Source organism: Pyxidicoccus sp. M15 (assembly GCF_056858435.1).
In genome coordinates this window covers 2,683,226-2,737,315 of sequence record NZ_CM166495.1, presented here as the reverse complement: position 1 = coordinate 2,737,315, position 54,090 = coordinate 2,683,226, and the positions used below count along the sequence as shown (strand labels likewise).

The 54,090-nt window shown below is 71.3% G+C and carries 52 protein-coding genes and 1 pseudogene (2 of these 53 only partly in view); 22 read left to right on the top strand and 31 right to left on the bottom strand.

Annotated elements, in window-relative coordinates; translation table 11 throughout:
• The 6 genes in view from selD to ACX9TP_RS11065 are tightly spaced (at most 53 nt apart) and all read right to left on the bottom strand, a layout consistent with a single transcriptional unit that may run on beyond the window.
• Positions 1 to 201, bottom strand: partial view of a selenide, water dikinase SelD gene (selD, locus tag ACX9TP_RS11090; RefSeq protein ID WP_482979681.1) — the 5' end (the start) only. 858 nt of this gene lie to the left of the window's left edge; the window shows 201 of its 1,059 coding nt (coding positions 1-201); its start codon is at positions 199 to 201; its stop codon lies off the left edge, out of view.
• Positions 202 to 254: 53 nt separating this feature from the next.
• Positions 255 to 1,190 carry an FHA domain-containing protein gene (locus tag ACX9TP_RS11085; RefSeq protein WP_482979680.1) on the bottom strand — a complete coding sequence of 312 codons (936 nt, stop codon included), beginning with the start codon at positions 1,188 to 1,190 and terminating at the stop codon, positions 255 to 257.
• 5 nt (positions 1,191 to 1,195) lie between these two features.
• The gene (locus ACX9TP_RS11080) at positions 1,196 to 1,918 is read right to left on the bottom strand and encodes a tetratricopeptide repeat protein (protein WP_482979679.1); all 723 of its coding nucleotides are present in this window, start codon (positions 1,916 to 1,918) and stop codon (positions 1,196 to 1,198) included.
• Positions 1,919 to 1,958: 40 nt separating this feature from the next.
• Positions 1,959 to 2,663, bottom strand: a complete 705-nt coding sequence (locus tag ACX9TP_RS11075; RefSeq protein ID WP_482979678.1) for a hypothetical protein — start codon at positions 2,661 to 2,663, stop codon at positions 1,959 to 1,961.
• Positions 2,660 to 3,436 carry an outer membrane protein assembly factor BamD gene (locus ACX9TP_RS11070; RefSeq protein WP_482982151.1) on the bottom strand — a complete coding sequence of 259 codons (777 nt, stop codon included), beginning with the start codon at positions 3,434 to 3,436 and terminating at the stop codon, positions 2,660 to 2,662. Before ACX9TP_RS11070 ends, ACX9TP_RS11075 begins: the two co-directional genes overlap by 4 nt.
• Before the next feature lie 10 nt (positions 3,437 to 3,446).
• Complete coding sequence (locus tag ACX9TP_RS11065; RefSeq protein ID WP_482979677.1) at positions 3,447 to 3,971, bottom strand: regulatory protein RecX; 525 nt, start codon at positions 3,969 to 3,971, stop codon at positions 3,447 to 3,449.
• A gap of 36 nt (positions 3,972 to 4,007) precedes the next feature.
• On the opposite strand from ACX9TP_RS11065, the gene ACX9TP_RS11060 reads away from it, so the two are divergent.
• Positions 4,008 to 4,745 (top strand): hypothetical protein, encoded by a 738-nt coding sequence (locus ACX9TP_RS11060; RefSeq protein ID WP_482979676.1) that lies wholly within the window; start codon positions 4,008 to 4,010, stop codon positions 4,743 to 4,745.
• A 250-nt stretch (positions 4,746 to 4,995) separates the two neighbouring features.
• On the opposite strand, the gene ACX9TP_RS11055 is transcribed toward ACX9TP_RS11060, so the two are convergent.
• From ACX9TP_RS11055 to ACX9TP_RS11040, 4 genes are all read right to left on the bottom strand, one after another.
• Positions 4,996 to 6,384, bottom strand: coding sequence for a type IV pilus twitching motility protein PilT (locus tag ACX9TP_RS11055; RefSeq protein WP_482979675.1), 1,389 nt, complete (start codon positions 6,382 to 6,384; stop codon positions 4,996 to 4,998).
• A 133-nt stretch (positions 6,385 to 6,517) separates the two neighbouring features.
• Positions 6,518 to 6,919: a 30S ribosomal protein S9 gene (gene rpsI, locus ACX9TP_RS11050; RefSeq protein ID WP_163995791.1), complete on the bottom strand. Its 402-nt coding sequence runs from the start codon at positions 6,917 to 6,919 to the stop codon at positions 6,518 to 6,520.
• Between the two features lie 15 nt (positions 6,920 to 6,934).
• A complete protein-coding gene (gene rplM, locus ACX9TP_RS11045) occupies positions 6,935 to 7,381 on the bottom strand; it encodes a 50S ribosomal protein L13 (RefSeq protein WP_482979674.1) in 447 nt (148 codons plus the stop codon).
• A 226-nt stretch (positions 7,382 to 7,607) separates the two neighbouring features.
• Positions 7,608 to 9,692 carry an ATP-dependent helicase gene (locus ACX9TP_RS11040; RefSeq protein ID WP_482979673.1) on the bottom strand — a complete coding sequence of 695 codons (2,085 nt, stop codon included), beginning with the start codon at positions 9,690 to 9,692 and terminating at the stop codon, positions 7,608 to 7,610.
• 124 nt (positions 9,693 to 9,816) lie between these two features.
• Here ACX9TP_RS11040 and ACX9TP_RS11035 point away from each other — a divergent pair, with 124 nt between their 5' ends.
• Positions 9,817 to 10,287: a hypothetical protein gene (locus ACX9TP_RS11035; protein ID WP_482982150.1), complete on the top strand. Its 471-nt coding sequence runs from the start codon at positions 9,817 to 9,819 to the stop codon at positions 10,285 to 10,287.
• Positions 10,288 to 10,315: 28 nt separating this feature from the next.
• On the top strand, positions 10,316 to 10,813 hold the full coding sequence (locus ACX9TP_RS11030; protein WP_482979672.1) for a caib/baif family protein: 498 nt from the start codon (positions 10,316 to 10,318) through the stop codon (positions 10,811 to 10,813).
• Between the two features lie 20 nt (positions 10,814 to 10,833).
• Here ACX9TP_RS11030 and ACX9TP_RS11025 read toward each other — a convergent pair whose 3' ends face one another.
• The 3 genes from ACX9TP_RS11025 to ACX9TP_RS11015 form a co-directional block, all read right to left on the bottom strand.
• Positions 10,834 to 12,021 (bottom strand): class I SAM-dependent rRNA methyltransferase, encoded by a 1,188-nt coding sequence (locus ACX9TP_RS11025; RefSeq protein WP_482979671.1) that lies wholly within the window; start codon positions 12,019 to 12,021, stop codon positions 10,834 to 10,836.
• An 8-nt stretch (positions 12,022 to 12,029) separates the two neighbouring features.
• Positions 12,030 to 13,280, bottom strand: a complete 1,251-nt coding sequence (locus ACX9TP_RS11020; RefSeq protein ID WP_482979670.1) for a metallopeptidase family protein — start codon at positions 13,278 to 13,280, stop codon at positions 12,030 to 12,032.
• 86 nt (positions 13,281 to 13,366) lie between these two features.
• Positions 13,367 to 14,329, bottom strand: a complete 963-nt coding sequence (locus tag ACX9TP_RS11015) for a hypothetical protein (protein WP_482979669.1) — start codon at positions 14,327 to 14,329, stop codon at positions 13,367 to 13,369.
• A 390-nt stretch (positions 14,330 to 14,719) separates the two neighbouring features.
• Between ACX9TP_RS11015 and ACX9TP_RS11010 the strand changes: the two genes are divergently transcribed.
• Positions 14,720 to 14,962: a hypothetical protein gene (locus ACX9TP_RS11010; RefSeq protein WP_482979668.1), complete on the top strand. Its 243-nt coding sequence runs from the start codon at positions 14,720 to 14,722 to the stop codon at positions 14,960 to 14,962.
• Between the two features lie 300 nt (positions 14,963 to 15,262).
• On the opposite strand, the gene ACX9TP_RS11005 is transcribed toward ACX9TP_RS11010, so the two are convergent.
• The gene (locus tag ACX9TP_RS11005; RefSeq protein WP_482979667.1) at positions 15,263 to 16,780 is read right to left on the bottom strand and encodes a TolB family protein; all 1,518 of its coding nucleotides are present in this window, start codon (positions 16,778 to 16,780) and stop codon (positions 15,263 to 15,265) included.
• Between the two features lie 122 nt (positions 16,781 to 16,902).
• Between ACX9TP_RS11005 and ACX9TP_RS11000 the strand changes: the two genes are divergently transcribed.
• Both ACX9TP_RS11000 and ACX9TP_RS10995 read left to right on the top strand, forming a co-directional pair.
• A complete protein-coding gene (locus ACX9TP_RS11000; RefSeq protein ID WP_482979666.1) occupies positions 16,903 to 17,700 on the top strand; it encodes a TatD family hydrolase in 798 nt (265 codons plus the stop codon).
• 27 nt (positions 17,701 to 17,727) lie between these two features.
• Positions 17,728 to 18,621 (top strand): tRNA threonylcarbamoyladenosine dehydratase, encoded by an 894-nt coding sequence (locus ACX9TP_RS10995; RefSeq protein ID WP_482979665.1) that lies wholly within the window; start codon positions 17,728 to 17,730, stop codon positions 18,619 to 18,621.
• Positions 18,622 to 18,632: 11 nt separating this feature from the next.
• Here the strand turns inward: ACX9TP_RS10995 and ACX9TP_RS10990 are convergent, their stop codons facing one another.
• A complete protein-coding gene (locus ACX9TP_RS10990) occupies positions 18,633 to 19,610 on the bottom strand; it encodes a PD-(D/E)XK nuclease family protein (RefSeq protein ID WP_482979664.1) in 978 nt (325 codons plus the stop codon).
• A gap of 111 nt (positions 19,611 to 19,721) precedes the next feature.
• Here ACX9TP_RS10990 and ACX9TP_RS10985 point away from each other — a divergent pair, with 111 nt between their 5' ends.
• The 3 genes from ACX9TP_RS10985 to ACX9TP_RS10975 all read left to right on the top strand — a co-directional run bounded on the left by ACX9TP_RS10985 (position 19,722) and on the right by ACX9TP_RS10975 (position 22,220).
• The gene (locus ACX9TP_RS10985) at positions 19,722 to 20,540 is read left to right on the top strand and encodes an SDR family oxidoreductase (protein WP_482979663.1); all 819 of its coding nucleotides are present in this window, start codon (positions 19,722 to 19,724) and stop codon (positions 20,538 to 20,540) included.
• Positions 20,537 to 21,808 carry an A/G-specific adenine glycosylase gene (gene mutY, locus ACX9TP_RS10980; RefSeq protein WP_482979662.1) on the top strand — a complete coding sequence of 424 codons (1,272 nt, stop codon included), beginning with the start codon at positions 20,537 to 20,539 and terminating at the stop codon, positions 21,806 to 21,808. Before ACX9TP_RS10985 ends, mutY begins: the two co-directional genes overlap by 4 nt.
• Positions 21,809 to 21,995: 187 nt before the next feature.
• A complete protein-coding gene (locus tag ACX9TP_RS10975) occupies positions 21,996 to 22,220 on the top strand; it encodes a DUF2934 domain-containing protein (RefSeq protein WP_482979661.1) in 225 nt (74 codons plus the stop codon).
• Positions 22,221 to 22,231: 11 nt separating this feature from the next.
• On the opposite strand, the gene ACX9TP_RS10970 is transcribed toward ACX9TP_RS10975, so the two are convergent.
• A complete protein-coding gene (locus ACX9TP_RS10970) occupies positions 22,232 to 23,326 on the bottom strand; it encodes a uroporphyrinogen decarboxylase/cobalamine-independent methonine synthase family protein (protein WP_482979660.1) in 1,095 nt (364 codons plus the stop codon).
• Positions 23,327 to 23,457: 131 nt separating this feature from the next.
• On the opposite strand from ACX9TP_RS10970, the gene ACX9TP_RS10965 reads away from it, so the two are divergent.
• Positions 23,458 to 24,051, top strand: a complete 594-nt coding sequence (locus ACX9TP_RS10965; RefSeq protein ID WP_482979659.1) for an outer membrane protein — start codon at positions 23,458 to 23,460, stop codon at positions 24,049 to 24,051.
• A gap of 68 nt (positions 24,052 to 24,119) precedes the next feature.
• Here the strand turns inward: ACX9TP_RS10965 and ACX9TP_RS10960 are convergent, their stop codons facing one another.
• The 3 genes from ACX9TP_RS10960 to ACX9TP_RS10950 all read right to left on the bottom strand — a co-directional run bounded on the left by ACX9TP_RS10960 (position 24,120) and on the right by ACX9TP_RS10950 (position 29,314).
• Complete coding sequence (locus ACX9TP_RS10960) at positions 24,120 to 24,815, bottom strand: hypothetical protein (protein ID WP_482979658.1); 696 nt, start codon at positions 24,813 to 24,815, stop codon at positions 24,120 to 24,122.
• 90 nt (positions 24,816 to 24,905) lie between these two features.
• Positions 24,906 to 28,421 (bottom strand): methionine synthase, encoded by a 3,516-nt coding sequence (gene metH, locus ACX9TP_RS10955; protein ID WP_482979657.1) that lies wholly within the window; start codon positions 28,419 to 28,421, stop codon positions 24,906 to 24,908.
• Positions 28,418 to 29,314 carry an ArsR/SmtB family transcription factor gene (locus ACX9TP_RS10950; RefSeq protein WP_482979656.1) on the bottom strand — a complete coding sequence of 299 codons (897 nt, stop codon included), beginning with the start codon at positions 29,312 to 29,314 and terminating at the stop codon, positions 28,418 to 28,420. The genes metH and ACX9TP_RS10950 overlap by 4 nt, the downstream gene beginning before the upstream one ends.
• A 97-nt stretch (positions 29,315 to 29,411) precedes the next feature.
• Between ACX9TP_RS10950 and ACX9TP_RS10945 the strand changes: the two genes are divergently transcribed.
• Both ACX9TP_RS10945 and ACX9TP_RS10940 read left to right on the top strand, forming a co-directional pair.
• The gene (locus ACX9TP_RS10945; RefSeq protein ID WP_482979655.1) at positions 29,412 to 30,290 is read left to right on the top strand and encodes a patatin-like phospholipase family protein; all 879 of its coding nucleotides are present in this window, start codon (positions 29,412 to 29,414) and stop codon (positions 30,288 to 30,290) included.
• A 208-nt stretch (positions 30,291 to 30,498) separates the two neighbouring features.
• Positions 30,499 to 32,106: a S8 family peptidase gene (locus ACX9TP_RS10940; protein ID WP_482979654.1), complete on the top strand. Its 1,608-nt coding sequence runs from the start codon at positions 30,499 to 30,501 to the stop codon at positions 32,104 to 32,106.
• A gap of 53 nt (positions 32,107 to 32,159) precedes the next feature.
• On the opposite strand, the gene ACX9TP_RS10935 is transcribed toward ACX9TP_RS10940, so the two are convergent.
• The 3 genes from ACX9TP_RS10935 to ACX9TP_RS10925 form a co-directional block, all read right to left on the bottom strand.
• A complete protein-coding gene (locus tag ACX9TP_RS10935; RefSeq protein ID WP_482979653.1) occupies positions 32,160 to 32,603 on the bottom strand; it encodes a CoA-binding protein in 444 nt (147 codons plus the stop codon).
• Complete coding sequence (locus ACX9TP_RS10930; RefSeq protein WP_482979652.1) at positions 32,600 to 33,688, bottom strand: hypothetical protein; 1,089 nt, start codon at positions 33,686 to 33,688, stop codon at positions 32,600 to 32,602. Before ACX9TP_RS10930 ends, ACX9TP_RS10935 begins: the two co-directional genes overlap by 4 nt.
• 97 nt (positions 33,689 to 33,785) lie before the next feature.
• Positions 33,786 to 34,103: a DUF2795 domain-containing protein gene (locus ACX9TP_RS10925; RefSeq protein WP_482979651.1), complete on the bottom strand. Its 318-nt coding sequence runs from the start codon at positions 34,101 to 34,103 to the stop codon at positions 33,786 to 33,788.
• A 198-nt stretch (positions 34,104 to 34,301) separates the two neighbouring features.
• Between ACX9TP_RS10925 and ACX9TP_RS10920 the strand changes: the two genes are divergently transcribed.
• The 5 genes from ACX9TP_RS10920 to ACX9TP_RS10900 all read left to right on the top strand — a co-directional run bounded on the left by ACX9TP_RS10920 (position 34,302) and on the right by ACX9TP_RS10900 (position 38,455).
• The gene (locus ACX9TP_RS10920) at positions 34,302 to 35,912 is read left to right on the top strand and encodes a YiiX/YebB-like N1pC/P60 family cysteine hydrolase (protein ID WP_482979650.1); all 1,611 of its coding nucleotides are present in this window, start codon (positions 34,302 to 34,304) and stop codon (positions 35,910 to 35,912) included.
• A gap of 8 nt (positions 35,913 to 35,920) precedes the next feature.
• Positions 35,921 to 36,196, top strand: coding sequence for a hypothetical protein (locus ACX9TP_RS10915; RefSeq protein WP_482979649.1), 276 nt, complete (start codon positions 35,921 to 35,923; stop codon positions 36,194 to 36,196).
• 84 nt (positions 36,197 to 36,280) lie between these two features.
• A complete protein-coding gene (locus ACX9TP_RS10910; RefSeq protein ID WP_482982149.1) occupies positions 36,281 to 37,105 on the top strand; it encodes a SirB1 family protein in 825 nt (274 codons plus the stop codon).
• 36 nt (positions 37,106 to 37,141) lie between these two features.
• On the top strand, positions 37,142 to 37,705 hold the full coding sequence (locus ACX9TP_RS10905) for an NUDIX hydrolase (protein ID WP_482979648.1): 564 nt from the start codon (positions 37,142 to 37,144) through the stop codon (positions 37,703 to 37,705).
• Positions 37,706 to 37,873: 168 nt separating this feature from the next.
• The gene (locus ACX9TP_RS10900) at positions 37,874 to 38,455 is read left to right on the top strand and encodes a DUF2378 family protein (protein WP_482979647.1); all 582 of its coding nucleotides are present in this window, start codon (positions 37,874 to 37,876) and stop codon (positions 38,453 to 38,455) included.
• Positions 38,456 to 39,061: 606 nt separating this feature from the next.
• On the opposite strand, the pseudogene moaC reads toward ACX9TP_RS10900, so the two are convergent.
• The 3 genes and pseudogenes from moaC to trxB form a co-directional block, all read right to left on the bottom strand.
• Positions 39,062 to 39,544, bottom strand: a pseudogene (gene moaC / locus ACX9TP_RS10895) (cyclic pyranopterin monophosphate synthase MoaC); the annotation flags it as partial.
• Complete coding sequence (locus tag ACX9TP_RS10890) at positions 39,541 to 40,725, bottom strand: trans-sulfuration enzyme family protein (protein WP_482979646.1); 1,185 nt, start codon at positions 40,723 to 40,725, stop codon at positions 39,541 to 39,543. The gene ACX9TP_RS10890 and the pseudogene moaC, both read right to left, overlap by 4 nt.
• 97 nt (positions 40,726 to 40,822) lie before the next feature.
• Positions 40,823 to 41,785, bottom strand: a complete 963-nt coding sequence (gene trxB / locus ACX9TP_RS10885) for a thioredoxin-disulfide reductase (protein ID WP_482979645.1) — start codon at positions 41,783 to 41,785, stop codon at positions 40,823 to 40,825.
• Between the two features lie 72 nt (positions 41,786 to 41,857).
• Here trxB and ACX9TP_RS10880 point away from each other — a divergent pair, with 72 nt between their 5' ends.
• The 4 genes from ACX9TP_RS10880 to ACX9TP_RS10865 all read left to right on the top strand — a co-directional run bounded on the left by ACX9TP_RS10880 (position 41,858) and on the right by ACX9TP_RS10865 (position 45,625).
• Positions 41,858 to 42,316, top strand: a complete 459-nt coding sequence (locus tag ACX9TP_RS10880; RefSeq protein ID WP_163995823.1) for a Crp/Fnr family transcriptional regulator — start codon at positions 41,858 to 41,860, stop codon at positions 42,314 to 42,316.
• Between the two features lie 150 nt (positions 42,317 to 42,466).
• On the top strand, positions 42,467 to 43,249 hold the full coding sequence (radC, locus tag ACX9TP_RS10875; RefSeq protein WP_482979644.1) for a RadC family protein: 783 nt from the start codon (positions 42,467 to 42,469) through the stop codon (positions 43,247 to 43,249).
• Positions 43,249 to 43,500, top strand: coding sequence for a DUF3006 domain-containing protein (locus tag ACX9TP_RS10870; RefSeq protein WP_482982148.1), 252 nt, complete (start codon positions 43,249 to 43,251; stop codon positions 43,498 to 43,500). Before radC ends, ACX9TP_RS10870 begins: the two co-directional genes overlap by 1 nt.
• 46 nt (positions 43,501 to 43,546) lie before the next feature.
• Positions 43,547 to 45,625 carry a RecQ family ATP-dependent DNA helicase gene (locus ACX9TP_RS10865; protein WP_482979643.1) on the top strand — a complete coding sequence of 693 codons (2,079 nt, stop codon included), beginning with the start codon at positions 43,547 to 43,549 and terminating at the stop codon, positions 45,623 to 45,625.
• Between the two features lie 12 nt (positions 45,626 to 45,637).
• On the opposite strand, the gene ACX9TP_RS10860 is transcribed toward ACX9TP_RS10865, so the two are convergent.
• Both ACX9TP_RS10860 and ACX9TP_RS10855 read right to left on the bottom strand, forming a co-directional pair.
• The gene (locus ACX9TP_RS10860; RefSeq protein WP_267863400.1) at positions 45,638 to 45,970 is read right to left on the bottom strand and encodes a hypothetical protein; all 333 of its coding nucleotides are present in this window, start codon (positions 45,968 to 45,970) and stop codon (positions 45,638 to 45,640) included.
• A 49-nt stretch (positions 45,971 to 46,019) separates the two neighbouring features.
• Complete coding sequence (locus ACX9TP_RS10855) at positions 46,020 to 49,754, bottom strand: tetratricopeptide repeat protein (protein ID WP_482979642.1); 3,735 nt, start codon at positions 49,752 to 49,754, stop codon at positions 46,020 to 46,022.
• A 92-nt stretch (positions 49,755 to 49,846) separates the two neighbouring features.
• On the opposite strand from ACX9TP_RS10855, the gene ACX9TP_RS10850 reads away from it, so the two are divergent.
• Positions 49,847 to 50,263 carry a hypothetical protein gene (locus tag ACX9TP_RS10850; RefSeq protein WP_482979641.1) on the top strand — a complete coding sequence of 139 codons (417 nt, stop codon included), beginning with the start codon at positions 49,847 to 49,849 and terminating at the stop codon, positions 50,261 to 50,263.
• Positions 50,264 to 50,740: 477 nt separating this feature from the next.
• On the opposite strand, the gene ACX9TP_RS10845 is transcribed toward ACX9TP_RS10850, so the two are convergent.
• The 4 genes from ACX9TP_RS10845 to ACX9TP_RS10830 form a co-directional block, all read right to left on the bottom strand.
• The gene (locus tag ACX9TP_RS10845; RefSeq protein ID WP_482979640.1) at positions 50,741 to 51,688 is read right to left on the bottom strand and encodes an SDR family oxidoreductase; all 948 of its coding nucleotides are present in this window, start codon (positions 51,686 to 51,688) and stop codon (positions 50,741 to 50,743) included.
• A complete protein-coding gene (locus tag ACX9TP_RS10840) occupies positions 51,685 to 52,539 on the bottom strand; it encodes a lysophospholipid acyltransferase family protein (RefSeq protein WP_482979639.1) in 855 nt (284 codons plus the stop codon). Before ACX9TP_RS10840 ends, ACX9TP_RS10845 begins: the two co-directional genes overlap by 4 nt.
• Positions 52,540 to 52,629: 90 nt before the next feature.
• Complete coding sequence (locus ACX9TP_RS10835; RefSeq protein ID WP_482979638.1) at positions 52,630 to 53,568, bottom strand: polysaccharide deacetylase family protein; 939 nt, start codon at positions 53,566 to 53,568, stop codon at positions 52,630 to 52,632.
• A gap of 21 nt (positions 53,569 to 53,589) precedes the next feature.
• On the bottom strand, positions 53,590 to 54,090 hold the 3' portion of the coding sequence (locus tag ACX9TP_RS10830; protein ID WP_482979637.1) for a glycosyltransferase family 2 protein. 210 nt of this gene lie beyond the right edge of the window; 501 of the gene's 711 nt are visible here — the last part of the coding sequence; the start codon falls outside the window, past its right edge; the stop codon is at positions 53,590 to 53,592.

The window sequence follows — 54,090 nt, the reverse complement described above, 5'->3', positions numbered from 1 at the left end:
CACCACGGCCAGGCCGGGCGTGAGGCGATAGACGGCCGCATCGTCGTTGGTGGCGAAACCCACCAGCGCGTGAGGAGCGTGAGCAGTCTTCAGGTGGCGCAGGACCTGCGCCAGGTCCGCGGGCCGCAGCTTCGCCGCTCAGCCCGCGCAGTGACTCAGTTCGGTGAGGCGCTTCGGCTTGCCCGGCTTCTCGTCCGCCATGGTGCTCCCCTTCCGTCGTCTGGCAGCCCCTGCGTCGGGCCGCGGCTTGTCCGTTACGCCTTGCGCACGTAGTCGCGCTTGAGCAGCTGCGCCACCGCTTCCGCCGTCACCACGTCGTCCGCGTCCGCGCGGTCCAGCACCGCGCCGAAGGTGCCGTAGTTGTGCACCAGCTGGAGCACGTCCAGCATCTCCGGCGACAGCTCCTTGAGCGGCGGCGTCAGCGGCATGGCCAGCGCCAGCGGCGCGTCCAGCGCCGGCAGGTTCGGCTGCAGGCGCTTCATCTCGTCCAGCTGGCGCAGCGAGTCCATCAGGAGCGCCTCGGTGGACGAGTCCAGCTCCACCATGAACTCCTGGTTGTCCGCCGGGCGCAGCTCGAAGTCGCCCTGCTCCCAGGTGATGATGCGGTTGAAGCTCTTCTGCGGGCCCAGGTTGTGGTTGTCGCCGATGACGGCGTAGTACACGCGGCCCTGGCGCAGGTAGATGCGGCCCTCCTGGTCGCTCGTCACCACCAGCACGCCGTTCTTCTTGGACGTGTGGAAGAGCTGGAGCAGGTCCGGCAGGGGAATCTCTTCAATCTTCCCCGTCATGGAGCTGGCCTTGTTGGTGGTCCGCGCGGCCTGGACGGCGGCGACCTCCTCCAGCTTCTGCTTGGCCATGCTCTCGTCGACGTTGGCACCGTCCGCGCCCTGGTGGACGAGCTTGAGGATGGAGGTGCCGATGAGGATGCGGTCCCCCTCCTTCAGCCGGGCATGCTTCACCTTCTCACCGTTGACGAAGGTGCCGTTGGTGGAGCCCAGGTCCTCGATGGTGATCTTCCCGTCGCTGAAGCTGATCTTCGCGTGCTTGCGGGAGACCATGTCCTCGACGAGCACCATGTCCAGCTCGCTCGAGCGGCCGATGACGATGTGCTTCTCCGCCTTCAGCGGGAACTCGCCACCCTGGTACTTCCCGGAGATGAACTTGAGGGCGTAGGTCTTTTGGGTGTCCATGGTCATCAACCGGCCTGCTCCGGCGTGCCGGGGTCCTTCACCAGGTTGAGGTACATCTGCGCGCTCTTGTTATCCGGGCTGCGCGCCAGCACGTCCTCCCAGACCCGCACCGCCTCCGCCCGCCGCCCGGCCGAATACAGCGCCACTCCATATTGGATACGGCCCGGGATGAAAGACGGGTTCTGGGTGATGACCTGCTCGTACTCGGCGAGGGCCGCGGCGTTGTCGCCCCCGTCACGCAAGGCATTGCCCAGCTTGAGGCGGATGTCCACGAACTGCGGGCAAAGGCCGAGCGCTCGCCGGTACTCTTCAATGGCCTTCGCCCACGCCCCGCTGGAGGCGTAGACGTCGCCAATCTCGCCGTACATGTTGGCGATCTTCTTCTCCACGTAGGGGTCCAGCTCGCCGGGGCCGGTCTTCTGCTGGGAGAGGGCGGCCTGGTAGACCTCCTTCGCCTCGGCGTACTTCCCCATGTCGTTGTAGATGACGGCCAGGTTCAGGGCCGCCTCGGTGTACGCGGGGTTGAGCTTCAGCGCGGACTCGAAGGCGCGCTGCGCCCGGGCGAACTGGCCCTGGTCGTGGTAGATGATGCCGAGCATGTTGAACACGTCCGCGAAGGTCGGGTTCTGCTCGACGATCTTCGCGAGGTATTGCTCGGCCTGGGCGTACTGCTTCTTCTCGAAGTAGCCGCGCCCGAGGGTCAGTAGCTGCTTGAGGGGCTCTTCCATGAATCGGCCCGAACGGGCCCTGCCTCCGAGGGGGGCTAGCCTACATGAGCCCGGGCGAAAACAAGAATTCATCACCGCGAAGCGTCAGGGAAAGTTGGCGCTCGCCCCGGGTGTCCACCGGGCGCGCGGGCAGGGCCCCCTGCAGGCGCCAGTGTTCGGTAACGACAGCTTCTTCCCGCTCCAGCCGGACGTACCAGGCCTCCGCCCGGTAGCCGCGCGCGCGCATCCGGCGCAGCTCTTCCCACTCCGGGCCGCCCACCCCGGGAGTGCCCGGCGCCGCCAGCCTCGCCAGGGCGTCCGCGTCCGCCGCCTGCAGGGCCCGGCGCCGCGACTCCAGCGCCGAGACGACGGCCAGCAGCCGGGGCGCCGCGGTGCCCTCCGGCACCCAGTCCCCGTCGCGCCGCACGAAGGGCACGCGCTCCACCCCGGCGGTGCCCACCTCGGTGGGCCCCAGGGTGCCGTCGAAGTCGAGCGTGGCATGGGCCTCCGCCCGCTCCCCTCCCGGCGCCACCACCACGGTGATGCGCGCGAAGCGGTGCTTGCGGGACTCGAGGGGCACGTCGGAGCCGGGCACGGGCAGCGTCAGCCCCTCGGCCTCGGTCTCCTTCAAGGCGGTGATGATTTCCGCCTCGGGGCCGGCGGCGGCGCCGAGGAAGCGCGGGGCGAAGACGGCCAGGGTGGCGCCCAGCGCCAGCACGATGATGAGGGCGCCGCCGAGGCGGCTCCACTCCTCGGTCGTCTTCACGAGCCCAGCATGCGCTGGGCGCGCTCCGCGGCGGGAGTCCCCGGCAGCCGGCGCAGCACCTGCCGCAGCGTCTCCTCCGCCTTCTTCGGGTCATTCAGCTTCACGTAGGCCGAGTGCAGGTCGAAGAGGGCCTCCTCCTCGTACTGGGTGCCCGGGTAGCGGCGCAGCAGCGACTCCAGGCGCTGGGCCACCGCCTTCCAGCGCTCGCGCTTCTGGTAGAAGCGGGCCACGTACAGCTCGTGCTCCGCCAGGCGCTTGCGCGCCTCGTCCGCGTGGGCCTTGGCGTCGTCGGCGTACTCGGACTGCGGGTACTGGCGCCGGAAGTCCTCCATGGAAATCAGCGCGGCCTTGATTTCCCCCTGGTCCTTCTCCTCCGAGGGCGGCAGGGCGAAGAACTCGGACGGGTAGTCCTCCACGTGCGTGAGGGCGGAGCGGTAGGCGGCGTAGTCCACCTTGGGGTGCGTGGGGTGGAGCTTGATGAAGGACTCGTACTGCTCGCGCGCCTCTGGCCAGGCCTCGCGGGCGAAGTCCACGTCGGCCAGCTTGAGCTCCGCCTCGCGGGCGGCCTCCTGGTAGGGGAACTTCGCGCGGACGTACTCGAAGTACTTCTGGGCCTTGAGGAAGTCCTTGTTCTCCAGGGCCTCCGAGCCGAGCCGCATGTTCTCGTCGGCGGCGTTGGCGTAGGCGGGCTCACCGGCCTGTCCCGAGGTGAGGGACGCACAGCCGGAGGTGAAGAGCAGGACGGTGGTCAGGAAGGCGACGGCGGAACGCATCTCCACCACGCTATTCGTCCGGACCGGAGGGGTCCAGCGAAGGTTCACCCAGCAACCGGTGGATGACGTCTTCGGAAAAACCCCGGCTGTCGAGGAGCCGTCCCGCGCGGGCCCGCGCCTTCGCGTCGAGCGGGCGGCCGAGCAGCCCCTTCCCCTCCAGCACCGCGCGCGCGGCGGACAGCGCGTCGAAGTCCTCCGTGCCGCTCGCCTGCGCCAGGGCCTGGCGGGCCGTCTCCTCCGGCAGTCCGTGGGCCTCCAGGCGCTGGAGCACGGCACGCGGGCCCAGCCGTCCCTTGCGCAGCAGCGCGGCGGCGCGCTCCCGGGCGAAGCGCGCGTCGTCGAGGTAGCCCCAGCCCGTCACCCGCGAGAGCGCCTCCTCGCGGACCTGCTGTGCGAAGCCCTTGCGCGTGAGGGCCGCGTCCAATTCCTGACGGCTGCGGGAGCGCACGGAGAGCAGCTTCAGGCAGGCGTCCGTGGCGCGGCGGACCGCGTCCGGGCCAGCGTCTTCGGGGGAACCGTCATCCTCCGGATGCATGGCGGGATACGTAGCATGTGGTAACAGGCCCCAACCATGCACCCCGTCCTCGCCCGCTTCCTTGCCGCCGATGCCGCCCGGGAGACGCTTCGCAAGCAGCAGTCCGGTGAAGCCCTGTCCTCCGAGGAGCAGGCCTTCATCGACGCTGCCACCGCGCACCCCAAGCACCGGGGCGTGCTGCTCGGTGTGAGCGGCCGCGTCCTGTCGTCCGACGCCCAGGCGTCGCTGGTGCTGCTGGCGGCCCACGCCGCGGCCCGCGCCATGCGCGAGGACGCCGACCTGGCCGAGCCCACGCGCAAGGCGCGCGAGGCGCTGTCCGAGGAGGGCGCCAGCGAGGAGGAGGCGGACGCCTTCATCGCGTCCATCCTGCTGGAGGAGGCCTTCGGCTACGAGCAGGACGTGGACGCCTTCGACGCCGAGTACGTGAAGGAGGCGCTGGGCGAGGTGCCCGCGCTGGCCGCCCTCACCAAGGAGGCGGTGGACGCGCTCTTCCTCGCGTTCGTGAAGGGCGCCGCCAACGACGCCGAGCGCAAGGTGCGCGAGGGCATGGCCCGCGCCCTGTTCGACATCGCCTGGTCGGAGGGGCCCGCCCCCATCAACCCCGAGCACATGGAGGCCGTGCTCGACGCGGAGGTGGTGGACCGGCCCGAGGAGGAGCAGGAGGCCAAGGTGCACGCCACCGCGCAGCTGCTCCAGGCGCTCTCCAAGGAAGGCCTGGTGGGACCGATTCGCTTGTCGCGGCTGCGCGCGCTGCTGGGCGAAGAGGACGCGTAGCCGCGAAGGGCGGGGAGGTGCCCGTCCTCGACGCGGCGGCTCAGCTCGCCTCGGGCGTCGAGGACACGTCGCGGCGGGGCCGGGGGCAACAGCCCCAGCGCAACCGCGAATCAGCAGCGCTCGAGGTCGAGGACACGTCGCGGCGGAGCCGGGAGCACCGGCCCCACCGCGGGCTGCGAATCAAAGGCGCTCAACGTCGAGGACACGTCGCGGCGGAGCCGGGAGCACCGGCCCCACCGCGGGCTGCGAATCAGAAGCGCTCAATCTGGAAGTCGTCGTCCCCACCCGCGGCAGGCGCCGGGGCCGGAGCGGGCGGCGGCGTCGGCGGACGCGCGGCGGGCGCGGGCGGACGCGCGGCGGCGGGGGCCGGAGCACCGGGACGCGGCGCTCCCGCGGGCGCCCCCGGGCGCATCGCCTGCGCCACCGGAGCGGGCGTGGGCGGAGCCGCCGGAGCCGGGGCCGGAGCCGCCGCGGTGGGGGCACCCTTCTGCGCGAAGGACGCCGAGCCGGGAATGGGGCGCGACTCGCCGGGCTTCGCGTCGAAGTTGTCCCACTTCGAGTCGGACGTGCCGCTGATGCCGGAGAAGCGCAGAGCGAAGTCGTCCGGGTTGGAGGCCTGACGGTGGGCCTCCTCGTAGGTGACGAGCCCCTGGCGCACCAGGCTCATCAGCGACTGGTCGAAGGTCTGCATCCCGTACGAGTCGGTGCCCTGCGCAATCGCGTCGTGGATTTCCTTCGTGCGGTCCTTGTCCTCGATGAGCTCGCGCACGCGGGCGGTGACGCGCAGCACCTCCACCGCGGCCACGCGGCCCTTGCCGTCCGCGCGCGGCACGAGGCGCTGACTCACCACGCCCTTGAGCACGCTCGCCAGCTGCAGGCGCACCTGCTTCTGCTGGTGCGGAGGGAAGGCGGACACGATGCGGTTGATGGTCTCCGTCGCATCCAGCGTGTGCAGCGTGGACATCACGAGGTGGCCCGTTTCCGCCGCGTGGAGCGCCGTCTCAATCGTCTCGTGGTCGCGCATTTCGCCCACGAGGATGACGTCCGGGTCCTGGCGCAGCGCGCTCTTGAGGGCCTGCGCGAAGCTCATCGTGTCCACGCCCACCTCGCGCTGGTTCACGATGGAGCGCTTGTCGCGAATGAGGAACTCGATGGGGTCCTCAATCGTCATGATGTGGCTGGTCTCGTTGGCGTTGATGTGGTCGATCATCGCCGCCAGCGTGGTGGACTTGCCGGAGCCCGTGGTGCCCGTCACCAGCACGAGGCCGCGCTCCTCACCGCAAATCTTCGCGAGCACCTGGGGCAAGAGCAGGTCCTGCATCGTCATCACCTTGAAGGGGATGACGCGCAGGACGGCGCCCACCGTGCCGCGCTGCTGGAAGACGTTGACGCGGAAGCGGCCCAGGCCGGGGACGCCGTAGGCCAGGTCCACCTCGTTGCTCGACTTGAACTTCTCCTTCTGGAACTCGTTCATGATGCCGAAGGCCATGCGCGCGACCTCCTCCGGAGGGAGGCGACGGCCGTCCTTGAGCGGCACCAGCGAGCCGTCCACGCGGAACATGGGCGGAAGGCCGGCCTTGAGATGAATGTCGGAGGCACCGCCGCGCAGGGCGATCTGCAGAATCTCGTTCAGTTCCATGAGCGGACCGGATGGTAGCAGAGGCCCTCGGCCTCATGCGATGGGCCGCTCCGGACCCCGCAAAGACGACGGCGGAGGCCCTCGAAAGAGGACCCCCGCCGCGGGGAAACAAGCAAGCTGCCGAGCTTGACGCTTAGCGCTTGGAGAACTGGAACCGGCGACGCGCGCCCGGCTGGCCGTACTTCTTGCGCTCGACCGCGCGAGCATCGCGGGTGAGGAAGCCGGCCTTCTTCAGCGCCGGACGGAACTCCGGGTTGAAGGAGCACAGCGCACGGGCGATGCCGTGACGGATGGCGCCGGCTTGGCCGGAGAGACCGCCACCCTTCACGTTGACCGTGATGTCCAGCTTGCCCTTCTGCTCGAGGATGTCGAGGGGCTGGTTGAGCACCATCTTCGAGGTCTCACGACCGAAGTAGGCGTTGAGCTCGCGACCGTTGACGGTGACCTGGCCGGTGCCGGGACGAATCCAGACGCGGGCGGTGGCCTCCTTGCGGCGGCCGGTGGCGTAGAAACCGAGTTCTTGATGAATGGGCATGGACGTTGTCTCCCTTTACGCCTCGACCTCAAACGCGGCCGGCTTCTGGGCCGCGTGAGGATGGGTGTCACCCGCGTAGACCTTCAGCTTCGTCATCATCTGCCGACCGAGCGCGTTACGCGGAAGCATGCGGCGCACGGCGTTGATGACGATGTCCTCGGGGTGACGCTGGCGGAGCTTCTCCAGGTTGGTGATCTTCAAGCCACCAGGGAAACCGGCGCGGGAGTGCCGGTAGTACTGCTTGTCCTGCTCCTTCGTCCCCGTCACCTTCACCTTTTCGGCGTTGATGACGACGACGTGGTCGCCGGTATCGATGGACGGCGTGTAGATCGCCTTGTGCTTGCCCTTGAGGAGGGTGGCAATCTGGCTCGCCGCGCGGCCCAGCACCTTGTCGGACACGTCAACGACGTGCCACTGGCGCTTGATGTCCCCAGCCTTCGCGCTGTAGGTCTTCTGCGACATTTCTTTGCACTCCAGACTTCTCGCGGTCGCCGTGTGCATGCCAGGGACCGCTGCTCGTGCCAAACCAACCACGGGTCCGCCGTGAAAACTCCACGAGGCCCGGAAAGGCCGACCGTCCTAGTGGGTGCGGAGGATCAAGTCAAGGTCGCTCCGCTCCCCCCGTCCGGATTCCCCGCCCCGCCCTCCTCCGGGCGTCACATGGGCGGGGCCCCCGGGGGGCGCTCCCCTACCCGCCCGCCCCTCCCGAGGGCCCCGCGGGCCTCCCGGGGGCCGGCCCGGCGCCCCCCGGCTGGGGCTTCTTGAAGCGCTCCTTGAGGTTGGCGAAGAAGTTCTTCTCCTCCGGGGTGGCAGGGCCTTGACGCGGTGCTTCCATGTCCACCTTCTCCACGACTTCCGGGGGGAGGTCCTCCAGGAAGCGGGACGGGGTGCGGGGCACGTCCTTGCCGCGCTTGGTCCGGACGTTGGCGCGGGTGAGGTAGAGCACCTCCTTGGCGCGGGTGATGCCCACGTAGCACAGGCGCCGCTCCTCCTCGAGGTTCTGCGGCTCGCCCTGCATGCCCCCGTGGGGCATCAGGTCCTCCTCCATGCCGATGAAGAAGACGAGCCGGTACTCCAGGCCCTTGGAGGCGTGCACCGTCATCAGGGTGACGCGGCGGTTGCCCCCGGGCACCTCCTCCTCCTCCTGGCGCGTGTCCAGGCTCAGGCGGTTGAGGTAGGTGAGGAGGCTGGCCTTGGGGCCCTCTCGCTTCTCGAAGTTCTCCAGCGAGTTGATGACCATGTCCACGCTCTTGAGCTTCTTGTCCGCGATGGTGGAGGACGTGGCGTGGGCGCGCGTGGCCTCGGCGAAGCCAATCTCCTCCAGCAGCTTGCGCGTGGCCGTGGCGAGCTGGCCGTACTCGTACGCGGCGCGGTAGCGCTCGATCATCTCCACGAACTCGAGCACCTTGCCCCCGGCGCCGGGCGGCAAATCCTCGTACTGGTCGGCCTTGCGCATCACCGTCCACAGCGTGACGCCCTCGCCGCGGGCATGGACGGCGAGCCGCTCCATGGTCACGTCACCGATGCCGCGTGACGGCACATTGACGATGCGCAGGAGCGAGATTTCGTCCAGCTTGTTCACGATGACCTTGAAGTACGCGATGACGTCCTTCACCTCGCGCCGGTCGAAGAACTCGCTGCCGCCCACCACCTCGTAGGGGATGCTCTTCTCGCGCAGCATCTCCTCAATCGGGTGTGACTGGCCGTTGGTGCGGTAGAGCACGGCGATGTCGTCCGCGGGGATGCCCAGGGCCATGTGCTTCTGGATTTCGTGCGCGACGAAGCGGGCCTCCTCCTCGTCGTTGGGGCAGCTGACCACCTTCACCTTCGGCCCCCCCGCGCGGTCGGTCCACATCTGCTTGGCCTTGCGCTCGGGATTCCTGGCGATGACGGCGTTGGCCGCGTCCAGCACCGTCTGGACGGAGCGGTAGTTCTGCTCCAGCCGCACCTCCTTGCCTCCCGGGAAGAAGCGGTCGAAGTCGAGGATGTTGCGCACCTCGGCGCCGCGCCACGAGTAGATGCACTGGTCGTCGTCACCCACCGCGCACACGTTGCGCTGCTCGCCGGCCAGCAGCTTGAGCAGCTCCAGCTGGGCGATGTTGGTGTCCTGGAACTCGTCCACCAGCAGGTAGCGGAAGCGCCGCGTGTACTTGGCGTAGAGGTCCGGGAACTCGCGCAGCAGGCGCGCGGGCAGCAGCAGCAGGTCGTCGAAGTCCACCGAGCCCTGCGCCTTCAGCGCGAGCTGGTAGTCCGGGTAGACGAGGTGGGTGATGAGGTCGTAGTCGTCGCCGATGCCCTCGGGCTTGGGCTCGGGCGTCTTGCCCGAGTTCTTCGCCTTGGAGATGAGCGTGAGCACCTTGCGCGCGTCGAAGGCGCGGTCGTCGATTTTGTGCTCGCGCATGGCGCGGCGGATGTTGGCGAGCTGGTCGCCCATGTCCGCGATGGCGAACTTCTTGGGCCACCCCAGGCGGTGGATGTCCTCGCGGAGGACCTCCGCACCGAAGGCGTGGAAGGTGCACACCAGCACCCCCTGCGCACGCGGGCCCGCCATGTGGACCAGGCGCTCCTTCATCTCGGTCGCCGCCTTGTTGGTGAAGGTGACGGCGAGGACGTTGCGGGCCATGAGGTGGCCCGGCCGCTCGTTGAGCAGGTGGACGATGCGGTGGGTGATGACGCGAGTCTTGCCGCTGCCGGCGCCCGCCAGCACGAGGAGCGGCCCCTGGAGGGTGACCACGGCCTCGCGCTGCGGAGGGTTGAGCTTCGAGAGGTCCATTGCGCGCGGGCCAGGGATACCCTTTGATTCGTCCGTGCGCGACCCCTTCCTCCGGCTCTCCGCCGTTTTTCTCGCGCTCGGCGTGGGCGCGGGTTGCATGGACAACGCCAGCGCTCCGGCGGAGGTGACACCGTCCGTCCCGGCGGCGAGCGCGCCCTGCGTGTACTTCAAGCAGCTGGCGCCCTTCCTGCCCGAAGCGCTGGACGGCTTCACCGTGGGACGCACCCAGGGCTCCACGGGGAAGTACGGCGAGGTGTCCGTCTCCGAGGCCGAGCGGCTCTACACGCGAGGTGAGGGCCGAGAGGTGAAGGTGCGCATCGTGGACACCACGATGGGCGGGAAGATTGGCCAGGCCATCCGCGAGGCCGCGGACCGGGCGAAGGGCAAGGCACCGAGCGACCCGGCGGCGCCCATCCACTGGGACGACGCCGTGGGCTTCGTGAGGTACGACGCGGAGGAGTCGCTGGCCGAGGCGAACCTCCTGGTGGGGGACCGCTTCGTGGTGGCCGTCACCAGCCGGGGCTTCCCCGGCACCGTGGAGGTGCGGCGGGTGGCGCGAGGCATCGACCTGGCCGGGCTGGCCCGGCTGCAATGAAACCCGACATGGGCAAGGAGTGTCCCTGGTGGTGAAGGAGAAAGGAACGCGGCCCGACAAGGTGGACCCGCTCGCGGAGGAGAAGGCCGCGCGCGCGGTGGTGGCCACGTTGGGCAAGCGGGAGTTCCTGGAGCAGTTCCAGAAGCTGGCCAAGAGCTACGCGCAGGACCCGGGCAACCCCGGCTCCTACGCGTGCGAGGGCTGCCAGCGCTGCGCCAACTGCATGTTCTGCAAGGACTGCGACAGCTGCTTCCAGTGCACCCACTGCACCCGGTGCGAGCTGTGCAACAACTGCTCGCACTGCGTGGAGTGCAAGAGCTGCCACGCGTGCGCCTACTGCGTGCAGAGCGAGAACTGCACCAGCAGCGCGTACCTGGTGCTCAGCCGCAACCTGCAGGACTGCAACTACTGCTTCGGCTGCGTGGGCCTGGCCAAGAAGGACTTCCACATCCTCAACGTCCCCTTCCCCCGGACGGAGTACTTCAAGGTCGTGGGCCGGCTGAAGAAGGAGCTGGGGCTGCCGTAGCGGCCCCAAGGCCGCCAGGGCTACAGGGCCCTGACGTAGAGGGCCTTGAGGTACTCGGTCTCCAGCAGGCCGCCGAGCACCGGGTGGTCCAGCCCGGCGCCGCGGCGCTCCAGAATCTGCACCGGCCGCTTCGCGTCCGCGGCGGCCGCGAGCACCATCTCCTCGAAGCCCGCGCGGTCCAGCTTGCCGGAGCAGGAGCAGGTGACGAGCAGCCCGTCCGGCTTGAGGCAGCGGAAGGCGCGCAGGTTCAGCTCGTGGTAGGCGCGCAGCGCGGTGGCCAGGCCCTCGCGGCGCTTGGCGAGGCCGGGCGGGTCCAGGACGATGGTGTCGAAGCGGCGCCCCTCCGTGTCGAAGCGGCGCAGCACGTCGAAGGCGTTGGCGTTCTCCACGGTGACGTTGGCGCGGCCGTTGGCCTCGGCGTTGGCCTTCGCGCGCGCGGCGGCCTTCGCGTCCTGCTCCACCGCGAGCACCGAGGTGCAGTTGCGCGAGAGCGAGAGGGCGAAGCCGCCGTGGTAGCTGAAGAGGTCCAGCCCCTCGCCGCGCGCCAGCTCCCCGGCGCGCAGGTGGTTGTCCACCTGGTCCAGGAAGGCGCCCGTCTTCATGTCCCCGAGGAGGTCCACGTCGAAGCGGCTCGGGCCCTCGTGGTACGTGAAGCGCGCGTCGCCCTCGCCGTGGAGCAGGCGCGCCTCGCGGGGCAGGCCCTCGAAGTCGCGGCCGGAGCCGTCGTCCCGGGCCACGACATGGGTGGCGCCGGTGAGATCCACCAGCATGCGCGCCAGCGACTCCTTGCGCGCATCCATGCCCTCGGAGAGCGTCTGGAGCGTGAGGCCCGCGCCGTAGCGGTCCACGAAGAGGCCGGGCAAGAGGTCCGCCTCGCCGTGCACCAGGCGCAGGCCGTCGCGGCCGGACAGTGGCGAGCGGCGCAGAAGCGAGGCCTCCAGCCGGCGGCGGAAGAAGGCGTCATCCACCGGCTCCTCGGCGGGGCCCTTGCGCGTGAGCAGGCGCAGCGCCAGCGGCGAGCGGCGGGCGTAGAGCGCCTGGCCAATGGGGTTGCCCTGCGAGTCCACCACCAGCACCACCGCGCCGGCGCCCTTCACGTCGGGCGGGGCGGCCAGCTCGGTGCGGTACAGCCAGGGGTTGCCGTGGCGGAGCGACTTCGCGCCCTTGGGGGTGGTGCGCGCGACGGGGAGCGCTGCATGGGGGGGCATCGGGCTTTTCACTCCAGGCCGCGCGCGGCCAGCTCTTCATCGTCCTCGCCGCGAAGGTGCCCGATTTCATGCAGCAACGTCACGCGAATCTGCTCGCGCAGCTCCTCGGACGTCCGCACCGCGCGCGCGAGGTTGCGCCGGTAGAGCACCACGGAGCGGCACGGCGTCTCGGTGCCGTCGCAGGGCTCGCCCAGCGGAGGGCCCCGGAAGAGGCCCAGAATCGTCGGCGACAGCGGGGGCTGGTTGGCCAGCAGGTCTCCGTCCGCGGGCAGCTCCTCCGCGGTGACGGGCACGCCCTCCAGGTCGCCCCGCATGTCGGCGGGCAGCGCGGCCACGGCGCGCGTCACCTCGGCGCGGAAGTCCGCCTCCGAGGGCAGGGGCGGCGCGGGGAAGTCGTCCGGCGCCAGCTGCCGGGCCTTCTCGAAGTGCGCCTGCGCCAGCTTCCACTTCCCCTCGCGCTCCATCAGCAGCCCCAGGTGCTGGTAGGCGTGCGCGGCGCGCTCCTCGTCGTCCACCAGCGCGGAGAACGCCGTCCGGGCCTCCGCGAAGCGGCACAGCTCGAAGAGGGCGAGGGCGCGCTCGTAGAGGGCCTCCCTGCTGCCCGGCTCGCGGGCCAGGACGATGGCGGCGCGCGCGAGGGCCTCCTCGGACTGGCCGAGGTCGTTGAAGGCCATGGCCGCCACCAGCGCCAGGTGCGGCACCAGCTCCGGCGGCGTGCCGGGCTGGGACAGGCCGCGCTCGGCGTACAGGGCGCCCAATTCGTCGCGCTCGCGGGTGGAGGGCAGCTGCACGGCGTACAGGTGCGCCGAGCCGAGCAGCGCGTCCGCGTCTCCCGGGTCGATGGCGAGCGCGCGCGCGTAGGCGAGCTGTGCCTCGGGCTCGCGGCCGAGGGCGGCGAGCGCCACGCCGCGCTCGGCATGGGCGGCGGCGAGGTCCGGCTCCAGGGCGGCGGCCTGCGCGGCGCAGGACAGGGCCTCCTCGAAGCGGCCGTCGTCGAAATAGCGGCGGGCCGCGTCCAGCGGGGCCGTGCCCTCCGCGCGGCAGACGGCGAGCGGCTGCACCCGGTGGGTGGCGTCCCCGGGCGTCATGACGGGAGCACTTCCGGAGCCTGGGGAGCCCTGGGCGCCCGGGCCCGGCGCGACGGAGGCGCCCACGGCGGACAGGGAGGGAGCGCCCGCGTCCGGCACCGCCGGGGCCGGGGCGTTCCGCTTGCAGGCAGACAGGAGGAGACAGAGGGCGAGCAGACCGCGCCGCGACATGGGCCGCCAGGGTACGGCATCACCCCGTGGGCGTGAAGCGGGGACGTGCATGCCCGCCCGCCTGGCGACATCCCCGGAAGCCCGGGTCAGCCCGCGGTGGACAGCTCCGCGAGGATTTCGGCGTACGCGGCGCGGGCCTTGTCCGACTGGTCCGCCTTGAAGCTGGCGGCGGCGACGACGGGGTGCCCTCCCCCGCCGTAGCGGCCGGCGATGGCGGCCAGGTCGTGCTGGCGCAGCTCGGGCTTCCACGGGTTGGAGCCGAGCGACACCTTCGCCCGCGAGGCGCCCCTGCCCACCCACAGCGTGTAGCGCGCGTCCGGGTAGAGGGCGTAGGCGATGAACTTGTTGAGGCTGTCCACGCCCTCGTCCACGAGGTCGAAGAAGACGACGCCGCGCTCGTAGCGGGCCTTGGCGCGCACCAGGTCGATGTGGCCGCGGTGGCGCTCCAGCAGCGGGGCCAGGGGCGTGGCGATGAGCGGCGAGGCGGCGATGGCCGCCAGCGACTCGGACTGCATGCGGCGGATGACCTCGGGGATGAGCGCCGGGTCCTTGTTGGCCTCCAGCACCGTCATGATGCGCAGCGCGGGCTCCTCCAGGGCCACCGCCATCTGCGGCGTGGGGAACTGCGCGCCGTCGATGATTTCCGCCCAGTGGATGAGGTCCGCCAGGGGCGAGGCGTCCCAGCCGAAGCGCTCGCGCGCCACGTCCGCCAGGTACTTCGTGCAGCTCTTGCGGTGCGCGTCGTGGAACTTGCGGCCGCTGGTGTCCGCGCGGAAGTGGGCCTCGTCACCGGGCTGCTGGAAGGCCGAGACATGGTGGTCGAACCACCACGTCAGCCGCGCGTCCTGGCTGTAGCGGAAGTCGACGATGACGTTCTCCTCGCCGGTGAAGACGGCCGGGTCGATGCCCTCCGCCCCCGGCTTGTGCGCGAGCCCCAGGTACCGGAAGGCCGCGTCCGGGCGGACGCGCTCCCGGTAGAAGCGCGAGAAGACGGCCGCGCTGGCGGCACCGTCGAAGCAGCTGTCGTGGAAGAGGACCTGGACGTTCATGGCGAGCCTCCCTTACCGCAACGCGACTTCCGCGTCAGGGCGGCCTCGAATCCCACTGGGGAGCATGACCCTGGGGGGCGAGAAGGACGGGTGACAGTGGGGCCATGGCGACCTGCCCCATGGACGCTTTTCGGCAGGTGACGGAACCTTGACTGTTGAACGAAACGTAGAGATTGCGAGCCCGACTGAACGAAAAAACTCGACAGAACGGAACACCACCCTGGAGGGCACCCCGCGATTTCACCGTGCGTGTCGCGGAAACCCGCTATCCGACTGGGGAAAAGTGCGCCATGGCACACCGGGCGGGTAGCCAGGCCATTGGCACTCCGTCTGCATATGTCAGACCCCAAGTGTACTCACCCGTTCAGCACGACGTGGTGGGAGGAACACATGGTCAAGAGGACGACACGCAAGAGCGGGACGCTCACCCGGCAGGGACGAAGGGTGATGCCGTCGCTGCGGCGGACCGCCCAGCGGGCCCGGGCAGTGGCGGAGAAGGCCCACCTCACCGTGGGAGAAGTCATCGCGGCGGCCTTCGACACCTCCGGCGGGGAGCTGGGAGAGGTCCTGGAGCTGGTGACTTCGCCGCAGATGACCCGGGCGCTGGGGCGCCGAATCATCCTGGAGGGGTAGCCCCCCCCTCCATCCCCCTCCTGCCGCTCCCGGATGATGGGACGCGGGCGGGAGGGATGTCGCGTTCCCGCTCACCCTCCAGTCGCCGCCCGGGCCTTGCGGATGCCGGCGCTCCCGGGTGGGCACTCCCTTCCAGACACCTCACCGAGCTCCTGACGCCGCGGTGCGTCCGCGGGCGCACGGGTTCGCGGCCCGGTGGCCACGGCGCTGTCCGCCTTCGGGTGGACAGACGAAGGCCCGCGCCCCGCTCGGTGGCGGGACGCGGGCCTCGTGCTTCAGGACCTCAGGAACCTGGGACGGCTACTTGGGCTGCCAGCGCGGACGGTGGTCGTCGCCGGCGCCGGTCTGGATGGTGTAGCCGCCCTTCGGGTGGACGATGGCGTCCACGCCCGCGGCCGCCCGTCCCGTGGCGGGGTCTATCTGCTGGACGTAGAGCTGACCGCCCTTCACGTAGGCCAGGAAGCGGCCATCCGGAGAGAAGGACGGGAGCGTGCCGCCTTCGACGAAGGAGGCCTCGTCCGCCGCGCCCGCGCCCGTCTGCGGGTTGATGCGCCGGGTGTAGATGACGTTGCCGGGCCGGGTCGGGCACAGCGCGTTCGAGGCGTTGCCGCAGAGCTCCGGCGCGCCCCCTTGACGGTTCGAGTAGTAGGCCCGCACGTAGGCGACCATCGAGCCGTCCGGCGACCAGGCGGGATTGGCGATGTACGAATCGATGGAGCCCCCCGGCGGGGGATCGGTGACGGGCTCGGTGGTGAAGGCCGCAATCGTCTGCACCGTGCCGCCAGAGACGGGAATCACGAAGAGCTCGGTGTTGAAGTCCCCGGGCTTCGTCGCATCCGCCCTGAGGAAGAGCAGCTGGTTGTTGGCCCGGTTGTAGTACGGCTGCTCCGCGGTGCCACCCGAGGCGGCGATGGACGTGGCCGTGCCGCCCACCGTCGACGTCTTCAGGCCCTCGGTGGCCACGCTGAACGCGAACGTCGTTCCGTCGCTGGCCCAGTCCGGGAACGTGCCGTTCTCGGTGGCCTCCACCACCGCGCCACCGTCCGTCGGCACCGACGAGATGCCCGACGTGCTGCTGCCCGTCCTGCGGACGTAGAGGATGGAGGCACCCGGCTCCCACTCCATGTAGCGGAAGCTCTCGGTGCTGCCGGTGCCGCCATCCGCGAGCACCGTCGCCTGGTCCGCGACGAGGGGGATGTCGCGCACGACCAACTCCCCCGCGACATTGTCGCTGTTCTTGCCCGTCTCAATCGCATCCTGGACGAACGCAATCCTGGAGCCTCCCGGGCCCCAGCGCGGGTAGCGGCTGCTCGCGTCGGCGCCCGTCAGGGGAACCATCCCGGGCGTGTCGTAGCGCATGGCCACGGCCACGTAGCCCCCGTCCGCGTCCAACCGGGTGGAGACCGCCACGTGCATGGCCTGGCACTGGGACGGCGTCCCCTCGCAGCGCAGGCCCGGCAGACAGTCCATGGAGGAAACGCAGGCCCCGCCCTTGGGCACGCTCATGCTGCCCGCGTCGCTGCCGGCGTCCACGTCCGTGCCCGCGTCGGTGCCGGCGTCCACATCCGTGCCCGCGTCGGTGCCCGCGTCCTCGTCCGTGCCCGCGTCCTCGTCACCCGTGCCCGCGTCCGGCGGGGGAGGCTGCGACACCGGGCGCTGCTCGCACTTGTTGTCCGAGTTGCAGAGCCACTCCTGACCGGCCGCGGGCTGCCCGTTGTCGTTACGGCAGTCGAACGCATCGCTACACTCATCACCACAGCCCGTCGTGAGCACCCACAGCGCGCAGCACAGCGCGCTGACAACGACACGTTTGGTCATAAAGACCCTCCGAAGAACCAGGGGGCCGCGTATAGCTTCACGGCTCCTCTCCGCGCGGGCTTTGGTGCGCGGGAATCGCAGGCCATGTTCCTGATTGAACGGCCCTCTCCGCTGCGTGCTCAATGATAGACACCCACTGCCACCTGGATGCGACCCGCTTCGACCCCGACCGCCCCGACGTGCTCGAGCGCGCCTGGGCCGCGGGCCTCCACGGCATCGTGATTCCCGGCGTCGGCCCGCATGACTGGGAGCCCCTGCTCGCGCTGTCGCGCCAGGACGCGCGTCTCCAGGTGGGCCTGGGCATCCACCCGCAGCTGCTGCCGGAGATGCCTCCCGAGGAGGACGAGGCAGTGCTCGAGCAGCTCGACGCGCTGCTCGCCCGGGGCGGAGCGGTGGCCGTGGGCGAGTGTGGGCTGGACGGCCCCTCCATCCCCGGTGCGTCGCTGGAGCGGCAGGTGGCGGTGCTGAAGCGGCACCTGGCGCTCGCGCGCAAGTACGGGCTGCCGGTGCTGATGCACTGCCACCGGCTGCACCCCGCGCTCATCGAGCTGCTCAAGCAGGAGCAGCTGCCCGAGGCGGGCGTGCTCATGCACAGCTACAGCGGCGGCGTGGACCTGGCGCGCTTCTACCTCCAGAAGGGCTGCCACTTCTCCTTCGCCGGCCCCGTCACGTGGGCGGAGGCGCGCAAGCCGCTGGATGCGCTGCGCGCCATCCCCCTGGAGCGGCTGATGGCGGAGACGGACGCGCCGGACCAGGCGCCCACGCCCCACCGGGGACAGCGCTCCGAGCCCGGCTACCTGCCCCGCATCATCGAAGCCATGGCCCGCGTCCGGGGAGAGCCTGTCGAGGTGGTCGCCCAGCAGACGACCGAGAACGCGCGTAGGCTGTTCCGGGAAGCTTTCCCCCTGCCTTCGCGGTAGGCGAGCGTCGCGTTATAGAGGACCGCCATGAACCCGCAGCCGCTCCCTTCGACCACCCCTGAGAACCAGTCCCCGCCCGCCGCCCCGGCCGCACAGGCGAAGGGGGACAACTCGCTCGCCCGCCCCTTCAAGCTCTCCCGGCGCTTCGACCGGACCGGCCGGCTGCTGGGCGACAACGCGATGGAGCGGCTGGCCAACGCGCGCGTGGTGGTGTTCGGCCTGGGCGGCGTGGGCAGCTACGCGGCTGAGGGGCTCGTGCGCAGCGGCGTCGGTCACCTGACGCTGGTGGACCATGACGACGTCTGCGTCACCAACACCAACCGCCAGCTCCACGCGACGGTGAAGAGCGTGGGCAAGAGCAAGGCGGAGCTGATGGGCCAGCGCTGCCAGGACATCAATCCGCAGGCGAAGGTGGAGGCGGTGCGCGAGTTCTACCGCGAGGAGGTGGCCGAGCAGATGCTGCAGGCCGGCCAGTACGACTTCGTGGTGGACGCCATCGACAACGTGAAGGCGAAGCTGCACCTGCTGCACCGCTGCGTGACGCTGGGCCTCCCGGTGGTTAGCTCCATGGGCGCCGCGGGCCGGCTGGACCCGACGGCCATCCGCGTGGAGGACCTCTCCGAGACGCACATGGACCCGTTCGCCAAGGACATCCGCAAGCTGCTCAAGCGCAAGTACGCCGTGGAGACGGACCGGCACACCGGCATCACCGCCGTCTACTCCATCGAAGCGCGCCGCATGCCGGTGACGCTCCAGTACGACGACGCCACCGACGGCTTCCTCTGCGTGTGCCCGCAGGACAACGAGTTCCACACCTGCGACCACCGCACGCAGATTGACGGCAGCGTGGCCTTCGTCACGTCGTGCTTCGGCATGAACGCGGCCGGCGTGGTGGTGCGGCGGCTGGCCTCGGCGCGGTAGCGCGCGCCGCTTCAGGCCACCTGCTGCTGGCGCTGGGCCTGGAGCTCCGCCACGGCGGCCTCGCGCCCGCAGGGGCGGCGGAAGACGCAGCGCGAGCAGGAGGACAGCTCCTCCGTGGGCGGGAAGGAGGACGCGTCCAGCGGCGTGTTGGTGGCCACGTCCTTCAGGAGCGCGCGCATCTTCGCCACGCTCCCGTCGAAGTGGCGGCGGAAGGACTCCATCGCCGCCGGGTCCACCGTCACGTCCTGCTCCTTGCCCTCGTTGAGGTACACCAGCGAGGCGCGCACCTTCTCCACCGGGACGCGGTAGCGCTGCGACACGTAGAGCGCGTAGCCGAGCACCTGCTCGTCGTACCCGTCCCGCGCCTTGCCCGTCTTCCAGTCCACCACCACCGTGGTGCCTTCCGCGTCCACGAAGGCGAAGTCGGGAATCGCGAAGACCTTGATGCCGTCCAGGGTGAAGTGCGCGAAGTCGAAGCCGGCATCCACCTCCAGCCACTGCTGCGGCTTCAGCCCCCGCGCAATCTGCGGCCAGCGCGACGCGAAGAACCACGCGAGCGCCCCGCGCACCGTCTCCCAGTTCTGCTTCCACGCATCGTCCGGCACCCCGTCGCCGTACTCGTGCTCGACCAGGCCGGTGAACTGCTTGCGGTACTTCTGGTTCCAGTACGCCTTGCCGCGCGAGTGCCGGAAGTCGTCCTGCATCAGCTTGCGCGCCCGCGCCTCCACCGTCGCCGGGTCCACCACGCGCCCCGCCTGCCAGTCGAGCAGCACGTCCTTGATGCTCTCGTGCACCACGCTGCCCGCCCAACTGAAGCGGTTGGCCAGCTTCTTCAGCACGTACAGCTCCCGCACGTCCTTCGCCGCGTCCGCCTCCCACCCGCCCCAGGAGCGGTAGTAGTAGAGGTAGTACGCACGGAGGCACTCGGAGAACTTCTCGTGCCGGCTCTTGGACCAGGAGAAGTCGTTGCTGAGGGTGGGACGCCGCATGGAGGCGGCGCATCCTAGCCCTCCCGCAGGGGGGCGAGCGAGGAAACGAGCGCCCGCCTCGCGCCGAAAGACACTTGGGCCGCCGAACCTTGCGGGTAAGGTGCGCGCCGCATGAAGACCCAACCCTTGAAGGGCCGAACGGTCCTCATTACCGGGGCTTCCGCGGGCATCGGGCGGGCGGCGGCGAAACGGTATGCGGCGGCCGGGGCCGACGTGGTGCTGGCGGCGCGGCGGCTGGCGGAGCTGGAGGACGCGGCCCGTGAAGTGACGTCACTCGGAGTGATGGCACTGCCGGTGCGGTGCGACGTGACTCGCGGCGAGGACGTGGAGCACCTGGTGCGCGAAACGCAGGCCGCCTTCGGGGGCCTGGACGTGCTCGTCAACAACGCCGGCCAGGGGCTCTATGGCCCGCTGGAGGCGATCAGCGAGGCGCAGCTGCGGCAGGTCTTCGAGCTGAACGTGTTCGCCCTGTGGCGGGTGACGCGCGCGGCGCTGCCGCTGCTGCGCAAGCGCCCGGGGGCCCAGGTGGTCAACGTCAGCTCGGTGCTGGGCCACCGGGGCCTGCCGATGCTGGGCGGCTACTGCGCGTCCAAGGCCGCCGTGAATGCGATGACCGAGTCGCTGCGCGCGGAGCTGGCCGCCGAGGGCATCCGCGTGCTGCTCGTCTCGCCCGGGCTCACCGAGAGCGAGTTCCGGGAGAACCGCCTCCACGCGGAGGGCTGGAAGCAGGACGCCATTCCGCTGAAGGCCATGTCCGCCGAGGAGGTCGCCACCGCCATGGTGCGCGCCAGCCTGCGCGGGCGCCGCGACACCGTGCTCACCCTCCCCGGCCGCGTCATGGTGCTGGCCAACCGGTGGGTGCCCGGCCTGTTCGACCGCGTCGCCCGCCGTCTGGCGGCCGATGCACGCCAGCCCGGGAAGGACGCATGAGCCCGCGCCGTCCCCGTACGAAGCGGGCCGGGTCCGAGCAGGCACCGGCCTCCGAAACACCTGCCTCCCCGGGCCCGAAGCCGCGCGCGAAGCGTCCCCGTGCAACGACGGTGGCGGAAGTCGCCGCGAGCCCGGCCCGCCGCGCGAAGCGCACCGCCTCCGCCGCGCCCATCGCCGTGCCGGGCCCCGAGCACCTCGCCGCCGTGCGCGGCCCGCTGCTCGGCTGGTACGACCGCAACAAGCGGGACTTGCCGTGGCGCCGCACGAGAGACTCGTATGCCATCTGGCTGAGCGAGGTCATGCTCCAGCAGACGCAGGTGTCGACGGTGATTCCCTACTGGGAGCGCTTCCTCGCGCGCTTCCCCACGGCGCTCGCACTGGCCGCCGCGCCGCTGGACGACGTGCTCGCCGGGTGGAAGGGGCTGGGCTACTACAGCCGCGCCCGCAACCTGCACCGCGCCGCGCAGGAGGTGGTGTCGCGCTTCGGCGGCCGGCTGCCCGCCACCGCCGCGGAGTTGCTCACCCTGCCCGGCTTCGGCCGCTACACCGCGGGCGCGGTGGCCTCCATCGCCTTTGGCGAGGAAGCCCCCCTCGTCGACGGCAACGTCGCGCGCGTGCTGTCGCGCCTGTTCGAGGTGGAAGGACTCCCCGGAGACCGCGAGCGCGAGGCCACGCTGTGGGCGCTCGCCACCGCGCTGGTGAAGGGCGAGCGGCCCGGTGACTTCAACCAGGCCCTCATGGAGCACGGGGCCACCGTGTGCCGTCCGGAGAGCCCGCTGTGCCTGCTGTGCCCCGTGCGCGACGCATGCCAGGCCTTCCGCAAGGGCCGCGTGGACGAGCTGCCTCCCGCGAAGGTGCGCGCCGCGCCCAGGAAGCTGACGCTGGCCCTGGCCGTGTGGCCGCACGCGGGCACCCTCCTCTTCGCCCGTCGCGCGGACTCGGGCCTCTTCGGCGGCCTGTGGGAGCTGCCCGCCGCCGAGGTGGACGAAGACCTTCCGGCCACCGACGCCACCACGCGGCTCGCTGCGGCGCTGGGCACGGAGATGAAGCTCGAGGGCGCGCTCGGCACGGTAAAGCGGCAGCTCACCCACCGGGACCTCACGCTGCGCCTGCTCCGCGTGTCCGGCCCCCGGCGCCCCACGCATACGCCCGCCTTCCAGGAGCTGCGCTGGTGCACCCCCGAAGAGGCCTCCGCGCTCGGCATGAGCACCGCCATGCAGCGCGCGCTGGACGCGGCGCTCGCCTCGGGCGTGCTGCGCGGGGAGTGAGCGCGACAGGGCCCCCGCTCCGCGCGTGTGTCACGGGCTCACACGATGCGGCAGGGCCCCCGTCCAGCACCCGACAGAGCCGCGTTCATCCTGTTGCTCCGAGAACCCCTGACCCCGGGGGTCGGTTTCGCGCGCGCCCGGCAGGGCACCAGACTCCGTGCGTCACAACCCTCTGGAGGAGGCTCCCATGGCGCGCAACACCGCCAACAAGCAGACCCCCCACACGCCGGCGAGCATGCCCGCGCGCTCCACGAACGCGGAGCCCGTGACGTCGGCGCCGCGCAACAGCCCCACCCACGAGCAGATTGCGCGGCGCGCCTACGAAATCTTCCTCGCCCGCGACGGCACGCCCGGCAACCCCGAGCAGGACTGGTTCCAGGCGGAGCGCGAGCTGCGCCTCGGCCGCCAGTAGCCGCACACCCCTCAGTGGGGATTGGGCATCTGTCGGGCCGCGGGACGCTCCGCCTCGAGCGCCCCGCGCAGCCGCTTTTGCGCCGCCTTCAGCTCCTCCAGGATGCGCTCGGCATCCACCACCGAGCGCATCGCCAGCCCGCACGCGGGCGTCAGCACCACGGTGGACACCACCTGCGGGAAGGTGAAGCCCTGGGGCAGCGCCGCCTTCAGCGACGCCTCCACCGAGTCCACCAGCTCCGCCACCTCGTACGCGGACGCCAGGTCCGTGGGGACGATGCCCAGGCTGAGCGTCGCGCCCGACGCGAGGAAGCGCTCCAGCGCCTCGCGCTCCTCCACCATCGCATCCAGCGACAGCCGCACGTCCAGCGACAACAGGTCCGGCTGCACGTCCAGCAGCGCGCCCCAGTCCGTGTTGCCGCAGCAGTGCAGGCCCACCAGCGCGCCCTCGCGCTGCAGCGCCACCACCAGCAGCTTCAGCTCCTGCAGCGCCAGCAGGTGCCGCGGCTGCGTGCGCTGGAAGGCGTAGAGCCCCGGCTCGTCCAGGAAGAACAGCGGCGTGGTGCCCGCGCGCCGCAGCGCCTTCACCATGGCCAGCGAGCGCGCCAGCACCAGCCGGAATATCGCCTGGTCCAGCCCCGGCACCTCCAGCGCGGGCTGCCCCGTCGAGACGCGCGCCACCGAGCGCACCGTGAAGGGCCCCGCCAGCTGCGCCTTCGCGAAGGCCAGCTTGCGCGTCTCCACCTCCCACAAGAAGGGCCTCCAGGCGCGGCACCCCTCCGGCGAGGGCTCGTACGCCTCCAGCTTCCCGGCGGACAGCGCCGCCTCCAGCCGCGCCTCGAAGTCCGCGCGGCCCGCCTCCCACGCCGCCAGGTCCACCGTGCACAGCCCCTCCGCGTCGAAGGAAAGGCCCGGCACGCCCTCCAGGGCGGCGGGAATCATCAGCTCCGACGGGTGCCCCACCGGCAGCTGCGGCAGGAAGGGGATGTCCTGCGCCAGCGCGGCCTGGAGCCCCAGCTCCACCTGCGTGTGCGGCAGGCTCCCGATTCCGGTGGTGGCGCAGGCGGGCAGCAGCTGGACGGCTCGGCGGATGTTCGGGGCGCTCATGTACCCACTCTAGCCGCTCGCCCCTCCCGCCGGGGCTGCTCAACATCCCCCGCGTGCCGGGTTCCGGACCTCCGGGACTGGCCCCATGCTTTTACGCAGGCATTCCCAACGGGCCGAGGAGGGACGCGGCGATGACGCGACACGCATGGCGGGCGGGCACCCTGGCGGCGGCGCTGCTGGCCGCCCCGGCCCTCGCGCAGAGGACCGACCCGGCACTGCAGCCGGCCCCCGGCTTCGGCGCCCCGGGAGTGACGGTGCACACGGGGCTGGCGACCTATACCGGAGCGCTCGGCGGCCAGACGGACGCGGGCGCCTTCATGGACATCCAGGCGGAGGTGCCGCTCCTGCCGGGCCTCGGCCTGGAGGCCGGCTACGAGGGCTCGGCCAATGGCTTCGCGGAGGTCAACACCGGCGCGCTATGGCGCCACAACCTGGGCGCCACCGCCAAGCTCGGGCCCACGCTCGGAGGCCGCTGGAAGCCCTTCGTCGGCGCGGGCCTGGGCGTCAGCTACATCGACACGAGCGGCGAGGCGGACGAGCAGCCCTTCGGCAATGACTTCGTCTCGGAGTTCCCGCTCGCGGCCGGTATCGAGTACCGGTTCAACGGCGTGACGGCCGGTGCACGCGCCACGTACCGCATCATCGTCGGTGAGGCCTTCACCACCGGCCCCATCTACGAAGGCGACCTCCTCACCGCCGGCGTCAGCCTGGGCACTCGCTTCTAGCCGCGGGCGCGCTCACTGCGCGCCAATGGCCTCGAGGGCGCAGCCACACCGCCATTCAACACCCCCCGTCAGAAGCGCCCCGCCAGCCCAAGGGTGCCACCGCGCGAGGACACGCCCACCGTGGGCGTCCACCACGTGCCGACGCCGCGAGCCGACGCCGCGAGTGCGCGCGGCTGGGGCTGCGCCCAGGACGAGGTGACTTCATACGTGACGATGGACGTGGCCAGCGGGAGCAGGATGAGCAGGGGAAACACCTGCTCCGCGCCGATGTCCGACATGTACAGGCCCGCCGCCGCGCCCCCCGCCAGCAACCCCAGGCCCACCGTGGGGAGGAAGCGTCCCCGCCCGTCCAGCATCGAGCCCGCGCCATACACCCCCAGCGCCGCGCCGAGCGACCAGCCCACGAGCGCCCCACCCACCAGACCCGAGCCGTTACAGGTCCCCCCATCGCAGCCGAGTTCCAGCCCACCGAAGGGCAGCGTGGCCACCATGCCCATGAAGGCGCCGCCCACGCCGCCCACCGCGCCCCCCATGGACTCCAGGAGCACCCGGCCCGCCACCCGCCCCCCGGGCTCCGGCGCCCACTCCACCTGCTCGGCCTGCCGCGAGGGCCGCGCCTCGGACGGGACGGACTCCTCCCGCTCTGCCTCGGCGACGTCCTCCACGCCGATGAGCGGCGGAGGCTGCAATGACGCGGTGGACTGGGCGAGCGCCGCGCCCGGCAACAGCGCGAGCACGAGCAGCACGACACGGATGTCAGACACGGGGGCTCTCCAGCGGGGTGTGGCCCCTCTCGGCCAGAGGGGACGCGTGGACCCGGTGCAGCTTCCAAGCCACGCGCCGCCGCCCACCGCTCACGTCACGGAGAAGTACGAGGCCTGCGGGTGGTGGAAGACGATGGCGGACACCGAGGCCTCCGGCTCCATCATGCAGCCGTCGGTGAGCTGCACGCCGATTTCCTCCGGGCGCAGCGCGGCGAACAGCTTCGCCTGGTCCTCCAGGCGCGGGCACGCGGGGTAGCCGAAGGAGTAGCGCTTGCCCGAGTACTCCGCGCGGAAGCGCTCCAGCATCGTCATGTCCGGGCGGTCCGGCGTGCCCCACATGCTGCGCAGCTGCGTGTGCAGCAGCTCCGCGTAGCCCTCCGCCGTCTCCAGCGCGAGCGCCTGCACCGCGTGCATCTTCAGGAACTCGCCCTTCGCCTTCAGCTCCTCCGCCAGCTCGCGGATGCCCGCGCCCGCGGTGACGACGAACATGGCCACGTTGTCGCGCGGCTTGCCGCCCTCCAGCGGCCGCAGATAGTCCGCCAGGCACAGCCCGCCCTCGCGGTCCTGCCGGGGGAAGTCGAAGGACGCCGCCTCCTTCCCGGTGTTCCCGTCGAAGAGCACCACCCGGTTGCCGTCGCTGCCCGCCTGGAAGAACTGGAAGACGGAGCGCGCGTGCATGAGCCCGCCACGCAGCACGGCCTTCAATTCCTCCACCGCCTCCTTCAGCGCCAGCGCCTTGCGCCCCTCCTCCGTCTTCGCCAGCTCCGCCTCGGCCGGCGTGCCCAGCGCGCGTGACGAGGAGCGCAGGCCCAGGTGCCGCCCGTACAGCATCACCGGGTTGATGAACTTCCAGATGTGGTCCAGCGGCGTGTTCGTCAGCACGTGCCGCTCGAAGTCCGGCGCGGCCGGCACCGTCTCCGGCACCTGGATTTCGGCGCTGCGCCCGCGCGACACGAGGGGCGCCGGGGCCGGGCGCTCCTTCACCTCCTGCGCCAGCTTCTCGCGGCGCACGGCCAGGTCCCCCCGCAGCTTCTGGTGCGCGCTGGGGTCCACAATCTGCTTCGCCAGGTCCAGGCCGCTCATCGCGTCCTGCGCGTAGGCCACCGTGCCGCCGCCGTAGGCCGGGGCGATGTTGCGGTCCACGAAGTTGCGGCTGAGCGCCGCGCCGCCCACCAGAATCGGCGTCTCCACGCCCGCGCGCTTCAAGTCCTCGGCCGTCGCCACCATCTGGTGCGCGCTCTTCACCAGCAGGCCCGACAGGCCGAGGATGTCCGGCCGGTGCTCGCGCACCGCCTGCACCAACTGCTCGGGCGGCACCTTGATGCCCAGGTTCACCACGTGGAAGCCGTTGTTGGCGAGGATGATTTCCACCAGGTTCTTCCCGATGTCGTGCACGTCGCCCTTCACCGTGGCCAGCACCACCTTGCCGCGCATGGCCGCCTGGGCCTTGCTCATGTGCGGCTCCAGGTGGCTCACCGCGGCCTTCATCGACTCGGCGCTCTGGAGCACCTCCGCCACAATCAGCTCGTTGGCGGCGAAGAGGCGGCCCACCTCGTCCATGCCCTTCATCAAGGGGCCGTTGATGATTTCCAGCGGCGCGTACTTCTTCATCGCCTCATCCAGGTCCGCGGTGAGGCCGTCGCGCGTGCCCTCGATGATGTAGCGCTGCAGCCGCTCCTCCAGCGGCAGGCTGCTCACCGCAGCGCGGGCCGGCTTGCGCTCGCGGAAGTGCGCGGCGAAGGGCGTCACCGGGTCCACGCCGCGGTTGTAGAGCAGGTCCTCCGCCAGCTTGCGCTCCTCCTCCGGCAGCGAGGCGTAGCGCTCCAGCTTCTCCGAGTTGACCAGCGCCATGTCCAGGCCCGCCTGGACGCAGTGGTACAGGAAGACGGAGTTGAGCACCTCGCGGCCCGCGGTGGGCAGGCCGAAGGACACATTGGAGATGCCCAGCACCGTCTTGCAGCGCGGGAAGCGCTCCTTGATGAGGCGCACGCCCTCAATCGTTTCCACGCCGCTGCCCGTGTACTGCGCGTCGCCGGAGGCGCACGGGAAGACGAGCGGGTCGAAGTAGAGGTCCTCCGGCTTCATGCCGTACTTCTTCGTGAGCAGCTCATACGAGCGCTCCGCCACCTCCAGCTTGCGCTGGCGCGGCACCGCCATGCCCACCTCGTCGATGCAGCCCACCACCAGCGCCGCGCCGAAGCGGCGCGCCAGCGGCACCACCTTCTCGAAGCGCTCCTCGCCGTCCTCCAGGTTGACCGAGTTGATGATGGCCTTGCCCTGGCTGTACGTGAGCGCCATCTCGATGACGCGCTCGTCCGTGGAGTCGATCATCAGGGGCACGCGCACCTTCTTGACGACCACCTCCAGGAAGGCGCGCATGTCCTCCAGCTCTTCCCGGTCCGGGTTGGCGAGGCAGATGTCGATGACCTGCGCCCCCCGCTTCACCTGCGCGCGGGCAATCTCCGACGCGTCGTCGAGCTGGCCCGCGACGATGAGCTCCTTGAACTTCTTGCTGCCGATGACGTTGGTGCGCTCGCCGACGATGAGCGGGCGCTCGTCGTCCTTCACCTCCACGTAGTCCACGCCGGACAGCGAGGCGCGGGGCCGGGGCGAGGCGCTGCGGGGCTTCAAGCCCTTCACCGCCTGCGAGAGCGTCTCGATGTGGCCCGCGTGCGTGCCGCAGCAGCCGCCCACCACGTTGAGCCAGCCCTGCTCACAGAAGCGCTTGAGCGAGCGGGCAATCATGTCCGGCGTTTCCAGGTAGTGGCCGTTCTCGTCCGGCAGTCCCGCGTTGGGCACGCACGACACGGGGAACGGGCTCATCGCGGACAGCGAGCGCAGGTGGTCCGTCATGAAGTCCGGGCCGGTGGCGCAGTTGAGCCCCAGGTACAAGAGGTCCGCGTGCTCCAGCGACGCGGCGAGGCTCTCCACGCTCTGCCCCGCGAGCATCGTCCCCATGGGCTCGATGGTGCCGGACACCGCCACCGGCAGCGAGTAGCCCAGCTTGCGGAAGGCCTGCTCGATTCCGAGGAGCGCCGCCTTCACGTTGCGCGTGTCCTGCGCCGTCTCCACCAGCAGGTAGTCGGAGCCGCCGAGCGCGAGCCCCTCCGCCTGCACGGCGAAGTTCTGCACCAGCTCCTCGAAGGTGATGCCGCCGGTGACGCTGATGGCCTTGGTGGTGGGGCCGATGGAGCCCGCCACCCAGCGCATGCGGCCGTCCTTCGCCTCGGCGGCGGCGGCGGCGTTGCGCGCGAGCCGGGCGGCGACCTCGTTGATTTCGAGCGCCTTGTGCCCCAGGCCGAACTCGTTGAGCACCAGCGGCGTGCCGCCGAAGGTGTCCGTCTCCGTCACGTCCGCGCCCGCAGCGAAGTAGCGCGCGTGGATGCTCTCCACGAGCTCGGGCCGGGTGAGGACCAGGTTCTCATTGCAGCCCTCGTACTCCGCGCCGCCGAAGTCCGCCGCCTTGAGGTCGTGGTTCTGGAGCAGCGTGCCCATGGCGCCGTCCAGCACCAGCACGCGCTCGCGCATGGCGGTGCGCAGGGCCTCCACGCGGCGGCCGTTCTCACCGGAAGGAGGCGGCAGTGCGGCGGGCAGGTGGCTCGTCATGATGGCTTGACTCCGGTCAGCAGGAAGACGCGGAAGGGACTGGCCCCGTCGCGCGCGTGCGTCTCGCGGGTGAGGGACGTGAAGCCGGCCTCGCGCAGGGCGGCTTCGAGGGATTCGGGCGCGAAGCCCAGGTGCCGGTGGCCCAACCGCTCCAGCACCCAGCGCTCCTCGTGCGGCATCAGCTCCAGCAACACCAGCCGGCCGCCCGGCTTGAGCAGGCGGGCGGCCTCGGCCAGCGCCGCCGCGGGGGACTCCACGTGGTGGAGGCTCTGCGAAATCACGACGAGGTCCATCCGCCCCGCCTTCAACGACAGGCGCTGCAGGTCCTCGCACAGGAAGGTGATGTTGGAGCGCGCCTCGCGGCCGGCGCGCTCGCGGGCCTGCACCAGCGCGTCCGCGTTCTGGTCGATGGCCCACACGTGCCGCGCCCAGCGCGCAATGGCCACGCTCAGCACGCCGGTGCCACAGCCGAAGTCCGCCACGTCCAGCGGCGGCAGCAGCGACGCCAGCGCCCCCGCCCACAAGAACCACGACTGGCCCGGCTCCAGGAGCCGCTCGTTGAGCGCCTGCCGGTCCTCGCGCGCGCGCAGCAGGTCTTTCAGCCGCGCCGAGTCCCCCGCCGCGTCCTCCGCCTCGCGGGCCAGCCGGATGAGCGGCCAGCGCGAGTCCTCCTGCTCCAGCGCCAGCGAGTAGTAGCTGAAGCCCGCCTGCCGCTCCTCACGCAGGAGCCCCAACCCCTTGAGCTTGCCCAGGTGGTGCGACACCGACGACTGCGCCACGCCCACCAGCGACACCAGCTCCGTCACGTTCAACGGGGCCTCGGCCACCAGCCGCAGGATGCGCAGGCGCGTCGGGTCTCCGAGCACCCGGAATGACTGGGAGAGCTCCTCCATATCGTCGCATCAACATACGTCGATACTCAGGCGACCGCCAGCACTCTCTAGACGCATCGCGTTGCCTGTTTCCGGACAGTGGCGTACATCCTTGGGAATGGCCTCTCCCACCCTGCACCAGCTCCTCGATGGAAAGCGGTTCGGCCTGGTCCTCTCCGCGGGCTACTTCGGCTTCTATGGGCACGCCGGCTTCCTCAAGGGGCTGGCGGCCACGGGGCTCAAGCCCCAGGCGTACGCGGGCACCTCCGCCGGCGGCATGGTGGCGGCGTACGCGGCGGCGGGCATCCCCGTCCACGCGATTGAGGAATTGGTGCTGCGCCAGACGCGCGCCAACTTCTGGGACCCGGACCCCATTGGCGCGGTGCTGAACGCGGACGCCATCGGTCACGGGATGACGGGCCTGCTCAAGGGCGAGCGCTTCCGGCGGCTGCTGGAGGACACGCTGGCGGTGCGCACCTTCGAGGAACTGCCGCACCCGCTGCTGCTGGTGGCGTCCAACCTCACGCTGGGCCGGCACGAGGTCTTCACCTCGGGCGAGCTGGCCGCGCGCGTCCACGCCACCTGCGCCTACCCGGGCCTGTTCCGCGCGGTGCCGCTGGAGGGCAACCTCTACTGGGACGGAGGACTGGTGGACAAGGCGCCCGCGCTGTCGCTCAACGAGAGCGCGGTGGGGAAGGACCTGGATGCCATCCTCGTGCACTTCCTGCCCAGCCGGACGCGCAAGGTGGTGGGCGGGCCCATGGCGTACGCGCAGGGCCTGGCGTCCGGTTCCGCGGCGCTCCGCAGAGACCACTTCCGGCTCCAGCTCACCGTGCTGGAGCAGCGGCAGGTGCCCGTCTACGTCGTCGTCTCCAACCTGCCGCCGGTGACGCCGACGACGATGGAGCGCGGCTTCGACGCGCTGGACCAGGCGCGCCTGTCCGCCGAGCGCGCCCTGGCGCGGCCCCCGGTGCCCTTCGCGCAAGCGGAGTGGTGAGCCGGGCCCACGGATGACGCAGAGCGACACGAGCCCCCGGGGCCCGGGGGGCCGGGTGTCGCTCCTGTTTCATTTTGAACACCGCCCCGAAGTCATCACGGATTCGATGACAGACCTGGATTGTAAGACCTCCGCGTGATTCGCGTTTCACCCGGCATGAGCCGGGGCGCGCTTCACGGCCGTCCTCTTCTCGAAGTGGAGGCAGTCCATGCCGACGTCGTCCTTCCTGTCCATGCGTCCCCTGCGTGGTGCGCTGCTGTCCCTGTCCCTCCTGGCGCTGGCGCCCGCCGCCGGGGCCGCTCCGAAGCAGCTGGAGCCCCGTGGCCTTGCAGAGAAGCACACCGGCCGCGAGCTGGCCGGCGACATGTTCGTGGAGCGCATCGTGGTGAAGTTCCACGAGGGCAGCCGCGTGCGTCTGCGCGACAACCGCCTGGTGCCCGTCGCCTCCGAGCGGGGCGAGGCGGAGCGCTCGCTGCTGGCCGGCCGCGGCCTGAGCGACGCGAGCCTGCGCGCCGATGCCGCCGCCGTGGAGTCCCTGCTGCAGCGCGCGCCGCGCCTCGGCGCCCCCACCCGCCTCTTCGAGGAGGCCGAGCCCGTGCTGGAGGCGCGCAAGGCCGCCGGTGAGGCGCGCAGCGGTCAGCAGCTCGCAGACCTGAACCTCTACTTCGAGGTGCCGCTCCTGCCGGGCACCACCGCCGGAGGCGTGGCGGACCTGGTGGCGGAGCTGAACCGCCTGGACGGCGTGGAGGTGGCCTACGCCGAGCCGCCGCCGGAGCCGGCCATGGTGAACTTCGGCATGGACGCGGCGCTGCGCAGCCTGCTGGCCGCGGCGGACATCCCCCCCACCACGCCGCTGTACCAGTCCAACCAGGGCTACCTGAACGCGGCGCCCGGTGGCGTGGACGCCAACTACGCCTGGACGGTGGCGGGCGGCCGGGGCACCAACGTGAAGGTGGTGGACATCGAGGGCGGCTGGCGCACCACGCACGAGGACATGCCGGCGATGTTCTACCAGGGCGGCACGCAGTACGCGGACCTCGGCTGGCGCAACCACGGCACCGCCGTGCTGGGTGAGATTGCCAGCGTGTCCAATGCGTACGGCACGACGGGCATCGCGAACGCGGCGCGCGTGGGCATCGAGGGCATCGCCTCGCAGAGCACCGCGAGCGCCATCTCCCGCGCGGCCACGGCCGTGGGCCTGGGCGGCATCGTCCTCATCGAGCTGCACGCGGGAGGCCCGTCGGACGGCACGGCCTGCACGTGCAACACCAGCCAGTGCAACTACATCGCCATGGAGTACTGGACGGCGAACTACGACGCCATCCGCACGGCGACGGCCAACGGCGTCATCGTCGTGGAGGCGGCGGGCAACGGCAGCGCCAACCTGGACGCGGCGGCGTACGGCAACGCCTTCAACCGCAGCGTGCGTGACTCGGGCGCCATCGTCGTGGGCGCCAGCACCGCCACCACGCGCGTGCCCATGTGCTGGACGAACTACGGCAGCCGCGTGGACGTGCACGGCTGGGGTGAGCGCGTCTACTCCCTGGGCTACGGCAACGTGTTCGGCTCCGCGAACGGCGAGGACCAGTACTACACGTCCACCTTCAGCGGCACGTCGAGCGCCTCGCCCATCGTCGTCGGCGCCGCCGCCAGCGCGCAGGGCGTGGCGCTGGCCAACGGCCGCCGCCTGACGAGCATCCAGATGCGCGGCCTGCTGCGCAACAACGGCACCGCGCAGGCGTCCAGCTCGCAGCAGATTGGCCCCCTGCCTGACCTGCGCAAGGCGCTGCCCAAGGTGATTGCCGGGCAGTACTGAGTGACGGCCCGGGCCCGCGCGCAGCCTGGCGCGGGCCTTCGGGCTCGGCGCGCTCAGCGCTTGCCGTACCGCCGGTGGTCCACCATCAGGCAGCGGTCCTGCACCACCTGGATGCCCGCCTTCGCCAGCTTCTCCGCCGCGGCGTCGTTGCGGATGCCGGACTGGAACCACACCGCCTTGGGCTTCTTGGCGATGATGTCGTCCACGTGCGCGTCGATGTCCTGCGGCCGGCGGAAGACATCCACCAGGTCCACGTCCCCGGGCACGTCCGCGAGCCGCCGGAACACCGGCTTGCCGAGGATGTGCGTCACGTCCGGGTAGTAGACGGGCACCGGCACCACGTCCACGCCGGCCCGCGCCAGGTAGTCCGGCACGTAGAAGGCCGGCTGTCCGGACTGCTGCTCCGTCTTGATGCCCAGCACCGCCACCCGCCGCGCGCCCTGCACCACGCGCTCCACGCCCGCTTCGTCCTCCACGAGGTTCTGTTCCCAGCTCATCGCGCCTCCTCCTGAAGACCCTGCGCTCGCGACTCCGTGGTGACGGTCCACTGCTCCCCCGCCACCGCTGCCTTCACCGTCAGCTCCCGACTCACCGGGACGAAGCGGCCCCGCGCCACCAGCTGCTCGCCCTGGCACGTCACGCCCGGGGTGAACCGTGGCCGTCCCGCCGTCTCCCACGCATCCGTCAGCTCGGCCGGCGCATCCGCCGGCAGCGCGTCCAGACAGCGCAGGCTCAGCACCAGCGCGTCGCCGTATTCCGTGTCCCGCGTGCCCTGCACCGTGCGCTCCAGCACGTACGCCAGCTGCGCTTCCCCTACCGGCAACACGTCCACCGCCCAGATGCGCTGCCCCTCCATGAGGTTGCGCTGGAACAGGCCCGAGTAGCGGGATTCCCACTCGCGGCGCGTCCTCGACTCGAGGACCTCCGGCGAGAAGAAGCGCTCCAGCGCCGCCGCATCCGTCCCCGCCGGCACCACGTGCCGCAGGGCCTCCAGCGCGGACTCCGGCGACACCAGCTTCACGAAGGTGCCATCCGCCGCCAGCCGCACCCGGAGCGTGAAGCGCGTGAGCACGTCGTCCACCCAGGTGTCCACCTCGGTGCCGCCCGAGGAAGCGCCCTGCGCGCCGCCTTGCGGCGAGCTGTCCACGACACCGCCCTGTGAGCCCTGCGCGCCGCCTTGCGGCGAGCTGTCCACGGCACCGCCCTGCGAGCCCTGAGCGGCCCCCTGCTGCGAGCCCTGAGCGGCCCCCTGCGGCGAGCCCTGCGCGGGCCCCGGCTGCGAGCCGCCACCCGGCTTCGTCTGCACGCCCTGCGCCGCGCCCCCACGCACCAGTCGCGAGCGCGGCACCACCTGCGCCAGCAGCCACCCACCCTCCGCGGGCGTGAAGCGCGTCTCCGTGGTCAGCTCCGCCTCCTCGCGCACGGCCGTGCCACCGCGCTCCACCACGCGCACGGCGCGCACCGTCTCGGTGAGAACGCGGTCCACGGGAGGCTGGAAGTCGAGCCGCACCGGCGGCGGCCGCGCGGCCATGGGGACCATCGGCGGCGGCGCCCTTCGACAGGCGGCGGTCAGGGACAGCATGAGACAGATCAACAGGAGGCCTGGACGCATGCGCCCGCGCACGCTGGCAGAAACCGCCAGCGCCCGCGAGCGCTTCCTCATCCAATGGACCGGTACTTCACGGGTGCCGCGTGTGGCCCTCGGGCGCGTTCTCCACCAGGTCTCTCCCGATGTTGCGCCGGTCCCTGTCCACCCCATCGTCGTCCTTCAGCCAGGGCGCGCCGAACCGCCTCGCCGCCTCCGCAAGGTCTCTCATCACGTGCTCGCGCGACGCGTACTCCGTCCGCGGTAGCGACTTGAGGACGTTGATGATGTCGACGGGAGCGCCACTGTCCTCCGCGGCCCGCACGATCTGCTCTCGCTCCGCGGGGTAGTCCACCGAGTCGAGGTGCGAGGTGATGGAGAGCCCGGGGTCTTCCGCGAGTCCGTATGCCATCGTGACTCTGCCTTTCTGCCCGGACGTCATGGCCCGGGCGCAGTGCTTGGGTAGGAACAAAATGGGGATGCCCGGTGCACGGGACCACCCGGCCCGCATCCGTCCCACCCCCTGCCCGGCCAGGGGGCCAGCCGCCTTTGCCCCTTCCCGAGGTAGAGTGGGCCTCGCAGCCCCTGTTCCCGCCGGAGCCCCACGCCCATGCCCGCCGCACCCCTCCTGCTCGCCTGGCTTGCGCTCGCCAGCACGCCCGCCGTCCCGCCAGCCACGCCCGCCACCGCGCCCGCCGCCGCCGCGCCCACCGCCGCCGCGGACGTCTACGCCCTGGATGAGGCCGCCTTCGTCGCCCAGGCCCAGCGGGACCTGGCCCAGCTGGAGCGCTACGCCACGGGCCTGCGGGGCCTGCAGGAGTCGGTGAAGAAGTCGCGCGCCGTCTACCTCCAGAAGCAGACCGAGCCGTACTCGCCAGACCAGAAGCGCCTGCTGCTCACCACCTGGGCCGCCTTCTTCGACTACTTCGTCTCCACCGAGGTCATCCGCCAGCGCTACTGGGACTTCGTGAAGGTGCCCTCCCTCACGCAGCCGAAGAAGCACGCCTGGGGCTTCCTCCTCACCCACGGCGCGCTCACCACGGAGCTCGCGCACGGCCTCACCTACGCGGAGCTGACCGGCGGCCGCAAGCAGCTGGAGGTCCTCCTGGACGAGCCCGCCCCCGAGTACGGCCTGCCCCCGCGCGCCTTCGCCCGCTTCAAGGAGAAGGTCATCCACGTGGCCACCACCACGCAGCTGATTACCGGTGACGGCTACAAGGAGCAGCTGCGCCCGCTGCTGTCGCGCGCTGGCGCGCTGGACGCCCCGCGCGTGCCATGGGTGATGCAGGAGATGAAGGAGAACAGCAAGGTGGCGAAGGGGCTGCTCGTGAAGCGTGGCGCCACGCTGTTCGCCAAGGCGGCGGCGGACCTCACCGTGGACGGCGCGCAGCGCGCCTTCTTCCCCGTGCAGCGCGCCGTGGCCGAGTGGATGGGCGACACGCGCGTGCGCCGCATCGGCCAGCCGCTCATCGCCCGCGAGCAGGCGCTCGCCGTGCTCAAGCGCATGGAGCCCGGCGACATCATGGTGGCCCGGCAGAACTGGTACCTCTCCAACGTCGGCCTGCCGGGCTTCTGGCCGCACGCGGAGCTCTTCGTCGGCACCCCGGACGAGCTCGCCGCCTACTTCGACGACGACGCGGACGTGAAGGCCTGGGCCGCCACCCTGCCCGGCAAGCCCGCCTCCTTCTCGCAGCACCTGGCCCAGGCCTTCCCCACCAAGTGGGCCGAGTACACCGGGAAGGACCCGCACGGAGACCCCATCCGCATCATCGAGTCCATCAGCGAGGGCGTGTCCTTCACCGGCCTGGAGCACGGCATGCGCGTGGACTACCTGGGCGTCATGCGCCCCCGCGTGTCCAAGCTGGACAAGGCCCGCGCCGTGCTGCGCGCCTTCTCCTTCCAGGGCCGCCCCTACGACTTCAACTTCGACTTCTTCTCCGACCAGACGCTCGTGTGCACGGAGCTGGTCTGGAAGTCCTACGCCCCCTCCACGGAGATGAAGGGCCTGAGCGTTCCCCTGGTGGACGTGGCCGGCCGCCGCACCCTGCCCGCCAATGAGCTGGTCCGCGTCTTCGACGCCGAGTACGGCCGGGAGGACCGCCAGTTCGACTTCGTGGCCTTCCTGGACGGCCGGGAGACCGAGGGCAACGCAAAGGAGGCGGACGCGTCCGCCTTCCGTTACAGCTACCGCCGGGCGAAGTGGGACATCGCACAGGAGTAGGCCCCCTCATGACAGAGCAGTTGGCCCAGGAGATGCTGGAGCTTTCCTCCCAGCTCTTCGACCGGATGATTTCTCAACAGCAGGCCAAGGTAATGCGGCTCGCCCGCGAGGCCGTGCCCAACATCTCCCCCGAGGAGCTGCGCAATCCCCACGACTTCCCGCAACTCAAGGAACACCCTACATTCGAGTTCGAGGATGGAATCCTGTCCGGGCTGATTTCGGCCCAGGTGGCGTTGCGTGCGGAAATCAAGGGACGGCTGCCGCTTGCTCCGCCTGCAATCTGACGGTCGTCTGCCTGCCTTTGCCGTCCGGCCCGCCGTGGGTTACTGGTTCCCGCCGTGAGTATTCCCTCTGGATTCAGCCCGCCGCTGGCTCGGGAGCGTTTGGTGTCGGCGCTGGCCGCCGAGCCGCCCCGGCTGGACCTGGCTGCGCTCGCCATCGCCACCCTGGACCACCCCACGCTGGACGCCCCCGGCTGCCTGCACATGCTGGACGTGCTGGCGTGTCGGGTGCAGGTGGAGGCGGAGCGGCTCAAGGACAAGGGCGAGGCCCTGGCGCCGCTGCGCGCGCTGCGCCACGTGCTGGCCGACATCGAGGGCTTCCGCGGCAACGAGGACGACTACCACTCGCCGGAGAACAGCTTCCTGAACCAGGTGCTGGAGCGGAAGGTGGGGCTGCCGATAACGCTGTCCGTCGTCTACCTGGAGGTGGCGCGGCGCGCGGGCATCTCCCTGTATGGCGTGCCCTTCCCCGGCCACTTCCTGGTGGCGCACGACGCGGGGGACCACAAGCTCGTCATGGACCCGTTCCACCACGGGGACATCCTCACGGAGCACGGCTGCGAGGAGCTGCTCAAGCGCGTGGCGCCGCAGCTCAAGTTCGACCGGGCCATGCTGGCCCCGGCGCCGGTGGAGCTGATTACCTACCGCATGCTGTCCAACCTGCGGCGCGTGTACCTGGGCCGCGAGGACTGCGAGCGCGGGCTGGCCGTGGTGGACCTGCTGCTGCTCTTGGCGCCGGACCACCCGGGTGAGCTGCGCACGCGCGCGGCGCTCTTGGCCAACCTGGGCGCCTACCGCGCGGCGCTCAAGGACGTGGAGCGGTGCCTGGAGCTGTCCCCCGAGGCGCCGGACCGCGACAGGCTGGAGCTGACGGCCCGCGAGCTGCGCGAGCGCGCCTCGCTGCTCAACTGAAAGCGCCGGGCCTGCCCGGCCCGGGAGGAAATCCACGTGTCCCAGACGGTGAAGCCCTGGCTGCGACTGCGCCGGGGGTTGGAGCTCGACTACCGCGTGCTCAAGGTGCGCGAGGACCGCTGGGCGGACCCGCGCACGGGCCACGAGGCGTCGCGCGTGCTCGTGGACTGCTCGGACTGGGTGAATGTCATCGCCGTCACGACGGCGGACGAGCTCGTGCTGGTGCGGCAGTTCCGCTTCGGCATCCAGTCCGCCACGCTGGAGATTCCCGGCGGCATGGTGGAGCCGGGCGAGGACCCGGCGGTGGCCGCGGCGCGCGAGCTGGAGGAGGAGACGGGCTACGTGCCGGGCCGCGTGGTGCCGCTCGGCGCCGTGCACCCCAACCCCGCGCTCCAGCCCAACCGGTGCTTCAGCTTCCTGGCGCTGGACTGCGTGAAGCGCCACGCGGGGCAGCAGGACGAGGGCGAGGACATCGCCGTGGAGCTGCACCCGCGCTCGGACGTGTCCCGGCTCATCCTGGAGGGCCACATCACCCACTCGTTGGTGGTGGTGGCCTTCTTCCAGGAGCGGCTGCGCGCGGAGGCCGGTGGAGCGAAGTAGACCCATTGTATCCTCCGCCGCTGCTTGCGTCGCGGGATGAACACGGCGCGCGCGCAACGTCCGGGAGCCATCGGATGGGCGGACGCGGACGCTTCCGGGAAGTGGGTGGGCTCCTCGTATCCTGCTCCTCCGGCGCCACACCCGCCGGAGCACTCCAGGAGACGCGCCATGCACGCATCGGAGGAGCAGGCCCGGGCCGAGCCCGCGCCGAGGCAGCGCGTCATCTTCGAGCACACCGTCGACTGGCTGCTCCAGCCCTCGGTGCGTCTGCGCCTGTCGCCCGCGGCGTACAGCGCGCTGAGGCAGGTGGGGCTGGACGCGACGGAGCGGCTGCGGCCCGCGTACACCTTCGACACGTGGAGGCGCAGCCTGGCCATCATCGTCGCGGACCTCTACCCGGGCGTGCCCACCGATGAGGCGTACCGGCTGCTGGGGCAGATGCTGGCGCGCAGCGTGGAGCGCACCGCGCTGGGGCGCGCCATGGTGAGCATGGGGCGGCTGCTGGGCCCGCTGCGCGCGATGCGGCGCATCAACGAGACGTTCCGCAGCGCGGACAACTACGTGGAGTCCCGCTTCACCGAGCGGGGCCCCACGCGCTGCGAGCTGTGGATCAACGAGGTGCTGGAGCAGCCGGGCTACTACCAGGGCATCCTGGAAGCCTGCCTGGAGCTGTCGGGAGCCCGCGACGTGCGCGTGGAGGTGCTCTCACGCGACGGGGCCGGCACCACCTTCGCGCTGTCGTGGCGGTAGCGCGCTGAAAGCGGCTGCCAGCCGTACCCGACACGGGTGGGTCGGGGCCGGTCGCGCGGCCCCACCCTCACCGTCTCAACGGCTCCGCTCCGCGCGCTTCCCGGCACTGACGACGGTGGCCAGGGCCTCGCGCAGGCCTTCCGCCTCACCGACGCGCTTCCCCCGCTTCCCGCCACGCGCGGGGGGAGTCGGAGCCTCGCGGGGCGCGCCTGCCGCCTCGCTCCGCTTCCCGCCACGCACGGTGGCAGCCGGAGCCTCGCGGGGCGCGCCTGCCGCCTCGCTCCGCTTCGCCTCCCGTGCGGTGGCCGCCGGTGCGGACCGCACGCCTTCCGCGCGTCCCCCCTGCTTCCCGGTGCGTGCCCGGGGCGCAGGCGCTTCGCGCGGGGCGGCGGCCGCATTGTCCCGCCGCGCCCCCCGTGCCACGGGCGCGGGCGGTACGGGTTCGGCCTTGCCGCCATGCTGCCTGCCACGGGGCTCGAAAATCGGAAGCGTGGGCTCGGCGTCACCCTTCGTGCCACGCGCCTCGGAAGCCGGAGCCGGACGGAGACCTTCCGCCTCGCCGCCGCGCTTCTTCGCTGCCGGACTCGCGCCGGGCGCGCCACCCTTGCGCTTGCCGCCGCGCGCTCGCGGCGCCGGCGTTTCCACCGGGCCTTCCGCCTCGCGCTGCCACGTGCCGGAGCGGCCTCCGGCCTTGTGCTCGAGCTGCACGGCCTCCAGCACCATGCCCCGGTCCACGCTCTTGCACATGTCATAGACGGTGAGCGCCGCCGCGCACGCCGCGGTGAGGGCCTCCATCTCCACGCCGGTGCGGTCCACCGTCTTCACCTGCACGCGGACGGACAACCCCGCCTCCTCCGGCGTGAGCGTCACCTCCACGCCCGCGAGCGCAATCGGGTGGCAGAGCGGCACGAAGTCCGGGGTGCGCTTGGCGGCCATGATGCCGGCGAGCCGGGCCGCGGCGAGCACGTCCCCCTTCTCCACCTTCCCCGCGAGGATGCGCTCGCGGGTGGCGGGGAGCATGCGCAGCCGCGCGGTGGCCACCGCCACGCGCTCCGTCCTGGGCTTGTCGCCCACGTCCACCATCTTCACCGGCGCACCACCTGCGCCACCGCGCCGAGCAGGTCCTCCACGATGTCGTCCGGGTCCTCCAGCCCCACGGACACGCGGATGAGGTTCTCCTGGATGCCCGCCGTGGCGCGCTCCTCCGGCGTCATGCGGCGCGCGCTCGCGCTGGCCGCGTGCATCACCAGCGTGCACACGTCCCCGAGCGACGGGCCCGGCCGGCCGACCTTCAGCCCCTCCAGGAAGCGCATCCCCTCCGGACGGCCGATGCCCTTGATTTCGAAGGCCACCATGGGGCCGCCGCCGTTGAGCACCTCCTTCGCCACCGCGTGGTCCGGATGCGAGGGCAGGCCCGGGTAGATGACGCGCTCGAGCAGCGGCGAGTCCGACAGCCGCTTCGCCACGTGCGCCGCGTGCTCGGCGTGGGCCTTCATGCGCACCGGCAGCGTGCGCAGGCCGCGCAGCGTGAGCCACGCCTCGAAGGGGCCCAGCACGTCCCCCGCGAGGATGCGCGCCGAGCGCAGCGGGGCGATGCGCGCATGGGAGCCGCTCACCGTGCCGCCCAGCGCGTCGCTGTGGCCGTTGAGCCACTTGCTGGTGGACTGCACCGCGTAGTCCGCGCCCAGCTCCAATGAGCGCTGCCCCGCGGGCGAGGGGAAGGTGCCGTCCACCACGAACGTGGCGCCCACGTCGTGGCTCGCCTTCGCCAGGGCGCGCAAATCTGGCACGCGCAGCAGCGGGTTGGAGATGCTCTCCGCCAGCACCATGCGCGGGCGCAACTCGCGGATGCGCTCGGGCGTGCGGGCGTCCGTCATCGGCAGCGCGTGCAGTTCCACGCCCAGCGTGGCGCACAGGTTCTTGTAGAGCAGCCGCGTGACGCCGTAGCCGTCCGCCGGCATCACCAGCCTGTCACCCGGCTTGAAGCCCTGCGACTCGAAGACGGAGCGGAGCGCCGCCATGCCGCTGGCGTACGCGACGCACGCGTCGGCACCCTCCAGCGCGGCCACCGCCTCCTCCAGCAGCGTGGTGTTGGGGGCGCTGATGCGGGCGTAGGCGTAGTCCTTCCCGTCCAGCGCGCCGTCCAGGTCGTCACTGCTGTCGAACCAGTTCACCGCCGAGGGGTAGATGGCCGGAGAGACGGGCACCGCCTTGCTCCCCGTCAACCGGCTGCCGGCGTGCACCGCCACCGTCTTCTGCTTCGTGCTCATGGTCGGATTGGAGTCCTTGCTTCGAATGGCAAGGCCGGCCCGAAGGATGCGGGCCGGCCTCTTGAAGTGCTCGCCGGTGTCGCGCGACGGTTTGGGGCTACTCGCCGTGCTCGATGAGCCAGCGCTCCGCGTCGATGGCCGCCATGCAGCCGGTGCCGGCGGCGGTGATGGCCTGGCGGTAGTAGCTGTCCTGCACGTCGCCGCAGGCGAACACGCCCTCGATGTTGGTGCGGGTGCTGCCCGGCACCGTCTTGAGGTAGCCGCCCTGGTGCGTCTCCAGGATGCCCTGGAACAGCTCCGTGTTCGGCGTGTGGCCGATGGCGACGAAGAGGCCGGTGACGTTGAGCAGCTGGCTGTCACCCGTCTTCAGGTTGCGCACCACCGCGCCCGTCATGCCCTTGGGGCCGCCGACGACTTCCTCCACCGCGGAGTTCCACAGGAAGGAAATCTTGGGGTTCTGCAGCGCGCGCTCCTGCATCACCTTGGAGGCGCGCAGCGTGTCGCGGCGGTGCACGACGGTGACGTGCTTGACGATTTTCGCCAGGTACGTGGCCTCTTCCATGGCCGTGTCGCCGCCACCCACCACGATGACGTCCTGGTTCTTGAAGAAGGCGCCGTCACACGTGGCGCACGCGGACACGCCCCGGTTCTTGTAGGCGTCCTCGCCCTTCACGTCCAACCACTTGGCCGTGGCCCCGGTGGAGATGATGACCGTCTCCGAGAGGTAGCTCACGCTCTCCCCCTCGATGCGGAAGGGGCGCTTGGAGAAGTCGACCTTCACGACGTTCTCCATATGGATGACGGTGCCGAAGCGCTCGGCCTGCTTCTGGAACCGGTCCATCAGCTCCGGGCCGGTGATGGCCTCCGGGAAGCCGGGGTAGTTCTCGACATCCGTCGTCACCATGAGCTGGCCGCCGGGGACGCGCTGGGGGTGGTCCAGCGTGGGGCCTCCGGCGAACACCACGGGTTGCAGGTTGGCACGCGCGGCGTAGATGGCCGCAGTGTAGCCCGCCGGCCCCGAGCCGATGATGGTCACCTTGTTGATCTTCTCCTCCGCCACCTGGTCCTCCCTGTCCTGTTGGAGCCCCGAAGGTACCAGAGGCCCTCGGGCACGTGATACGAAGCTGGCCTCATGGATGCCGCGGTCCTCAAGAAGGTTGCGCTGTTCGAGGGTTTGACCCAGGGCCAGCTCGCCAAGGTGGCACAAATCGGCCACTCCCGGGACTACCCGGCGGGCGCCTTCCTCTTCCGCGAGGGAGAGGCCGGCCAGGAGATGTTCGTAATCGAGAAGGGCAAGGTCCGCATCTCCAAGACGGTGCCCGGCATCGGCGAGGAGGCGCTCGCCATCCTGGAGTCCGGGCAGTATTTCGGAGAGATGGCGGTAATCGAGGACTCCCCCCGCTCGGCGGACGCCATCGCCCACGTGAGCTGCACGGTGTGGGTCATCGAGCGCGCGAAGCTGGACCAGCTCATGTTCACCGACAAGGACCTGGCGTACGTGCTGCTCTGGACCTTCGTCCGCACGCTGAGTGAGCGGCTGCGCGAGACGAACGACAAGATAAAGGCCTTCTTCGCCATCTCCCGCTTCTAGTCTCACGCCCCGAGAGGTGGGGTGGTGCGTGCGTGTCCGTCCGGAAGACGGGCTGCTTCGCGCGAGTCGGGACGGGTGGGAGGAGGACTCCCCAGGTAGAGCAGGCAGGCACGCGCGTTGCTTTGTCCCCCGTCCGTGGAGGTGGGCGGGATGGAGCAGGCGGCGGGAGCGGCGTGGGCGGGCGGAGAATCCGCGGGCGGCGGGACGGGGCGGGCGCGTGGGGCCGGGGGCGTGGAGGAGTCGCGCGAGCGCCTCTTCCGGTTGGGGGCGGAGGCCCTCACGGACCCGGAGCTGCTGTGCATGGTGTGGGGCCCGGGGCCGCGCTCGCCCGGGCCCCTGCACCTGGCGGGCACCCTGCTGTCACGGGACGGCGGCCTCAAGGCCCTGGTGCAGGAGGAGCCGCTGGCGTTGAGCCTGCTCCCCGGCATGGGGCCGGTGCGCGCAGCGCAGGTGCTGGCGGCGCTGGAACTGGGCCGCCGCGCACAGCGCACGGTGGAGAAGCGGCCCAAGCTGCGCACGCCGCAGGAGATTCACGCGTACCTGGGCCCCAAGCTGGGCGCGCTGCGGCGCGAGGTGTTCCACGTGCTGTGCTTCAACGCGCGCAACGTGCTGGTGCATGACGCGCGCGTGGCGGAGGGCACCATGAATGCGTGCCCGGTGGACCCGCGCGAGGTGTTCGCCGCGGCGCTCACCGCGCGCGCCACCGCCATCGTCCTGGCGCACAACCATCCGTCCGGAGACCCGGAGCCCAGCATCCAGGACGTGGGGCTGACGCGGCACCTCATCTCCGCGGCGCAACTGCTCAACATCAAGGTGCTGGACCACGTGGTGGTGGGGGACGGCGCCTACGTGTCGATGATGGAGCGGGGACTGTTCCCGGACACGGAGTGGGAGACGAAGCGCGGCTGGAGCGCGAATGGAGGCGGCGGATGATGGTGGGTGCGGTGGGGGTGTGGAGCGCGGTGCAGGTGGAGCTCCTGGAGGACACGCGGGCGCAGGTGGTGCGGCTGGATACCGGGCAGGCATGCACGGTGGAGACAGCGTCGCTGCCGGCGGGAGTGCGCGAGGGGGACGTGGTGGTTGACGGCCGGCTGGAGCCGGAGCGGACGGCGCAGCGGGTACGGGAGGTGGCGCGAAAGCGGGCGCTGCTGGGTGTTCCCGTCCCACCGGGGCTCGACCTGTGAGGTGGGGTGGCACGCCGGCGACGTTTCCGTTGACGGCTGGACCAGGATGGTGAACATGCGCGCGATGCCGGTGGCCCTGCCCTACTTCGAGGAAGCCCAGCAGGGACTGGTTCGCCACTTCGGCCTGTCGGAGTTCCGGCCCGGGCAGGCCGCGGTCATCTCCTCGGTGATGAGCGGGCGCAACACGGTGGTGGTGATGCCCACCGGCGCGGGCAAGAGCCTGTGCTACCAGCTGCCCGCCACGCTGCTGCCGGGGCTGACGCTGGTGGTGTCGCCGCTGATTGCGCTGATGAAGGACCAGGTGGAGGCGCTCACCGCGCGCGGCATTCCGGCCACCTTCATCAACTCGTCGCTGTCGGACCTGGAGCGCGCGGAGCGGATGCGCCGGCTGCGCGCGCGCGAGTACAAGCTGCTGTACGTGGCGCCCGAGCGCTTCCGGAGCCAGAGCTTCCTGGAGACGGTGTCCGAGCTGGGCGTGGACCTGCTCGCCGTGGACGAGGCGCACTGCATCTCCCAGTGGGGCCACGACTTCCGGCCGGACTACGCGCTGCTGGGCCAGGTGCGCAAGCGCCTGCGCCCGCCGCGCACGGTGGCGCTGACGGCCACGGCCACGCCCGAGGTGCGCGCGGACATCGTCCGCGTGCTGCTGATGAAGGACCCGCGCGAGTTCATGGAGGGGTTCGACAGGCCCAACCTCTTCTTGGGCAAGCAGGAGGTGGGCGGGGACTCGGACAGGTACGAGGCCTGCGGGCGGCTGGCGGCGCTGGGGGGCAGCGGCATCATCTACTGCTCCACGCGGCGGGCGGCGGAGGGCATCTTCTCCGAGCTGCACGGCAAGGGCCTGAAGGCGGTGCTGTACCACGCGGGCATGGAGGACGACGCGCGCCGCAAGGCCCAGGACACGTTCATGTCCACGAAGGACGCGGTGGCGGTGGCCACCAACGCGTTCGGTATGGGCATCGACAAGTCGGACATCCGCTTCGTGGCCCACGCCAACATCCCCCGCGCGGTGGAGGCGTACTACCAGGAGATTGGCCGCGCGGGCCGCGACGGCGGCGACGCGCGGGCGGTGCTGCTCTTCAACCACGCGGACGTGTACACGCAGGAGCGGCTCATCCAGAGCAGCCACCCCTCGGAGGCGGTGTTCGGGGACGTGTGGGGCGTGCTCCAGTCGGTGGAGGAGTTCGAGCGTGGCGTGTACGCGCTCGCGGGCACGGTGAATGCCAGCGAGTTCGAGGTCTCCGCGGCGCTGCGGATTCTGGAGCGCGAGGGGAAAATCGAGCGCGGCGGGCGGGGCGAGGGCGAGCACGGAATCACGCTGACGGAGAAGGCGCTGGCCGCGCACCCGCACGCGGCGGACGCGCAGCGGCTGCTCAAGTCGCTCCTGGAGACCTTTCCCGTGGGGCGGCAGGCCACCACGGAGCTGCCGATTCTCGCCCGGCGCACGGGGCTGTCGGTGGACGAGGTGCGGCACGCGCTGGGGCTCCTGGAGAAGTCCGGCGCGGCGCGGGTGCGGCGGCCGTTCGCCGGGCGCTCCATCCGCGCGCTGGAGCGGGTGCCCTTCCGGGAGCTGGGGCTCGACTTGAGCCGCGTGCGCGAGCAGGAGCGGCAGAACCTGGCGCTCCTGCGGCGGATGACGGAGTACGCGTACACGGACCGGGACAAGAAGTGCCGGCGCTCGGCGATTCTGCGTTACTTCGGCCAGCAGGACGCGGGGGCCTCGTGCGGCAACTGCGACGTGTGCGCGCCCCAGAAGATGCCGCCGCTGCTCGCCTCGGGCCCCGCGGCGTCCCGGCCGCGGGCCGCGTCCTTCGCGTCCACGCCGGTGACGAGCTACAGCGAGCTGGCCTCCACGGAGCTGCGCCGCTGGCGCAGGGAGCTGGCGAAGGACCTGGGGGTGGCGCCCTTCATCATCTTCAACGACGCCACGCTCCTGGGGCTGTCCTCGGCGCTGCCCATCGACAGGGACGCCTTCCTCTCGGTGAAGGGCACCGGGGAGAGCCGCTGGGAGCGCTTCGGCCCCAAGGTGGTGGAAATCTGCCTCATGGCCCGCGCGGCGGGACACGAGCCGCAGGCGGTGCCGGCGACTCCGCCCCGGGTGCGCAAGTCCCGGCGCCTGGCCTGAGCGGGAGCTTCGCTAGCGCCCGCCCGCGCGGCGCCACGCCCGGCGCGCCACGAAGAAGCGCAGCCCTCCCATGATGGAGCCCACCACCAGCGCGAGCAGGAAGATGACGAGCACGGTGGTGACGCCGAAGACGACGCGCACACCGAACTCGGAGATGCGGCCGCTGAAGTAGGCCTCACGCAGCGGCTCCAGGGCCCCCGTCAGCTCCAGCGCGCGGGCCGGGAGCGAGTCCAGCGACAGCGACAGCCGCTGGAGGAAGCGCGTGGGGTACAGCCGCAGTGCCAGCTCCACGCCGACGCCCAGCACCAGGTAGAGCAGCGAGAGCAGGAAGGCATTGCCCCACATGATGCGCAGCAGCGGGGCCGCCTCGGGGCGGGAGGGATGGGTGCTCACTCTATCTGGCCGCCTTCTTCTTGAGGGCGGGCAGCGCCTTCTTCACCCGCGCCGCCTCCGGAGAGCCTCCCGCCAGCCGCAGGAAGGCCTCGTAGGACTCCAGCGCGCGGGGCAGCTCCGCCGACTCCCGCACCAGCACGTCCGCCAGCGCCAGGTGGGCCAGCCCGTCCGTGGGCTCCAGCTCCACGGCCTTCGCCAGCGCCGTCTTCGCCGCCGCCTCCTGCCGCTGCTTGAGGGCCACCAGCCCCAGCGCCAGGTGCGAGCGGCCTTCATACGGCGCCAGCCGCACCGCCTCGTCCGCGGCGGTGCGGGCGTCCTTCAGCGCCCCGGCGCCAAGCAGCACCCGCGCCATGGTGGCCTGCGCGAAGGCCTTGTCCCAGACGGTGGGCGCGCGGGCGGCCAAATCCTCCAGCGTCCGCGCCGCGGGGCGCCCGCCCGAGGGCAGCTGCGCGTAGAGCTCGCCCACCCGGCCGCAGGTGGCGTCGGGCCCCTCGCGCCGGGCGGCGGCGAAGGCCGCGTCCGCGTTGTCCACGTTGCCCTGGCGCAGGAAGGCGTGGGCAATCTCGCAGAAGGTGTCCGGGTCCTTCGGGTCCAGCTTGTTGGCGCGCTCGAGCGCGGAGAAGCCGCCCCGCCCGTCCCCGGCGGCGAAGAGGATGGCGGCGCGCAGCCGGTGCGCCTCCGCGTCGTCCGGCGCCAGCTTCGCGGCGCGGCCCGCCGCCCCTTCCGCCTCCTTGCGGCGGCCGGCGTGGTACAGCGCGAGCGCGAAGCCCTTGTGAGCCCCCGCGCTGCCGGGGTTCTCCAGCTGCCAGGCCTCGAACTGCTTGAGGGCCTCGGGCGTGCGCCCCAGGGCCAGCAGCGTGCGGCCCAGCGCGTCGCGGGACTCGCCGTGCGCGCCGTTGCGCTCCACCGCCTGCGTCAGCGGCTTGAGGGCCATGTCCGGCAGCCCGCGCGCCAGCAGCAGCCGCCCCAGCGAGCAGGACGCCTCGTAGTCGCGCGGGTCCTTCTGCGCCTCCTCGAACTGGGCCTGCGCCTTGTCGAAGGCGCGCTCGCGCCAGTACACCTGCCCCAGCGCCAGCCGCATGTCGTTGCGCGGGTGCTTGGAGGCAGCCAGCGCCTTCTCCAGCAGCTCGCGCGCCTGGGACGCGTTGCCCTCCGCGGCGTCGGCCAGGGCCAGCCAGGACACGGCCTCCGGCGGGTAGCGGTCATTCACGCGCGTACGCGCCAGCTCCGTGCGCGCCCGCTTCCAGTCACCCAGGCGCGCATAGGCGGCGCCGCGCACCATGGCCACCTTGCGGCCCCCGTCCGCCTCCAGGCGCGTCAGCACCTCGCGCTCGCGGTCCCTGTCCAGCAGGGCGCGGCCCAGGCCCTCGCGGGCCTCGTCACTCTTGGGCTGCAGCTTGAGGGCGGCCTCGTAGGCGGCCTGCGCCGCGTCCAGCTTCCCCGCGGCGCGGCTGGCGGCACCGAGCGCGAGCTGGAAGTCGAAGGCCATGGGCCCCTGCGCGCCCTTGCCCAGCAGGGCGCGGGCCTCGTCGTGCTTGCCCCTGGCGGAGAGCAGCTCGCCGTGGACCAGCTGCTGGCGCCCCTTCAGCGCGGCCGGCAGCTTCGCGTCCTCGGCGAGCGGCGCCACGTCCGCGAGCGCCGCGTCCAGGTCCTGGTTCAGCGCGAGCCGCGCCTCGGCGAGGCCGATGCGGGCCGCGGGGTGCTCGGGCGACTTCCTGCGGGCGCGCTCGAACATCTCGACGGCCTGCGCGAAGTCCTCGGAGGTGAGGTAGTAGTTGCCCAGCGCCACCAGCGCACGCACGTTGGCGGGCTGTGCCCGGAGCGCGCGGTCGAAGCGCTCCAGCGCCTTCTTCTCGTCCTTCGCCGCGAGCAGGAGGCTGGCGGCGAGCGCGTGGACCTCGGTGCCGTCCTCGGTGGAGGAGAGCAGCGCGCGGCGGGCGGGCTCGCGCCCCCGGTCATCCGCCACCAGCACGTTGGTGGCGAGCACCAGGCCGGGCGAGCCTTCCTTCACGCCCGGCTTCTCCAGCGCCTCCAGCGCCTGGCGCCGGTCGTCCGGGGACAGGCCGTGGTCCGCGAAGAGCAGCGCGTGCGTCCAGGCGGTGAGCGCCCAGCCGCGGCTGCTGCTCTCGTCCATCTCCCGCGCGAGCTGGAGCTGCGCGAGCGCCGCGTCCAGCGAGCTCCGCGTGTCCTGGACGGTGAGGTCCTCGGCCCGGGCCAGCGCCTCGTTGAGCGTCTGTCCGCCGTGGTCCGAGCTGATCTTGATGAAGCCGACGATGGCGATGCCGAGCACCAGCACCGCCACCACGGCGCCGGCAATCTTCACGCCGTGCCGGGCGATGAACGACGTCTTGGCGGCCTCGCGCTTCAGCTTCTCGCGGAGCTCCTGCTCGTAGGCGGCGGTGAGCGCCTCCGTGTCCGGCGCGGGAGCCTTCGCCTTCGCGGCGACGGTGGGGTTGGCGGTGGCCGTCGCATCCGGGATGTCGTCGAGCAGCGAGCGCTTGCCGCCCGACGGGCGCACCGCCGCGGGCGCGCGCGCGGCGACGGGCGTGCGCGCGGTGGGCTCGGGAGGAGGCAAATCCCCCAGCAGCCCGCCCCCCGCGGCGGGAATCGTGGGCTTCGCCGTGGTGAACTCGCCGGAGAGCAGCAGCGGCAGCTCGCTGGTGCCCTCGGGCGGAGCGGCCTGGAGCGGGTCCGGGCTCCCGGCTTCCGCTGAGGCGCCATCATCATTGTCGGCCGCGGCGTCCGACGTTTCCGTCGAGGACGCGGCGGGCTCGCCAGGGGCGCCGTCCCCGGAGGCACCGGACACTTCGGGGGAGCCCGGAGCGCCGTCTCCCTTCGCGGGGGCCTCGTCGTCGAGCGAGAGGTCCAGGCCCGGCAGCTCCGTGCCGCCTACCGGCCGCAGCACGGGGACCTGACGGTTCATCAGCCCGAGCGAGGACGCCACATCACCCGGGGCGCCCTCCGCCCCGGCGCGGGGCTGCTCGCCCGTGGCCGTGCGGCCGGCCTTCGCGGACGCGCCCGCCTGTCCCAGGCCCTCCGCCCCGGCGCGGGGCTGCTCGCCCGTGCTCGTGCGGCCAGTCTTCGCGGACACCCCCGCCTGTCCCGAGCCCTCCGTGTCGGCCGCGCCATTCGCCTTGCCAGCCCCCTCCGCCTCACGCCCTCCCGCCGGCTTCGCCTTCGCGGCGTCACCGAGCGCGGCGGCGCGCAACCTCGCGGCCGCCATGGGCGCCGCCGAGGCCGCCTCCTCGTCAGAGTCCGGGGACTCGCCCTCCTGCGCCGTCTTGGACTTCTCCAGCCCCATCAGGTCCGCGAAGACGGGAGCGGGGCCGCCGGCCAGGGCCTGCTGGGCCTGCTCCAGCCACAGCTTCACGCGCCCGTCATTGGGCTGCAGCGCCACGGCCTTGCGCAGAATCGGCAGCGCGGAGCGGTACAGCCCGCGCTGCAGCAGCACCTCGCCGATGAGGTTGTACGCGTAGGGGTTGTCCTTCTCGATGCCGATGGCCTGGTCGAACTGCTCCATCGCCTCCGCGGGACGCCCCAGCTGGATGAGCGCCTTGCCCCACAGCACCCGCCCCACGGTGGACGTGGGGTGGTGGGAGATGCCCTGCCCGCAGACCTCGATGGCACGCGCCGCGTCCCCCTTTTCCAGCAGGGCCTTGGCCAGCTCGACGAAGACGGAAGAAGTAGGGTCCTGCCGGAGGAGCTGCTCGTATCGCTCCACCATCGACTTGGCCATGTGCGCTCACGACTCCGGTACTCGGGAGGGGGAGCCGGACCATACCACCCCGCCCTCGTCCGGCGAGGCTCGCGGGTGCTACCGTCCCCGGCGTGAATCGCCTGTCTGCCCTCTTCCTCGTGCTCGTCCTCGGGGCGTGCGCAACCACGTCCAAGAAATCCAGCCTGGAGGCACTCAAGACGACGGTGGAGAGCTTCCACCAGGTCATCCGCTGGAGGGACTACCGCTCGGCCGCCCGCTTCATCGTCCCGGAGCGGCGCGAGGACTTCCAGCGCGCGCGAATCCAGCAGAACGACGAGCAGGACCTCACCATCACCGACTACGAAATCGAGGACGTGAAGCTGTCCGAGGACGGGCAGCGCGCCACGGTGCAGAGCCGCATCCAGTGGATGCGCCTGCCCTCCGCCTCCGCGCGCACCGCCCTCGTCACGTCGGAGTTCGTCCAGCGCAACGGGGCGTGGCTGCTGGAGCGGCAGCTCGAAGGGCCCTTCGCGGGCGAGCTGCCGTAGAAAAGAAACCGCCCACCGTCTCGGGGCCGGCCGAGGCGGTGGGCGTCGGGTGCCCCCCAATGGGGCGCCCTACAAGAATCCGCCTACCGCCTCGGGGCCGGCCGAGGCGGTGGGCGTCGGGTGCTCCCCAATGGAGCGCCCTACAAGAATCCGCCTACCGCCTCGGGGCCGGCCGAGACGGTAGACGTCGGGTGCCCCCCAATGGGGCGCCCTGACAGGTGGGCGGAAGGCGACGCTGTGTTCAGGCCCGCGTCGCCGCGCCGTTTCGTGGCTTCCCTAGAGCAATGCGAGTGCCAGCCTCCATGCGAGTCATTGGAGGGAGTCCGCCCGCTGGAGATTCAAGGGTTTGCAATCCCAGACGCCCGGCCGCACGCCTGCCCTCCCGCCCGGGTCCTGACATCGCTGTCAGTGCCCCGTGCACCAGGCGTCACGCCAGGCGTGACACCGGTGTCAGGGAGGTCTCGGACTTTCCCGTCGCTACTCGCCGAGGACGGAGCGGATGGTGTCCCGCATGGAGTTGCGGGGCTTCCAGCTCACGTCCTTCACCCAACGGCTGCCATCCACGGCGCACAGGAACTGGATGTGGTCCAGCTCCGGGGGCGGGAAGTTGGCGAGCCGGTATTTGAACAGCGTGCGCAATAGCGGCCGGGCAATGGGGTGCGGCACGGGGATGGGGGTGTTGCCCAACTCGCGCATCACCGAGGACAGCGGCACCTCGCCGGGGCCCACCACGTTGTAGACGCCCTTGGGCTCGGGGCGCAGGGCCTCCACCATGGCGCGCGCCACGTCCTCCACGTGGATGAGCTGCACCATGGGGTCGAAGCCGGCCATCACCCACGGCCGGCGCAGGCGCAGGTAGTTGGAGGGCGCGTTCTTGATGGTGGGCCCGACGATGTGGACGGGACGGAGGATGACTGTCTCGATGTTGGGGTGCTTCCAGAAGAAGCTGTGCGCCAGCATGTCCACTTCGATGAGGTCTCTCACCCCGGAGAAGCGGCTGGCCGCCATCAGCGGCGCGTCCTCGGTGAGGAAGTTGGAGTTGTCCGGGCTGGGGCCGTAGACGTTGGCCGAGGAGAGGACGACCACCTTCTTCACGCCGTACTTCGCGCAGTACTCCAGCAGGCGCGTGGTGCCCACGACGTTGAAGGAGTGGTGCTCCTCCTCGCTCATCCGCGGGTCATGCATGATGCCCATGTGGATGACGGCCTTGACTTCGTTCTTGCGGAAGACGTCCTCGGCCTTCTTCTTGCGCAGGTCGAGCTCGTACATCTCCACGTCTTTCGGCCGGCCCACGAAGGGGCGCCGGTCGATGCCGATGATGCGCTCGTGCTTGTGGAGCAGCTTGGCGAGCGTGCGGCCGAGGTTGCCGCTGATGCCGGTGACGACGACGGCCGGCCGAGAGGCACTGCTGGACGTGGCGCTCACCAGAACACCCCCCGACGCTCCTTGAGCCCCTGGTGCAGCATGGATTGAATCGCGGCCTTCACGGTGCGGACCTTCTTGTCCAGCTCGCTGTCCTCGTCGTCCGGGCGGCCGGTGAAGCGCAGCGGGTCACCGAAGTAGATGCGGTACTTCGTCGGCAGGGGGATGGGCAGGCCCGTCGGCGTCACGGGGAAGGACGGGAAGCCGAGCAGCTTCGCCACCGGCTTCAGGTCCATCAGCGCCGGGGCCTGCTCCTCGGCGCCGACGACGGCGACGGGGATGATGGGCGTGCGCGTCTCCAGCGCCAGCCGCATGAAGCCCAGGCCGAACTCCTGGAGCTGGTAGCGCTGGGGCCACAGCTTGTTGATGCCGCGCAGTCCCTCCGGGAAGACGAGGATGGCCTCCTCCGCCTCGAGCAGCCGGCGGCAGTTTTCAGGCGTGCCGACAATCTGCCCCACGCGGGCCATGAAGGTGGACACGTAGGGCAGCGAGGGCACCCACTTCTCCACCATGCTGCGGATGGCGCGCGGCGGGCTGGCCTCCAGCATCATGGAGACGCCAATCATGGCCCCGTCCAGCGGCAGCTGGCCGGAGTGGTTGGACACCAGCAGCACCCGGCCGGCGGGCACCTTCTCGATGCCGAACGTCTCCACGCGGAAGTAGTTCCGGTAGAGCCACACGAAGGGCGCCAGGGCGGACAGGCTGTAGTCGAGGCTGAAGCCGAACGGGTCCACTCCGTATTCGTTCTCCGGGCGGGCGAGCGCCAGGAGCCGTTGCTTCTGCTCGTCATTGGCCAGCCGGTCCGTCCAGTCGCGCAGGCCCTTCTTCACTCTGTCGGTGAGGCGCTCCAGCATAGGAGAGGTTCTTTACACCACCGGCCCGGACTCCGGGAGTGAGGGAATGACGGAGTGCGCCAGCGGACATGCCCCGCCGGACGGCGGCCCTCACAGCGTGGGCGAGAGCCGCCCGGCCGCGTCGCGCAGCGTGACGACGTCACACTCCGCCTTCAGCCAGCCGAAGACTTCCCGCAGCCGCTCCAGCTTCCGGGCGGCGCTCACGCGCAAGTCCCGCTGCTGCCGCACCAGTTCGGGGGGAATCCCGTCGGTGGCGTCCAGCACGTCCACGCCGTGCAATTCGAAGTTGAAGAAGGCGTCCTTGCGGCACGCACGCCAGGCCGCGCGCAGGGCGGACAGCGGCAGCGTGGTGGCGAACGTGCCGATGAAGGGAAAGCGCACGCCCGGCGTCACCGCCATGGGCAGCTCCAGCACCGCGCCCGAGCCCCGCTGGTAGGGGCGTGACGGGTCCGGCCGGTAGGGCACGCGGGGCGCCAGCAGCACGCGCGGCGTGTCCAGCACGGAGCGCGAGGGCCGCCCCGCCAGCGCCAGCGCCCCCATCACCGCCGCCTTCGCCGCGTAGTACGGCGCGGCGGGGAACGCGGACGAGCCATAGCGGTAGCCCTGCTCCGCCGTGGCCGCGTACAGGTCCGCGTTCAGCGTGTAGCCCGGAGCGCGGAAGCCCTCGGGCCGCACGCCCGTGGCCGCGAGGATGGCGGCATCCGCGCGCGCCAGGTCCTCGCGGATGGCGGGCAGGCCCCGGCGCGTGAGCGCGTAGTCATGCGCGTGGCTGTGGCTGGCCACTTCGATGCCCGCTTCGTGGGCCGCGCGCATCGCCGCCGCGGCGCCCGGGTCCGACTCCAAGTCCTCGCCGATGGCGAAGAAGGTGCCGGGGATGCCGAGCCCCTCCAGCAGCTCGCGGAAGCGGGGCACCGCGACGGCGTGCACCAGCGTGCGGGCGCGCGCGTCGAGCAGCGACTCCGGCAGGCCGTGGATGCGGCAGTAGTGCGGCAGCGAGTCGAGGTCGACGGAGATGGACGCCAGCCGCATGGTGCGCGCCCTCCTACCGGCTCACGTCCCGCGGACGCGGATGACGTAGAACAGCTTGCCCACGTTCTTCAGCACGTTGGGCACGCGCTTGAAGAGGTGGATGGAGGGCTGGCGCTTCTCGTGGAGCTGGATGGGAATCTCCACCACCTTCAGCCCCTCGCGCCAGGCGCGGATGACGAACTCGCTGGCGAACACGTCCATGTCCACCACGCACTTGGCGATGACGGGCAACAGCGCCTCGCGGCGGAAGGCCTTCAGCCCGTGCGTGTCCGTGCCCTGGAAGCCCAGCGCCACCTTCAAGAGCCCGTTGTGCACGCGCGTGGCCGCCCGGCGCACCAGCGGGCGCTGGTCGCTGGCGCCCTTGGCCGCCTTGGAGCCGACGACCATGTCCGCCTCGCCCCGCTCCAGCCGCGGCAGCGCCGCGTCGTAGAAGGTGAGGTCACACAGGTCGATTTCGTCGCAGACGACGTACGTGCCCCGGGCCATGAGGATGCCGGCCTTGAGCGCGGAGCCGTAGTTGGG

Excerpts from the sequence above, each read along its gene's own strand:
- ACX9TP_RS11085 (WP_482979680.1), bottom strand. The coding sequence starts at position 1,190 with ATGGACACCCAAAAGACCTACGCCCTCAAGTTCATCTCCGGGAAGTAC.
- ACX9TP_RS11080 (WP_482979679.1), bottom strand. The coding sequence starts at position 1,918 with ATGGAAGAGCCCCTCAAGCAGCTACTGACCCTCGGGCGCGGCTACTTC.
- ACX9TP_RS11070 (WP_482982151.1), bottom strand. The coding sequence starts at position 3,436 with ATGCGTTCCGCCGTCGCCTTCCTGACCACCGTCCTGCTCTTCACCTCC.
- ACX9TP_RS11065 (WP_482979677.1), bottom strand. The coding sequence starts at position 3,971 with ATGCATCCGGAGGATGACGGTTCCCCCGAAGACGCTGGCCCGGACGCG.
- ACX9TP_RS11060 (WP_482979676.1), top strand. The coding sequence starts at position 4,008 with ATGCACCCCGTCCTCGCCCGCTTCCTTGCCGCCGATGCCGCCCGGGAG.
- ACX9TP_RS11055 (WP_482979675.1), bottom strand. The coding sequence starts at position 6,384 with ATGGAACTGAACGAGATTCTGCAGATCGCCCTGCGCGGCGGTGCCTCC.
- rpsI (WP_163995791.1), bottom strand. The coding sequence starts at position 6,919 with ATGCCCATTCATCAAGAACTCGGTTTCTACGCCACCGGCCGCCGCAAG.
- rplM (WP_482979674.1), bottom strand. The coding sequence starts at position 7,381 with ATGTCGCAGAAGACCTACAGCGCGAAGGCTGGGGACATCAAGCGCCAG.
- ACX9TP_RS11040 (WP_482979673.1), bottom strand. The coding sequence starts at position 9,692 with ATGGACCTCTCGAAGCTCAACCCTCCGCAGCGCGAGGCCGTGGTCACC.
- ACX9TP_RS11025 (WP_482979671.1), bottom strand. The coding sequence starts at position 12,021 with ATGCCCCCCCATGCAGCGCTCCCCGTCGCGCGCACCACCCCCAAGGGC.
- ACX9TP_RS11020 (WP_482979670.1), bottom strand. The coding sequence starts at position 13,280 with ATGTCGCGGCGCGGTCTGCTCGCCCTCTGTCTCCTCCTGTCTGCCTGC.
- ACX9TP_RS11015 (WP_482979669.1), bottom strand. The coding sequence starts at position 14,329 with ATGAACGTCCAGGTCCTCTTCCACGACAGCTGCTTCGACGGTGCCGCC.
- ACX9TP_RS11010 (WP_482979668.1), top strand. The coding sequence starts at position 14,720 with ATGGTCAAGAGGACGACACGCAAGAGCGGGACGCTCACCCGGCAGGGA.
- ACX9TP_RS11005 (WP_482979667.1), bottom strand. The coding sequence starts at position 16,780 with ATGACCAAACGTGTCGTTGTCAGCGCGCTGTGCTGCGCGCTGTGGGTG.
- ACX9TP_RS11000 (WP_482979666.1), top strand. The coding sequence starts at position 16,903 with ATGATAGACACCCACTGCCACCTGGATGCGACCCGCTTCGACCCCGAC.
- ACX9TP_RS10995 (WP_482979665.1), top strand. The coding sequence starts at position 17,728 with ATGAACCCGCAGCCGCTCCCTTCGACCACCCCTGAGAACCAGTCCCCG.
- ACX9TP_RS10990 (WP_482979664.1), bottom strand. The coding sequence starts at position 19,610 with ATGCGGCGTCCCACCCTCAGCAACGACTTCTCCTGGTCCAAGAGCCGG.
- ACX9TP_RS10985 (WP_482979663.1), top strand. The coding sequence starts at position 19,722 with ATGAAGACCCAACCCTTGAAGGGCCGAACGGTCCTCATTACCGGGGCT.
- mutY (WP_482979662.1), top strand. The coding sequence starts at position 20,537 with ATGAGCCCGCGCCGTCCCCGTACGAAGCGGGCCGGGTCCGAGCAGGCA.
- ACX9TP_RS10975 (WP_482979661.1), top strand. The coding sequence starts at position 21,996 with ATGGCGCGCAACACCGCCAACAAGCAGACCCCCCACACGCCGGCGAGC.
- ACX9TP_RS10970 (WP_482979660.1), bottom strand. The coding sequence starts at position 23,326 with ATGAGCGCCCCGAACATCCGCCGAGCCGTCCAGCTGCTGCCCGCCTGC.
- ACX9TP_RS10965 (WP_482979659.1), top strand. The coding sequence starts at position 23,458 with ATGACGCGACACGCATGGCGGGCGGGCACCCTGGCGGCGGCGCTGCTG.
- metH (WP_482979657.1), bottom strand. The coding sequence starts at position 28,421 with ATGACGAGCCACCTGCCCGCCGCACTGCCGCCTCCTTCCGGTGAGAAC.
- ACX9TP_RS10950 (WP_482979656.1), bottom strand. The coding sequence starts at position 29,314 with ATGGAGGAGCTCTCCCAGTCATTCCGGGTGCTCGGAGACCCGACGCGC.
- ACX9TP_RS10945 (WP_482979655.1), top strand. The coding sequence starts at position 29,412 with ATGGCCTCTCCCACCCTGCACCAGCTCCTCGATGGAAAGCGGTTCGGC.
- ACX9TP_RS10940 (WP_482979654.1), top strand. The coding sequence starts at position 30,499 with ATGCCGACGTCGTCCTTCCTGTCCATGCGTCCCCTGCGTGGTGCGCTG.
- ACX9TP_RS10935 (WP_482979653.1), bottom strand. The coding sequence starts at position 32,603 with ATGAGCTGGGAACAGAACCTCGTGGAGGACGAAGCGGGCGTGGAGCGC.
- ACX9TP_RS10930 (WP_482979652.1), bottom strand. The coding sequence starts at position 33,688 with ATGCTGTCCCTGACCGCCGCCTGTCGAAGGGCGCCGCCGCCGATGGTC.
- ACX9TP_RS10925 (WP_482979651.1), bottom strand. The coding sequence starts at position 34,103 with ATGGCATACGGACTCGCGGAAGACCCCGGGCTCTCCATCACCTCGCAC.
- ACX9TP_RS10920 (WP_482979650.1), top strand. The coding sequence starts at position 34,302 with ATGCCCGCCGCACCCCTCCTGCTCGCCTGGCTTGCGCTCGCCAGCACG.
- ACX9TP_RS10915 (WP_482979649.1), top strand. The coding sequence starts at position 35,921 with ATGACAGAGCAGTTGGCCCAGGAGATGCTGGAGCTTTCCTCCCAGCTC.
- ACX9TP_RS10900 (WP_482979647.1), top strand. The coding sequence starts at position 37,874 with ATGCACGCATCGGAGGAGCAGGCCCGGGCCGAGCCCGCGCCGAGGCAG.
- ACX9TP_RS10890 (WP_482979646.1), bottom strand. The coding sequence starts at position 40,725 with ATGAGCACGAAGCAGAAGACGGTGGCGGTGCACGCCGGCAGCCGGTTG.
- ACX9TP_RS10880 (WP_163995823.1), top strand. The coding sequence starts at position 41,858 with ATGGATGCCGCGGTCCTCAAGAAGGTTGCGCTGTTCGAGGGTTTGACC.
- radC (WP_482979644.1), top strand. The coding sequence starts at position 42,467 with ATGGAGCAGGCGGCGGGAGCGGCGTGGGCGGGCGGAGAATCCGCGGGC.
- ACX9TP_RS10870 (WP_482982148.1), top strand. The coding sequence starts at position 43,249 with ATGGTGGGTGCGGTGGGGGTGTGGAGCGCGGTGCAGGTGGAGCTCCTG.
- ACX9TP_RS10865 (WP_482979643.1), top strand. The coding sequence starts at position 43,547 with ATGGTGAACATGCGCGCGATGCCGGTGGCCCTGCCCTACTTCGAGGAA.
- ACX9TP_RS10860 (WP_267863400.1), bottom strand. The coding sequence starts at position 45,970 with ATGTGGGGCAATGCCTTCCTGCTCTCGCTGCTCTACCTGGTGCTGGGC.
- ACX9TP_RS10855 (WP_482979642.1), bottom strand. The coding sequence starts at position 49,754 with ATGGCCAAGTCGATGGTGGAGCGATACGAGCAGCTCCTCCGGCAGGAC.
- ACX9TP_RS10840 (WP_482979639.1), bottom strand. The coding sequence starts at position 52,539 with ATGCTGGAGCGCCTCACCGACAGAGTGAAGAAGGGCCTGCGCGACTGG.
- ACX9TP_RS10835 (WP_482979638.1), bottom strand. The coding sequence starts at position 53,568 with ATGCGGCTGGCGTCCATCTCCGTCGACCTCGACTCGCTGCCGCACTAC.